We start from the raw sequence: 57,671 nt of genomic DNA, 5'->3' as shown, positions 1-57,671 counted from the left end.
AAGCGAAACATCCTGATAATCCTCAGAAAGATAGCCTATAATTTTTTGTACGTTAAAATAGTAGCGCGTCCATGACGACACTGTCTTATTTGCGCTTAGCCGTTTGCGAGCTCAAAGGAGGAAATCAATGAACAGCGAAGAGTTGACACATAAAGCAGAAGAGGAAATCGCGGCACTCATTAGCAAAAAGGTTGCCGAACTACGGAAGAAAACCGGGCAAGAGGTTTCCGAAATAGAGTTCGCGCCGCGAGAAACGATGAAAGGGCTTGAGGGATACCACGTTAAAATTAAACTACTCTAGCGTTTAATTAGCGCCATCAATTACCTGGCTACTGGGCGGGACGCCGCCCAGTGGTGACTGGTTTACCGATGTCAGGCTTTTTTCTGTTGATACATTTCCTCGCCCTGATGGTCTTCCTCTACCCAAAAATGAATGTTGAACCGCGCATCATCGCTCAGCTCTACCCGATGCCAGTATTGCGGCGGACTGGTGGCGAATTGCCCGGCATTAATCACCACTTTCACTTCTGGTTCTGTCGCGGTTTCATTCGCAAAACCATAGTAGGTCACGGTGCCTTCCATCACGCAGAGTTGTCCGAAAACGCCTGCCGCTGTGTTGTGATGAGAGAGCAGTGCCGCCGGAACATTTTCTTTGGTGAAAAAGGGGGTAGAGCGTTTAACTTTCCAGTTTGCCGGGATGCGTAAGTGGGACATAAGACATCTCCCTGATGTGGCGATTAAAAGATGCATTTAATATACACCTTTTAATCGCTGGCAAACAACGCTTCGGGCAAAAAAAAACGCTCCAGAAGGAGCGTGTGTATCAACGACCGAACAGGTCGCGTTTTTTAGGCTTAAATGCCTGGGCTATGACGACGGCTATCGCCACCACAAGGTAAGCGGCAAAGATCCCCAACAGCCATTGCGGCATCTCCAGCGTTAAAAACGACCACTGGCGTTCGGCGCAATCACCGGATGCCACAAACACCTGCGGCAGCCATTTACCCAACGGCAACCAGTCTGGAAAGCGCGCCATAAAGTCACAGGTCATGAACGGCGAGGGATGCAACTGAATCATCGTATGTTCATACGCCAGTTGTAGACCCCGCCAGGCGCTGTAAATCCAGATAACCATTGCCACGTATCGCAGCGGTGTTTTCGGCGCTATTGCGCCGACCAGACCCGCGCCCATCACGCCAAACAGGGCGCAACGCTCGTAAATACATAGCACGCAAGGTTTAAGTAACATGACGTGCTGGAACCACAGCGCCACCATTTCCAGCGCCAGGGCGGTAAACGCCATCAGTAACCATGCGCCCCGACCCCGTGAGCACTGGTTTAAAAATCGCAACATAATAATTTCCCTGCAACATGCGTAGAGACCGCAGTGTAAACCAATTCAATTCGTGCGCCACTAGCGGGAAATGAAATAATGTGTAATTGGATAATTATCAGGCAAAAATCGGAGCCGGGCGGTGTATTGCCCGGCCAAACGTTACGAAAGCGTTGCTAACCATCCTGCCTGAGTCATCCATTCGGTGACCGGCGCAAGAGTGAATTCGACGCACAGTAGCCCTATCAGGGTCAGTACGATAGTGTACGGTAACGCCATCCAGACCATACGGCCATAGGAGAGACGGATTAACGGCGCCAGCGCGGAGGTCAGCAGGAATAAGAATGCCGCCTGACCATTTGGTGTCGCTACCGATGGCAGGTTAGTACCGGTATTGATGGCCACAGCTAACAGCTCAAACTGTTTTAAGCTGATAGCGCCGTTTTCCATTGCCGCCTTCGCTTCGTTGATATAAATAGTGCCGACAAAGACGTTATCCGAAATGGAAGACAACAGGCCGTTAAAGAGATAGAACAGCGTTAGCTGCGCGTGTTCAGAGGCTTGCAAGACAAACTGAATAATCGGCGCGAAAAGATGTTGATCGATAATAACCGCCACAATGGAGAAGAAAACGGTTAACAGCGCAGTAAACGGCAGCGACTCGGTAAACGCTTTGCCGATGGCGTGTTCATCGGTTACACCCGTTAACGCGGTGGCCAGAATAATAACCGACAGACCAATCAGCCCCACCTCCGCGAGATGGAGGGCGAGGGCGGTAACCAGCCAGACGCCAATAATTGCCTGGACTATTAGTTTAATTTTATCCTGGCGGGTGCGCTTCTTACGGCTTTGATCGTCGAATTGCTGCAAGACGTCGCGGACTTTTTCGGGCAACGTTTCGCCATAGCCAAACCAGCGCATTTTCTCGACCAGCATACAGGTTAACAGTCCACATATCAGTACCGGGACGGTGACAGGCGACATCCGTAAAAAGAAGTCGCCGAAATGCCAGCCAGCCGCTTTAGCGATGATCAGGTTTTGCGGCTCCCCGACCATGGTCATGACGCCGCCCAGCGCCGTCCCCACGCCCGCATGCATCATCAGGCTACGCAAGAATCCGCGGAATTGCTCCAGCACCGTTTTGTAATGCGGATCGATATGGCTATCGTCCAGCATATCGTTCTCTTCGCCGCGCGATGAGGCCACACGATGGTAAATCCCGTAAAAACCGACGGCGACGCTGATCACCACCGCAACGACGGTAAGCGCGTCAAGAAAAGCCGACAAGAACGCGGCGGCGACGCAAAAGGCCAGCGACAGAACCATCTTCGAGCGGATACTGAGTAACAGACGGGTAAAAATAAACAGCAATAACTGCTTCATAAAGTAGATGCCTGCCACCATAAACATCAGCAGCAGCAAGACTTCCAGGTTGGCGGCAACCTCTTCACGTACATGGGCGGCGCTGGTCATGCCGATGATGACGGCTTCAATGGCCAGTAACCCGCCGGGCAGCAGGGGGTAACACTTTAACGCCATCGCCAGGGTGAAGATAAACTCTGCCACCAGCAGCCAACCGGCAACAAAGGGATTAGCTAAGAAAATGAATGGGTTAACAATTAAAAAGACAAGTAGTGCCAGTTTGTACCAGTCGGGCGACTGGCCTAAAAAGTTGCGCCACATGGCGCGACCCCATGAGATCTCCATGAAATTTTTCCTTACCTAGAAAAATGAAATAGCGTTTTTATGTTTAAACACAGAGAGTAGCGAGCGCGACGAATGCAAGCAAGTCCTTAACGATATTGGCAGGTGATATCAGAAATGGTGCCTTGATCCCCTTTTTCTTCATTGCGTCCGCTATCAGGTGTTACGCCCGTCTGGTATGATGAGTGCAACTATGTTTTGCTGTGTAATGGAAATCTCACTATGGTCATTAAGGCGCAGAGCCCGGCGGGTTTCGCGGAAGAGTATATTATTGAAAGTATCTGGAATAACCGCTTTCCTCCTGGCACTATCTTACCGGCAGAACGAGAACTCTCCGAACTGATCGGCGTGACGCGCACGACATTACGCGAGGTGTTACAGCGGTTGGCGCGAGATGGCTGGCTGACCATTCAGCATGGCAAACCGACAAAGGTTAATAATTTTTGGGAAACGTCAGGGCTGAATATCCTTGAAACGCTGGCCCGCCTTGATCATGAAAGCGTTCCGCAACTGATCGACAATTTGTTGTCGGTGCGTACCAATATTTCTACTATCTTTATTCGTACCGCGTTGCGTCAACACCCGGATAAGGCGCAGGAAGTGCTGGCCACAGCCCACGAAGTGGCCGACCATGCCGATGCATTCGCCGATCTGGACTATAACATCTTTCGTGGTCTGGCATTCGCCTCCGGCAATCCTATTTACGGCTTGATCCTGAACGGCATGAAAGGGTTATACACCCGCATTGGTCGCCACTATTTCGCCAATCCGGAAGCGCGCAGTCTGGCACTGGGTTTCTATCATAAATTATCGTCGTTATGCGAGCAGGGCGCGCACGACCAGGTGTATGAAACGGTGCGGCGTTACGGGCATGACAGCGGCGAGATTTGGCATCGGATGCAGAAAAATCTGCCCGGCGATTTAGCGATTCAGGGACGATAATCCCGCGATGCCCGGTAAGCGCAAACACTACCGGGCAGCATCTCGATTACAGCATATTCATGCGCGGCGGACAACGCTCCAGCAGTTCTACGCTGCCATCCTCATTTTGTTGCTCCAGCATCACATCAAAGCCCCATAACCGATGCACATGTTTCAGCACCTCTTTGCGGCCTTTATCCAGCGGCGCGCGGTTATGCGGGATATAACGCAACGTTAGCGATCTGTCGCCACGTAAATCCACATTCCAGACCTGAATATTCGGCTCCAGGTTGCTCAGGTTATACTGTGACGACAGTTTTGATCGAATCTCCCGATAACCTTCTTCGTTATGAATGGCGGAGATCTCCAGATAATTATGCCTGTCATCATCAAGTACCGTGAAGAAACGGAAATCACGCATCACTTTTGGCGACAGGAACTGACTGATAAAGCTTTCATCTTTAAAATCGCGCATGGCGAAGTGCAGCGTTTCCAGCCAGTCGGAACCGGCAATATCCGGAAACCAGTATTTATCTTCATCCGTGGGCGACTGACAAATACGTTTGATATCCTGGAACATGGCAAAGCCGAGCGCATAGGGGTTAATTCCGCTATACCAGGGGCTATTATAGGGCGGCTGGAATACGACATTGGTATGGCTGTGTAAAAACTCCAGCATAAAGCGTTCCGTCACTTTGCCTTCATCATAGAGATGGTTCAAGATGGTGTAGTGCCAGAAGGTCGCCCAGCCCTCGTTCATGACCTGCGTCTGTTTCTGCGGATAAAAATACTGGCTGACTTTACGCACGATGCGCAGAATTTCGCGCTGCCACGGCTCGAGCAACGGGGCGTTTTTCTCCATAAAATAGAGCAGGTTTTCCTGCGGTTCAGCGGGAAAGCGGCGTGCTTCGGCGACAGTTTTTTCTTCCTCGCGTTTTGGCAGCGTGCGCCACAGCATATTCACCTGGCTTTGTAGATACTCTTCCCGGCTTTTTTGTCGCGCTTTCTCTTCCTGCAACGAGATTTTCTGCGGGCGCTTATAACGATCGACGCCGTAATTCATCAGCGCGTGGCAGGAGTCGAGCAGTTTTTCTACTTCATCCACTCCGTAGCGTTCTTCACAGCGGGTAATGTAATTTCGGGCGAAAATCAGGTAATCGACGATAGAGCTGGCATCCGTCCAGCTCCGGAAGAGATAATTATTTTTAAAAAAGGAGTTGTGTCCGTAACAGGCGTGCGCCATGACCAGCGCTTGCATGGTGATGGTGTTCTCTTCCATCAGGTAGGCAATGCAGGGATTAGAGTTGATCACAATTTCATAAGCCAGTCCTTGTTGACCATGCTTATACAGACGTTCCGTCTCAATGAACTTTTTGCCAAACGACCAATGCGGATAGTTGATCGGCATCCCGACGCTGGAGTAGGCGTCCATCATCTGTTCGGAAGTGATGACTTCAATTTGGTGCGGGTAAGTATCCAGTTGGTAGAGTTTCGCCACGCGGTCTATCTCTGCCAGATAGACATCCAGCAGATCAAATGTCCAGTCGGGTCCATCGCTCAAACGTGTGGTGTCCTTGTTCATGGAATCAATCGTTGCCATTCGCGCACCCTCATTGTTGGCGACGCTCTCTGTATGGAGCGCCTCCTTTCAAGCATAGAACACCATGTTAAAAAACGACTTGATCGTGAAAACTTTTCTTTGCGATTTCCTCCACATTGAACGGCAAAAAATCGGGTATTGGCATCATTTTATGCTGTATAGCCATGCCGCGTAGCAGGAGATCCCAAACCAGTGGGATCGCTTGTCTTTAGGGTATATGTGAAGCACGTCACCATAAAAAAGTCATATGTTGAATAATATTTTCATCTGGGTTATCAAGATGTAATCAGAAGATTGTTCTTTTACTATTAACGGAGTGGCTATGCGAGTTGTCATCCTGGGGAGTGGCGTAGTTGGCGTGACCAGCGCCTGGTATTTGAGTCAGGCGGGGCATGATGTCACCGTCATCGATCGCGAATCCGGCCCGGCGCAAGAAACCAGCGCGGCGAATGCCGGACAAATTTCACCGGGATATGCGGCACCCTGGGCGGCCCCTGGCGTACCGCTGAAGGCGATAAAATGGATGTTCCAGCGCCATGCGCCGCTGGCGGTACGTCTGGATGGCACTCCGTTTCAACTGAAGTGGATGTGGCAAATGCTGCGTAACTGCGATACCCGGCATTACATGGAAAATAAAGGCCGCATGGTGCGCCTGGCGGAATATAGTCGCGACTGCCTGAAAACGCTACGCGCCGCGACCGGTATCGAATATGAAGGCCGCCAGGGGGGAACGCTGCAACTCTTTCGCACCGCGCAACAGTATGAGAACGCCACCCGTGATATCGCCGTGCTGGAAGATGCCGGGGTGCCGTATCAGCTCCTGGAAGCCAGCCGACTGGCGGAAGTTGAACCCGCTCTGGCTGAGGTTGCGCATAAATTAACCGGCGGACTGCGCTTACCGAATGATGAAACCGGGGACTGTCAGCTCTTTACCCAGCGTCTGGCGCGCATGGCGGAGCAGGCGGGCGTAACCTTTCGCTTTAATACTCCCGTGGAAAAATTACTGTACGAAAATGATCAGATTTACGGCGTGAAATGCGCCGATGAGATCATTAAAGCAGATGCGTATGTTATGGCGTTTGGATCGTATTCGACGGCGATGCTTAAAGGCATTGTTGATATCCCGGTGTATCCGCTGAAAGGCTATTCATTAACCATCCCAATCGTCGAGCCAGACGGCGCGCCGGTATCGACGATTCTTGATGAAACCTACAAAATCGCTATTACGCGTTTTGATAAGCGTATTCGCGTGGGGGGAATGGCGGAAATCGTGGGCTTTAATACCGACTTACTGCAACCGCGCCGCGAGACGCTGGAGATGGTTGTGCGCGATCTCTTTCCGCGCGGCGGTCATATTGAGCAGGCCACATTCTGGACCGGCCTGCGCCCCATGACGCCGGACGGCACGCCGGTAGTAGGACGTACCCGTTATAAAAATCTGTGGCTTAATACTGGACACGGCACGTTAGGCTGGACGATGGCCTGCGGTTCAGGCCAGTTGTTAAGCGATATCTTGTCGGGTCGTACGCCAGCGATACCCTACGACGATCTGAGCGTGGCGCGATACCGTTCCGATTTTACGCCCACCCGCCCGCAACGTTTGCATAGCGCGCATAACTGATAAAGGAAGTGAAATGACCCGCCCTATACAGGCCAGCCTTGATTTACAGGTAATGAAACAAAATTTGGCTATTGTGCGCCGGGCGGCCCCAGAGGCGCGCGTCTGGTCGGTAGTGAAAGCCAACGCCTACGGCCACGGTATTGAACGCGTCTGGAGCGCGCTGGGCGCCACAGATGGTTTCGCTATGCTCAACCTTGAAGAGGCGATTACCCTGCGTGAACGCGGGTGGAAGGGGCCGATATTGATGCTGGAGGGGTTTTTCCATGCGCAAGACCTGGAGGCGTATGACACTTATCGGCTGACCACCTGCATCCACAGTAACTGGCAGTTGAAAGCGCTGCAAAATGCGCGGCTTAACGCGCCGCTGGATATCTATGTCAAAGTCAACAGCGGCATGAACCGACTCGGTTTTCAGCCTGAGCGGGCGCAGACCGTCTGGCAGCAATTGCGGGCAATGCGCAATGTCGGTGAAATGACCCTGATGTCACATTTTGCTCAGGCCGATCATCCGGAAGGTATCGGGGAGGCGATGAGACGAATTGCGCTGGCGACGGAAGGCCTTCAATGTTCATACTCGTTATCAAATTCGGCAGCGACGCTGTGGCATCCCCAGGCGCATTATGACTGGGTCAGGCCGGGCATTATTTTGTACGGCGCGTCGCCGTCAGGACAGTGGCGGGATATTGCCGATACCGGGCTAAAACCCGTGATGACGCTGAGTAGCGAAATTATTGGCGTGCAGACGCTGAGCGCGGGTGAAAGAGTAGGCTATGGCGGAGGGTATTCTGTGACTCAGGAACAACGCATTGGCATCGTCGCGGCGGGTTATGCTGATGGCTATCCACGCCATGCGCCGACCGGGACGCCCGTGCTGGTGGACGGTATCCGTACCAGAACAGTAGGCACCGTTTCAATGGATATGCTGGCGGTGGATTTGACGCCGTGTCCGCAGGCGGGAATCGGCACGCCGGTTGAATTATGGGGCAAAGAAATTAAGGTCGATGATGTCGCCTCTGCGGCAGGCACGCTGGGCTATGAGCTACTGTGCGCCGTAGCGCCGCGTGTGCCGTTTGTGACAACGTAACCTAATTCAGGCTAAGGCGTCGACCGGTCCACTTGGGGGCGGGTCGACGTTGTCCGACGACCTTATTCTGCTTCGTCTTCGGCGACGCGTACCCCAATCTTGCGTACCACGTTATCTTCTTTTTCAGCTACCGTCCAAATCATGCCGCCAAACTCCACCTGATCGCCGACGACCGGCGCAGCGCCCAGCAGTTGCTGTATGATTTCACCCAGGGTTTGTTGTTTATCCCGGTATTCCGTTCCTTCTTCCAGCCCGTAGATAAGCGCCACGTCGGCGAATTTCGCATTCGCTTCGAGGATAAAATCCCCAAAGAAACGCTGATCTAACGAAACCGGCGGCGACTGGCTAAACAATTTGCCCAGCGCTGGCAGATCGCGCTCCCGGCCAATCACGCAGAGTACGTCGCCTTCCTGCAGGCGAGTACTGCCCGTGGGGTGAAACAGTTCATTATTGCGAAATAGCGCGGCAATGCGGGTTTCGTTCGGCATATGCAGGTCGCGCAACGCCGCGCCGACGCACCATTTGTCGGCGCTCAACTGATAGATGAATTGCTCCCACGGATTATCAGGATGGATGTCAAGCCCCACGCGCGATACTGGCCAGCCAACCGGAGGCACGACCACTTTGGCTCTTTTCGCCGCCCATGACAGCGATGTTCCCTGCAGGAGCAGTGACACCAGTACCACAAAGAAAGCGACATTAAAGAACAGGCGAGCGTTTTCAAGCCCGGCCATCATCGGGAAAACGGCGAGAATAATCGGCACCGCGCCGCGCAGTCCGACCCAACTGATGAAAATGCGCTCCCGAAGATTAAAGCCGCGAAATGGCAGCAGGCCGGTAAACACCGACAGTGGGCGGGCGAAGAAAATCATCCAGATAGAGAGAATGAGCGCAGGGACGGCAATCGGCCACAGATCGGAAGGCGTCACCAACAGCCCCAGAACCAGGAACATGGCGATCTGCGCCAGCCAGGCCAGTCCGTCAAAGTTTTGCAGGATGCCGTAACGGTTGCGAATCGGGCGGTTTCCTAACAGGAATCCGCACAGATAGACCGCGAGAATACCGCTGCCTTCAAGCGCGGTCGTCAAAGCAAAAATCAGAATACCGCCGCTGAGCGCCAGCATCGGATACAGGCCGCTGGGCAGAGAAATGCGGTTGATCATCTGCTGTAGCAGGTAACCGCCGCCGAGACCAAAAACAATACCGAGACCGAACTGCTGGATAATATGGACGGCAAACATCCAGTCCAGACCGGTTTCATGTTTCTGGATCATCTCAATTAATGTAATGGTCAGAAAAACGGCCATCGGGTCGTTACTTCCCGATTCGATCTCCAGCGTGGAGCCTACACGTTCGTTTAGCCCTTTGCCGCCAAGCAGAGAAAAGACCGCCGCGGCGTCAGTGGAACCGACTATCGCGCCAATGAGCAGACCTTCAATAAGATCCAGATGAAACAGCCAGGCGGCCATCATACCTGTTAAACCCGACGTGATCAGTACGCCGAGCGTCGCCAGCGACAGCGCGGGGCCCAGCGCTACCCGGAAAGAGCTGGCCTGGGTGCGCATGCCGCCATCGAGTAAAATAATCGCCAGCGCCAGGTTACTGACCATATAAGCGAAAGGATAATTATCGAAAGGAATACCGCCAATGCCATCCACCCCCGCTAACATCCCAATGGCGAGGAAAATGACCAGAATCGGGATACCCAGTCGCGATGAGAATGAACTTAACAGGATACTGCTGGTTACAAGGATGGAACCTAAAATAAATAGACTAATAATTGTTGCAGCATCCAACGTTTTATATCTCCTGACTCACACGACTTCGTATTATTTAACATTAACATAATAACGGCCAGGGCAGCGTTTTACTTAGCCTGTCGGGGACTTTTTTTACAATTGCAGCGTAGGATGGCCAGATAAAGTGAGTTGAGTCCCCTGGCGCGTATTTTTAAGCGTCGCGTTTGCCCCGATAGGGAGCGTCACCGTACGCTGTTCATGCCCGAAGTCGAGACCGGTAATCAGCGGAACGGACAGACGGGAACGTAAAAACGCGTAGACGCTCTCCAGAGAATAGCCAGCGTCATACTCGTTGGGCGCCGCGCCGCTAAAGCTGCCGAGAACGATGGCGCTCTGACGGTTTAAAATTCCGGCGTACTCCAGTTGCAAAAGCATACGCTCCACCCGGAAAGGATGCTCATTGACATCTTCCAGCACTAAAATTCCTTTATCGATAGTCGGCATCCAGGGCGTACCGATAAGGGAAATCAACATCGCCAGATTTCCGCCCCATAAGGTGCCCTGTGCGTTGCACTGAGGGCCGTCGCCTTGCCACTCTACGGTAAATTGCGCCTTGCGTAGCGCCAGCCAGAAATGTTGCTCGGTGAACGTATTCAGCGTTTCGGCGCCAAAATTTGCCGCCAGCATAGGACCGCTAAAGGTGATGACATTGGCCTGCGCCAGGAGTCCAGCCTGAATCGCCGTAAAATCGCTATGACCGCAAATCAGTAAGGGATTGCGCTGTTGCCTGGAGGCGAGCGACTGCCAGTCGATACGATCCAGCAAGCGGCTGGCGCCATAGCCGCCGCGAACCGGCATGACGATCGTATCCGGCGACGTTAGCGAGGCCAGCGAATTAACATCGGCCAGCCGTTCCGCGTCCGTACCGGCAAAACGCTGATAGCGGCGACGAATCACCTCGTCATTCTCCACCTGATGACCCGCGTCAGTCAGGCGCTGAACGCCGCGTAACGCGGCCTGTTGGTTAATACAGTAGCCCGAGGGGGCGATTAAATGAAACAGAGACATGGTAATTCCTTGCTGACAATAGAATGCAAATGTATATCATGCCGCATATATTAGGCGATGTCCCTCGTTGTGCGACGTTTCTGGATGCGCACCAGGGAGGCAACCTAAGTACCTGGCCGGGGCGGTATGACCTCTTCGGCAGATAAGTTACGGCTATAAGGATAGATGACGTGAAATTAAGATGGTTTGCTTTTTTGGTAGTAATACTCGCTGGCTGTAGCTCAAAACAGGATTACAGGAATCCGCCGTGGAATGCCGAAGTGCCTGTAAAGCGTGCGATGCAGTGGATGCCCATCAGTGAAAAAGCCGGGGCGGCATGGGGGGTTGATCCGCATTTAATCACCGCGATTATCGCCATTGAATCCGGCGGCAACCCTAACGCGGTCAGTAAATCCAATGCGATTGGCCTGATGCAGTTAAAGGCGTCGACCTCCGGGCGCGACGTTTACCGTCGCATGGGCTGGCGTGGCGAACCGACCACCAGCGAGCTGAAAAACCCTGAGCGTAACATCTCAATGGGCGCGGCGTATCTGAGCATTCTGGAAAATGGGCCGCTGGCCGGCATCAAAGATCCGCAGGTGATGCAATATGCGCTGGTCGTCTCTTATGCTAACGGCGCAGGCGCGTTATTGCGTACTTTTTCATCCGACAGGAAGAAGGCGATAGAAAAAATTAACGATCTGGATGCGGACGAGTTTTTTGAGCATGTTGTTGATAATCATCCCGCGCCGCAGGCGCCGCGCTATATCTGGAAGCTTCAGCAGGCGCTGGACGCCATGTAGTTTAGTGTGAAGATTATTCTCGCACTTTATTCGCTCTTTCTCGGGCCTCGCGCTCAAGCGAAAAAATAATCCGCTGCAACTCCCGCTCCACCGCCGGGCTAACGTTAAGGAAACGAAAGCTCAGGCGGGGAGTGGTGATCGTTTCATTTTTCCCATCAATCACCTTACGCTCGCTGATGGCGATAAGCTGGGCGTCAACGTGAAAAATCCCCCATTGCCCCATGTTCAGTTCAACCTGCGAAAAGCGCGCGCCTTCTGTTAGCCCGTCGGGGATGGCGGATTCCAGTAGCGCGCCCATGCCGCCCAGGGAAAGATCAAACAGGCGAAAACGTAACGTATGGGTGTCCGGTAGCGTGGTGACGCCGTAATAAGGCGGATACAGCGGCGCGCCAATGCGAAAATACTCCCGGCGCTGGACAAACCACAGTGACGACGGCAGGGGCGTGATAAAGGCCGGCAGCCGCTGATATTCACCTGTAACGAGTTGCGGCAACGTGAACTCGACTTTTGCGCCCTGCGTTTCTGCGATAATGGCTACCTGCCCGGCACGTAATACGGCGCTATTTTCATATTCCTGGCTGCCGTAATCTACGATGAGTTTTTCCGGGTCTACCGCCAAAATTTTACTGATGAATTGACCATGCGCCCATGAAATACGCAGTGGAACCTGATTTTTATTTAAATCCCGTAGCACGCCTAATATCGCTAATGGATTTTTTTTCAGGAACTGCTCATTGTAACCACTCACACGAAATAACCCCTGATACGCAGACTATCGTTGGGTTATCGGCATCGGTAGAAAGAACTTAATAGCGATAAATAAATTTTTATGTCCGCGAGATAAATCAGTGTTCAGAAATGCGACGCTCGACTTTGCCTATACTTAAAACGTTTTTACTGGAAAGAGGGTTTGCAAATGGGAATTATCGCCTGGATTATTTTTGGTTTGATTGCCGGCGTTATCGCCAAATTGCTTATGCCGGGGCGCGATGGCGGGGGATTTATCCTGACCTGTATTCTCGGTATCGTCGGGGCGGTCGTTGGCGGATGGCTGGCGACGATGTTTGGTATTGGCGGCAGTATCAGCGGCTTTAATCTGCACAGTTTCCTGGTCGCCGTGGTGGGCGCGATCGTGGTGCTGGTGATTTTCCGCCTTCTGCGACGCGGCTAACCGCTGCAAAACGTTTAAGCGTTGACCCGGTCAGCACCGGGTCAACCTACTATAAACACGCGTTACTGCGTCGCTGCAGACGGCGTTTTTGTCGGCGTTGCGCTTAACGATGCCGGACGAGTAGACGGTACGCTATCACACGGTTTTTCCTGCGGACAAATCAGATCGAGCATTTTCAGCGTCACGCCGTTGGTCCAGCCAAAGCCGTCCTGAAGGGGATATTCGCCGCCGCCACCGCCGGTTCCGGTACTGCTGACATCATATTTTTCGACCAGTTTTTTCTCGCGATCGTAGGTGTGCTGCACATTGGTTAAAAAGCGCCAGGTGACTTCCATTGCCACGTCATCCTGCCCATAATTTTGCAATCCTTCGGCAGCGACCCATTGTAACGGCGCCCAGCCGTTTGGCGCATCCCACTGCTGTCCGCTTTTAACCGAGGTGGTAGCCAGCCCGCCAGGCTGTAGCAGATGCGCCTGGGCCGCCGCCGCCACTTTCGCGGCGCGATCTTTCGCGGCGGCGTTTACATAGAGCGGGAACAGCGCGGCAGCGGTGAGTTGGTTGCGGATTTTATTGTTCTGCAGATCGTAGTCGGCATACCAACCCTCTTTGTTATTCCACAGATGCATTTCAATGGCTTTTTGCCGCGCGTTGGCCAGCGCGTCATATTGCGAGGCTTTGGCCCGATCGCCCGCCGCAGCGCTGGCGCGGGCGAGGGTCTTCTCCAGCTGATACAGCAGAGCGTTAAGATCGACAGGGACAATCGTGGTGGTGCGAATGGTACTGAGCTGCTGCGGATTATCCATCCAGCGGGAGCTGAAATCCCAGCCAGAGGCGGCGGCAGAGCGGAGGTCTCGATAGATCTCCGTTGCCGGGCGGTTGGGGTTGCTTTTGGCGGTAGCGATATCTTCAACCCAGGATTCAGGGCGGGGCGTATCCCGATCGTCCCAGTAGCGGTTGAGAACGCTGCCGTCCTCCAGTTTGACGACGCGTTGGTTTTGTTGCCCTGGCTGCAATGTCTCAACGCCCTCCATCCAGTAGGCGTACTCTTTTTGCAGTTGCGGCAGGTATTCTTTCAGCGCATCGTCACCTTCATGTTCCGCCAGTAACTCAACCATAAACGCAAAGAAAGGCGGCTGCGAACGACTCAGGTAGTAGGTACGGTTGCCGTTGGGAATATGCCCCCAGGCGTCAATTTCGTAACCAAAGTTCGCCACCATATCCGCCACCTTATCCCAGTGCCCGCTTTCCGCCAGCCCCAGCATCGTAAAGTAGCTGTCCCAGTAGTAAATCTCTCTGAATCGCCCACCCGGCACGACATAGGATTCAGGCAACGGCAAGAGCGAGTCCCACTTTTCGACGTTTTTAGTTGAACGGGTCAGCACCGGCCACAGACCATCAATATGTTCACGCAATGACTGCCCGGCAGGCGGGACATATTTTTCACCCGCTTTCGGCAGGGTGAAGTTAACATCAACAAAATGACGCAAATCGAAGCCGGACTGGTTCCGCTGCATACGATAATCCGCAAGAATCATGAGCGGATCGCTATTAGGTATGGCGTCAGCAAAGGTTTTCTGATCGGGGAAGAGTTTTGCATTCTGGACATCATTAAAAAGCGGGCCAAGCAAAATATCCGGCGGCTGCGGAGTTTCAGTGTCGGAAGACGGGTCTGCGGCAGTCGCCGAAAACGATGCAAACGTCAGCAGCGTCCCTGCCAGCGCCAGTTTTATGGCTTTCTGCAGTAGAACAGAACGGCGAATCTCTGGGGGTATCATCAAGTTATCTCCTTAGCGGTGAGCCAAAGCCAACGGCATTTACCATGACAAAACCTTAGTCTACGATGACCAGATACGCGTGATTGAACCGCTATTTTGCGAACAAACAGACATTTTATTGAGACGGAATTTATCGGCGCGCGCGTGGAAAACGGGGTATACAGACAAAAAATCCACGCCGGGACGTGGATTTTAGCGTAATGATTTGTCGCCTTAACCCGGATAGATACCGCGATCTTTACGGGCCAACAGAATGCGCTCACAGGCGACAATATAGGCTGCGGTGCGCAGAGAGCAGGATTTCTCAGTCGCTTTCTCCCAGACATGGACGATCGCGTCGGTCATGATTTTGTCCATGCGCGCGTTGATCTCTTCTTCGCTCCAGAAGAAGCTGGCCATATCTTGTACCCATTCGAAGTAGCTGACGGTTACGCCGCCTGCGTTACAGACCACGTCAGGCACCACAAGGATACCACGGCTGGCCAGAACATCATCAGCATCCGGATAGGTCGGGCCGTTAGCCCCTTCCAGCACCAGCTTACACGTCAGGGCTTCCGCGCGCTGACGAGTTATCTGGCCTTCAAGCGCCGCCGGGATCAGAATATCCATCTCCAGACGCCAGAACGCATCGCTGGCGATAGTTTCCGCGCCCGGGAAACCGGCTATCTGTTTGTGTTCTGTCTGCCATGCCGTGAGCGCCTTCATGTCAATACCGGTGGCGTTAAACAGCGTTGCGGTATGATCCTGAATCGCCACGACACGGGCGCCAGCGCCTGCAAACAGACGCGCGGCTTCGCTGCCGACGTTACCAAAACCCTGAACCGCAACGCGAGCGCCTTCAACGGCGATATTCGCCCGACGCGCGGCTTCCAGCCCGCTGACGAAAACGCCGCGCCCCGTCGCTTTTTCACGGCCCAGCGAACCGCCAAGATGGATAGGCTTACCGGTGACGACGCCAGTGACCGTCGTGCCATGATTCATGGAATACGTATCCATCATCCAGGCCATCACTTTACCGTTGGTGCCGACATCCGGCGCAGGAATATCTTTCTGCGGCCCGATGATAATGCCGATCTCGCTGGTATAGCGGCGGGTCAAACGCTCCAGTTCACCTTCCGACAGCGAGAACGGATCGACGCGGATGCCGCCTTTGGCGCCGCCGTACGGCAGATTCAGCGCGGCACATTTGATGGTCATCCATGCTGACAGGGCCATCACTTCATTGAGATCAACGTCAGGATGGTAGCGAACACCGCCTTTACCCGGACCTCGGGAGAGGTTGTGCTGCACGCGATATCCTTCGAAATGACGAATAGTGCCATCATCCATTTGTACCGGAATATCGACGATCAGAGCGCGTTTTGGGTGGCGCAGAGTATCCACCCAGGGGGATAACTCGCCCAGATAAGGGGCCACACGCTCGATTTGTTGCAGGTAGGTATTCCAGGCAGATGTGCTGCTATCTGAAGCGTAAGATAACTTATCCATGATAAACCTTAGTGATAAAAGTAATATGTTCTTTAATTGACCGTGGTACATAGTAGATCACACCATGTAGCGATAAATTTAACACTTTTTTAAACAATTAACTCAGATCAAAAATGGCAGGCAGTTGGATTTTCGTTATGATTTTGGATGGGAAGTGGTTAACTATCCTATATAAGAGGTGATATATCGCTAATTATGCAATTAATTGCTTAAATATGCGTAATATGTGCAAGGCGGCTATTTGTCATAATTATGACGCACCTCTAAAAGTAAACATTATGATAACGACATGTATCAATGTTATGTCGTCCTGTCGGCGGGGAAACGTCTTCACTAGGCGCGTAAAAAGATAAAAATAACCGGAGTCAGACGGCGCTGACCCCGGTTTACCTCTTTATTGTTGACGCGACTCAAGCCATACCAACACCAGTGTCGACAGTGAGCACATCAGCAGAATGCCGACAAACCACAGTAAATACCACATCGCTTCCGCTCCCTAATAAAGTTCATGATCGTTGCGGCGGAGGGTCTCCAGGTTGATACGCCCCAACATTTTGTAATAGCTCCACAGCGTATAGAGCAGTACGATCGGCAGAAAAATCAGCACAATCACCAGCATGATTTCGAGCGTCATCTGGCTGGAGGTGCTGTCCCACACCGTCAGGCTGGAGAGAGGACTAACACTCGACGGCATCACAAAAGGAAATAGCGTTATGCCGGCGGTAAAGATGACGCAGGCCTGGGTCAGGGAAGCGAACAGAAATCCACGAATAGTCTGACCGCGAAGGCAGGTATAGAAAGCCAGAATCGGCAGGATCATACCGAGCAACGGGATGATGAGCAGTAGCGGCGAGCGTATAAAGTGGTTCATCCATGCGCCAGGGAGTATCGCCACGCCTTTTAAGAGCGGATTGGAAGGACCGTTGGCATCCTGCGTGAGTAAGACAAAGCCATCAACGCCGGCCCACAGCCAGTAACCGGCCAGCAGGAAGCAGATCACGATCAGCAGCGCGCTGTGGCGGGTGGCCGACAGAGCCCGTTGACGAATAACGCCCTCCGTTTTCAACTGTAGCCAGACGCCTCCTTGCATAATCACCAACGACAGACTCAATAATCCACACAGTAGGGCAAAGGGCGAGAGTAACTGCCAGAAGGTGCCAAAATAGTCAACATGAAGCTGCGGCGTGAAGGCAAACGGCACGCCTAAAAACAGGTTGCCGAACGCGATACCGAATACGACTGGGGGAACCAGGCTGCCAATAACCAGACCGGTATCCCACAGCGCGCGCCAGCGGGCATTGGCGATTTTACCCCGATAATCAAAGGCCAGCGGGCGAAAGAAGAGGGCACACAGCACCAGGATCATCGCCACATAAAAACCGGAAAACGCGGCGGCATAGACCCGTGGCCAGGCGGCGAATAATGCCCCGCCCGCGAGAATCAACCATACCTGGTTTCCTTCCCAGTGGGCACCGACGCTATTGATCAATACCCGGCGTTCGTCATCGTTGCGCGCTATCAGCGGGAGCAGGCAACCGACACCCATATCAAACCCGTCAGTTACCATAAATGCCACCAGGATAACGCCGATCAGCAGCCACCAAATGAACCGCAACGTTTCATAATCCAACATGATTGTCTCCTTTATCCCTGTTGTTGCGCTTGTTGTTGATGTTGCATGGCGCTTGGCCCAAGACGCGCGTACTTCTGCATCAGATAGACTTCCGCGATTAAAAACAGGGTGTAAAGTCCGAGGATAAGTCCCATTGAGAAGGCCAACTGGCCCGGTGTCAGCGCGGAGTGAGCGTACCAGGTCGGCAGAATGTCCTGAATCGCCCAAGGCTGACGGCCAAACTCCGTCATAAACCAACCGGCTTCAATGGCAATCCACGGTAACGGCAGGCTCCAGAGCGTCATACGCAATACCCAGCGATGCTGGTCGATACGCATTCGCAGCGTCTGTATCAACGCAATCAACATCACCACTAACAGCAGCGAACCGCAGCCGACCATAATACGGAAACTCCAGAACACCGGCGCCACCTGAGGAATAGCGCCACGCTGGGCCGCACGATACTGCTCCGGCGTCACATGGTTCATATCCGGGGCATATTTCGCCAGCAGAATGCCGTACCCCAGATCGCCCTCAACGGCGTGAAACGCATTCAGTACCTGCGGCGAGCGATTGCCTTGCGCTATCTCCTGCATGAGTAGCCAGGCCTCCCGGCCACGCTTCAGGCGCGGCAGAGTGTCGTCCATCAGGTTTTTTAACCCCGGAACCGGCGTATCCAGCGAATGGGTGGCCAGAATACCCAGCAGAGCAGGGATCTTCACGGCAAACGCATTACGCTCCTGTTCCTGCTGCGGCCAGGCAATCAGATGAAACGGCGCGGGCGCGGGTTCGGTTTGCCATTCGCCTTCCATCGCCGCCAGTTTCACCGGCTGAATTTGGGCGACCTCGTAGGCCGAACTGTCCCCCAGTTGCAGGGTTCCCAGAATGGCCAGGGTGCCGAATACTGAGCCGATAGCAAACGAGCGCAAGGCCACCTCACGCTCGCGGCCACGTAGCAGATACCAGGCGCTGATGGACATAATAAACATGGCGCCGGTGACATAACCGGACATGACGGTATGGACGAATTTCACCTGGCTCACCGGGTTAAAGACCAGATCGCTGAAGCTGCTCATTTCCATCCGTAACGTATCGATGTTGAAATGAGCGCCGGTAGGATACTGCATCCAGCCATTGGCATTCAGAATCCATAATGCTGAAATATTGGAGCCGAAGGCCACCAGCCAGGTGACCAGCAGGTGTTGGTATTTATTCAGCCGCTGCCAGCCGAAAAAGAACAGGCCGACAAAAGTGGATTCGAGAAAGAAGGCCAGTAACGCTTCCATCGCCAGCGGCGCGCCGAAAATATCGCCCACATAGTTGGAATAGAGTGACCAGTTAGTCCCGAACTGAAACTCCATGGTCAGGCCGGTAGCCACACCGAGAGCAAAATTGATCCCGAAGAGCTTGCCCCAGAAACGCGTCATATCGCGGTAGACGGTTTTCCCCGTCACCACATAGATCGTCTCCATGACGGCCAGCAAAAAAATCAGCCCAAGCGTAAGAGGAACAAATAAAAAGTGATACAGCGCGGTCAGCGCAAACTGCCAGCGCGATAAGTCAATGACATCCCACATGCTAACTCCTGTAGGCAGAAAGAGAGTAAAAAGCTAATCAGTACCGGACACCGGTTACGTTCCTGTTGAGAGCGTTAGCGCGTCTCCAGCCATCGGCAGACTTCATCCAGGCGCTGGCGCGAATCGGCCAGATCTTCCGGGGCCGCCAGTACCAGCTCCGGCAAAGGACAAATCTCATAGCTATCGAGCAACGGCCCTTTAAGGGCGTCCAGACAGCGCACATGCCAGAGATGGCGCAATGCTGTTGCGTTGATTTGGCTTTCGCCATACCCGGAGATGCGAATCTGGATGTTCCCGTGTCCGCATAAACGCGCCAGAAAAAGACGATCGGCCTCGCTGAGCGGCAGTTGGGTCAAATTGATGCTGTGAGGTTGCAACGCCGGATCGCGTACGTGCGCCAATAACTCATGGGCCAGCGGCAGTCCATTCATCAGGCCAGCGACAGGCGGAGGCAGCAGAGAGTCGTCAGGCAGCGTATCGGCAGTCGCCGCTTGCCACAATGTCAGGGGCGCGCTACCCGCTTCCAGACGATCCGTCAGCAGGCGTCGGTTATGCAGATGGCGTACCCGCCACAGGCCGCAGAAGATGGTCTCCTGGATCTCGCTTTCACTCCCGTCCGGATGCTGAATGCGTATCGAGACTTCGCCTTCGCCCAATAACGTATTGAGGAATGAGAGATCATCGGCATTCAGGGGAGATAACTCCCATCCCAGCACGTCGCCGACTTCCGGGATGCGCCGGGCAAGCTGACCTCGCAGATCGGTCAACAATGCCATCACCGCCGGGCTGTGAGCGCAGCGCTCCAGCGCCGCCATACTTGGGTCGCCATTGACCTGACAGGTGAGCGGTAAGGGATTCATCGAGAAACTGGCGTCATCAGGCTGCGTACCTGGCCCCAGCAGATGAAAAAAGGCGTTGCTCATTGTGCTGTCTCCTGCGCTGCGGGAGTGTCAACCATCGAACGCATCAGCGTGAGCAATTCAGCCCAGGGATGAATGCCGCTGAGTGCGCCGCGTAGCTCGCCGTCTGTAAAAACCAACGTCGCCGGAAACCGACGCACATTAAAGCGATCGCCGATAGCTTCGCTTTGTTCAAGGTCGGCCACCGCCACCTGCCAGTCAAACTGCGGGAACTCACGCAGGAGTTCGGCAATCATCACCGGGTTATCGCTGACTTCCGGCGTACGCCGCGGATCGCTACTTAACAGGATGACGCCATCTCCAACCAGTTTGATCCAGTCGTCTACCGTGGAAGCCTCTACCGGTTGCCATCCCCGGGTTAACAGGCGTTGCCATAGCGCAGAGAACGGGGTGTCATTCGCCACTTCTTTTGCCCTCCAGACGTGTCTGATACTGACGTATGCGCACTCCCTCATAATTTTCCATCGACAGGCATTTATAGTTCAGGCAGCGTGCGACCTCGTTTGCCTGCGGTACGATCCCCCAGGCGGCCAGTTGCTCCAGGGCGGCCTGTTCCGCCGCCGGTAGCTGGCTGCGAGCTATTTCGCTCAGGCTACCGCCGTAGTCGTCCAGTAGCGCCGGTTGCAGGCCGACCAGCGCAATGTGACAGGGCAGATGCCCGCGGATGTCGGCCAGCGCCAGAACTTCGGAAAAACTGTTTTGATGCAGGCTCATTTTTTTGGCGCTGAGATACGCGGGGATTTTCTCGCCGGCATAGGTTCGCAGGCTGCCCGGCGCCAGGCCATAATCGATCGCGTCAAGGAGCAGGAGATGGCTGGCTTGCTCTACATAACCTAACAGGTTTAGCCCTTGCGTACCGCCGTCCACAATTTCTACCTCTTCAGGCCAGTGATATCGGGCATACAAACGCTCCGCGACCCGGATACCGAATCCTTCATCGGCCCACAGCAGGTTTCCTAACCCCATAACCACTACGCGTTGCGCATTCATGAGGGCTCCTTGTCGTGCGGTTTGGGGAATTTGTGGCTGCGATAGCCATTGATCATGGTGGAGATCACCGTATCGTCGGACATAATGTCTTCCCGGATAGCGAGGTAAACGTGCCCGACGATGAAGGCGGCGATCAGCCACATGCCCAGTCGGTGCCAACTGTGAATATCGATGGAGTTGCCGCCGGTCCAGTAGAAAAATTCAACTACATAGCGGAACGGCGCAAAGATGGCGTACTGGCTATGCTCGCCAAACAGAGCGAAACCGGTGAGGATCATAAATACCGATAACAGGAAATAGCCGAACATCGCGGCCTGCGCGACAGGGTTATGTCCGATGTCGCTCCCCGGTTTTTTCTCCAGAAACAGATACCAGCGGACCACGGAGAAAGCGCCTTGCCACCAACTGCGACGCCAGACCGGGACGATAAACAGCTCTCGCGAATAGCGGTTGCCGACACAGGCCCAATAAATTCGCCCCAGCAGTAACACGGTAAAGATCATCGCGGCGGCAAAGTGGATCAGCCGGATATAGCCCATGTAAAACAGATAGGTCGCCTCGCCACTCACCGACGGCAGCGGTCGGCCAATGAAGTAGCCTGTTACCATCAGTACCAACATGCAGGCCACCGTTAGCCAGTGCCACAGGCGTACCGGCGCTTCAAACACATAGTGGCTGACGGCAGTATCACGCGCCTCCCCGACGCGTGGAGATAGCTTTCCAGTCATCGTTCTTTTCCTTAACGCTTAGCGTACCTGGACGGCAATCAGTTCGCTGCCGTCGTCGCCGAGCACGTGGGTTGAACAGGCGAGGCAGGGGTCGAAGCTGTGCAGCGTCCTCAGGATTTCTAACGGTTGGTCGGGAATCGCCATTTGCGTTCCCATCAATGCCGCTTCATAGGCGCCGATCTGTTTTTTAGGATCGCGTGGGCTGGCGTTCCAGGTGGTGGGGACCACGCACTGATAGAGTTCAATCTTCTGATCGCGTATTGACGCCCAGTGTCCCAACGCTCCGCGAGGCGCTTCGGTAAAACCGATGCCGCGGCAGTGCTGCGGCCAACTGGCCGGTTCCCATTTCTCGGTATTGGCGGTGGCCAGGTCGCCGTTTTTCAGGTTGGTCATAAGCCTGTCGAAAAAATACTGCAGCTTACCGACGGCCCATTGCGCTTCGTGCGCGCGGCATAAAATACGACCAAGCGTAGACTGGATACCGGAGAGCGGCAGTTTAAGGGCGGACATCATGCGATCTACCGACTCTATGGTGGCGGCATCCCCTTTGTGGTACGCGATAAGCGTTCGGGCAAGCGGGCCGACTTCCATGGCATGACCCCGCCAGCGCGGCGCTTTAATCCAGGAGTAACGTTCCTGCTCGTTAAGCTGCTGGATATGCGTATCGCTGCCTTTGACATCACCCGGGTTGTACCAGGGATCGGTAATGCCGTCAAAAGGATGACGACCCAGCCGATCGTCCGGATAGCGGTACCAGGCGTGATCCACAAACTCCTGTATCTGCTGCGGATCGGCCAAATCTACCGGCATGACATTTTTAAAATCGCCATTGACCACCGCGCCGCCCGGCATTAACAGGCTTTGCTGGCTGAAGTCGTTGGCAATGTCCGGAAATGCGCCGTAACTCAGCACGCATTTATCCGACAGACCGGTGCCAATTTGACTCCATGCTTTATTGAACTGGCCGATAGCCAGCGCGTCCGGAACCATCACGTTGTTAATGAAGTCGGCGGTGCGGGTGATGATCGACTGCACCAGGTTGAGGCGCTCCATATTGATAGCCCCGACCGCGCCGCTTTGATCGAGATTGATCGCGCACGGCATCCCGCCGACGATCCAGTTAGGATGGGGGTTCTTACCGCCAAATATGGTATGGATTTTGACGATCTCGCGCTGGAAGTCGAGGGCTTCAAGATAGTGGGCAAAACCCATCAGATTAGCCTCTGGCGACAATTTGTACTGTGGATGTCCCCAATAGCCGTTACGGAATATCCCAAGCTGGCCGCCATCGACAAATTTCTTCAATCGATTTTGTACGTCAAAGAAGTAGCCCGGCGATGACATCGGCCAGGCGGAAAGGCTTTGCGCCAACTGCGAGGTGGCGCGCGGATCGGCTTTCAGCGCATTCAGAACATCAATCCAGTCCATACCGGCTAACTGATAAAAATGGACCAGATGATCGTGACACCACAACGTAGCCAGCATGATGTTACGTATAATATTGGCGTTATCCGGCACCTGGATACCAATCGCATCTTCGATAGCGTACACCGATGCCAGAGCATGTACCCCGGTACAGACACCACAAATACGTTCAACAAACGCCCAGGCGTCACGCGGGTCACGGCCTTGCAGAATGATCTCCAGCCCGCGGAACATTGTGCCGCAGGAAACGGCATTGGTAATGACGTTTTGCTCATCAATGTTCACTTCGCAGCGCATATGCCCTTCGATGCGGGTAATCGGGTCCACGATCAGACGACGGCCGGCGTCGTTAACGGTATAACCCTGGGTTTGATACTGGTTACTCATGCCTGTTTATCCTCATTGTCCGGCTGTTGTTCGGCTTGCGCTAACTGTTGTTTGTGGCGTTTACGTTGGTTGAGCGCGCTGGCGACAGCGTGACCGCCAACGCCCGCCGCGACCACGCCCAGCGCGGTCAGCCCCACCGTATCGGCGGTTGAATGGGTACCCATCTGAGGAATATCCACCACGCGGCTATAAAACGAGCCGCGATCCCAGAAACCATTTTCTGAACATCCCAGACATCCGTGACCGGACTGGATAGGAAAGGAGACGCCGTCATTCCAGCGTGTGGAGGAGCAGGCGTTATAGGTGGTTGGCCCTTTACAGCCCATCTTGTACAGGCAGTATCCCTTGCGGGCGGCGTCATCATCCCAGCTCTCGACAAATTCACCGGCGTCAAAATGGGCGCGGCGGTAGCATTTATCGTGGATACGCTGACCGTAGAACATTAGTGGACGGCCCATGCGATCGAGTTCCGGCAGACGATCAAACGTCACCATATAGGTGATAATGGCGCTCATGACATCCGGGATTGGCGGACATCCAGGGACCTTCACGATCGGCTTGTCGGTGATCACTTTATCGATAGGCGTTGCCTGGGTCGGATTGGGGCGGGCGGCCTGGACGCAACCCCAGGAAGCGCAGTTTCCCCAGGCAATAATAGCGCTGGCGCCCGCGGCGGCTTTCTTCAGTTTTTCAATAAACGGGCGACCGCCGCTGATACAGAACATCCCTTGTTCTCCTAACGGTGGATTGCCTTCCACCGCCAGAATGTATTTCCCGGCGTAGCGAGTGGTAATATCGTCAAAGACTTCTTCGGCCTGTGCGCCGGCGGCGGCCATCAGGGTGTCGTCATAATCGAGGGAAATCAGCGAGAGGATCACATCTTTGGCTAGCGGGTGCGAGGAACGGATAAAGGATTCGGTACAGCAGGTGCATTCCAGTCCATGAATCCAGACCACCGGAATCCGCGGTTTATTCTCCAGCGCCCAGGCGATCTTTGGCGTCATTCCGGCGCCCAGTCCCAGCGATGTGGCGGCAAGGCTACAGAATTTGAGAAAGCTGCGTCGGGTCACTCCCTTACGACGCATGGCTTGATAAAAGGTCTCCTCGTTATTCATAACGCGTATTTTTTCTCCTTTTTGCACCACGCTCCGCCAGGGGCATAAGGCGCTTTTGCGGGTCCGTTGACGTTCCGCCAGCAAGGCAAATCATTGTGTTACGCGCGAGCGCGGAAACGAGCCCGATTCACTTTGCACCGGCGTATATCGCCAGAAATAATGTGAAAAAAGCGTATCGGATTAACGATAAGAAACAATGTGAAGTGTGTGGGTATAGCTTATAGCGGTATATTTATACCCATTATCGGTTTTTCGGCGAAAGGGCCGTGGCGGGGAAGGACGGTTGAGCTTGTTCCAGGATGAGGTTTCAGCGAGTGACCTCGGGTAGATTTAGCCTGGTCTCGCCATTTCAGGATACGTAAGTTGATGCAAAAGGAGGGAGGATTTGATGTCATCGTTAAAAGAAGCATACTTCGTGATGATTTTTATATAAAATGGTGGTGCTGGTTTTAAAGGAATGCAAAAAAGAGACTGTTTGAAAGAGGGCGTCCCATGAAAAATAACATCAGATTTGACTTGTCCGATTATTTGATTCATTTTTTTCGGGACGTTGATTTAGAGACCGGTAGCCATATTTATTTGCCTGAGCACTGTGGTTTTAATAATCAGCATCACGCATGTTTCATTGATGCTAAATATTTACTTAGATTATCTTTACGCAGTCATAAAATTTTCTCTTCCTGGTCATACCGAAATGGGCAACGAACCGTATATGGCGACTCCCCGGTGGTATGCTTTACAGATATGCCGATTGCAGCTTATTTAGAAACTGGTGTTCGCCGATTAGAACGAAATGAAAAAATCGGTTTATATGCAATCGTTTTACCTAAAGAGCAAATGTTTAATTATGGGGCAAGGCCAGTAATATATGGGTTGGATGAGCATAACAATGCTCGATGCTCGCAAGGCAGAAACGGGGAACGTATTCTTGATGAAACTGCTCTTCCTTTGATTGAACAATATAGATACGTTACTTATGTTCCAGGTAAGGTTGACTGGACGCATGAACGTGAATGGCGATGGCCATATCGTGGCGATATTAAAAATTTCCTTAATCATATTAAAGAGTATGGTATTCCGGAAAACATTGAAAGCACCCCAGGGTTTGATTTTAAATCAAGCGAAATAAATGGTGCGGGAATAATAGTCCCGTTTGCAGAAGATATCCCTACCGTAGCTCACGATATTTTAACTTTAATTGACCGGGATATCATTGGAAGAAATACTTTCAAATTCATTATAGCTGTAGAGAGTTTACAATCATGGACCCAGCTCTCGGAACCGGGCGCGTTACTGTCCTGTATTAATGATAATACATTTGAATTTGAATCTTTTTTTGATTTATCTGCATCTAAAGTAAAAAATTATGCTGATTCTATCAATGATTATGTAAATGAATTATATTCAAAAAAAGATTTTTTAAATGATAGTTATGCAATGGAATTTGGAAATGCCTGGGTCTGGATTCATGATAACCAATCCCAGGTGGTACGGGCGTTACTGCAGGCTGGAATGATCAAGGTTAATAAAGAAGGGCGGTACTTATTAGATGTTAATTTGGCTTCTGTTGATTGGCCATTAAGAAGAAAAGAAGCTTTCGCAAGTCATATTGCGGGATGGCTCAAACATCGTTTTGATATCGAAGCGGGAAGGTATTCCGTTCAGGGAAAAGATCATTATGATGCGATCCCAAGTTATGAGACGCCGCTAAAGGAACAGCATCCTTTTTATAATCATACAGTGAATGTCGACTGGTAATTAAGAAAAGAACTTACCCTGTTAGCTCTGCGTTAATTTAACGCATTGATTTTACAGATGAATGAAAGACATTAGAGGCTATTATAAAATAGACTGTAATTAAAATTGCACATCTGTCTGTTTTTGATATGTGTATTCCAACAACAGAGTCAGGCAGCTTGTGGATGAATTAAAATTCTGCGGCTCGCTACGAAAGTTGCTACAGCCCTTAAAAACTATAGGCGCTGTCGAATCGCTATGGACAGCCTTTGAGAAACGCAAAGTATTTCTGACGGAGGCTAGATTATTTATCCGGCGATCAAGGATGCGTCGAAAAATGGAGTATGTTGCTCTGGAGTGCTGGCGAAGAACCATTTTATTATCGGAGTTTGGTGACCGTCTGAACGATCACCTTCAAGAAAGCAGGCAGTTACAGAGAATTACTAGTAACCTCTGATAACAGGCACTTTTCATACTCTTTTATGCATCATAAAATGCTGTCTGAACTTGTTAAGCTCTTTCCATAGCATTTGTAAAATAACTATTTTCAAGATATTGATACCAGTGCTCGAAAGATTCATCCTCACCTTTTGGCGCATAGCAATTACCATTCTTATAGAGTTGACCACCAATTAGATAGTGAGATACTCTTAATGTCAATATGCCATTTTTAATAGAAAGACTATTTAGTTTTGATTTTTTGTTTCCTTCATCTATAAAATAAAAATAAACGTGGTGATTTGTTTTTGAAAGCTCAAGGAGTTTCTGAAAGGTATCCCTTTCTGGGTAGTGAGTACGAATTACTTCAATGATAATGTTTGGATAGGCTGAGCGGGGGAAAAATTTGTTTCTATCCCTTCCTCCAATATCGGGTTGAATATAAGAATCCTCATGAAATGCAATACGTGCGTCCTTTTCTTTATACCACCCAAAATCACTATCTTTCAGCGGACTAAAAATTACTTGCTCTTCATATGTTCGATCCTCTGCAAAAACATATGTAGAGAACTTAACAGCTTCAATATTTTTATCATTTAACTCATCATATAAATAATTTACGCAATTATCGTGAGTTGGATTATCTTCGGCTCTACCTAACCTCTTGCCGAAAGATGGATTTCCTACTCTTCTGAAATGGGGAGTAATCTCATTTCTTACAGGGACAACAATACAGTCATCTTCATTAAGAAGAGGTTCCTCCTTCATTCTTGGATATAAAGTATGGTCAAAGATATCGCATTCCGAATAGTCTCGGCCTGAGATTAGTCCTCTTGGCATATGTGCTCCTTAAGCTTAGATGTTTAAACCTTGTAGTAAAATTTAGCTGAAAAATGAAATGTTCTTTTATGATACATTATAATGAACATATGCAGTTTACCACAGGATATTACTGTAGCTTGATAATAATCAATATAATTATCGTTAATCTGCACTCAGTGGTGATTAGATTGCTTGAATTAATCTATTCTCAGCTTGCATAAAATTGATGAATAATATCAATCTGAATAGTTATAAATGATATGTTTAAAATACTTTATGGTTTCGCAACGCTGTGATAGCTATTATGGTTGGTTGTTAAATTCGTGACCAAATATTAATATTTACCAATGCTGATATACGAAAATCGAATGAAATTTCCCTTTCAACGGACAGTAAATTCTTCGGGGCCCTAAAGAATGCAGGGGCGGACACCGTTTTGAAGCCTGTTAGAAGGTGCTTTTAGAAATCTACCGATACTGAAGTTCCTAATATTTATAATATGGGTGATAATGGTGGTAAAAATTCACCTCATAGATATTCCATTGATAGAAAATATCGTATCTTTTTGGTGTAGATATACAATTCGTGAACATTGTTTCCTAAATTATGTAGTCGTTGGTGACGAGTCTATCTGTTCTGGAATCAGTCATTCAGACAATTCACTGCCATTTTGAAAACGTTAACTGTAGTGAGCTTCTGGATGCTCAGCTAATTTGAGTGGGCGGACTTATCATGTGTGAAAATAGCTGCTTATTGTACTCACTGGAATGCTCAGTTTTAGTCGCGTTTCTACGCTCTCATCTGAGATACTATAAAAGATAAAATCCACGCAATGGCGTGGATTTTATAGGGTTTTACCGCTGTCATGAGATTCAGCGAAACCTCATGAGGCAACAGAAACTAATTAGACGTTGAACAGGAAGTTCATTATATCGCCATCTTTAACGATGTAATCTTTGCCTTCCGCTCGCATCTTACCGGCTTCTTTCGCGCCTTGTTCACCTTTATAGGTAATAAAGTCGTCAAAGGCGATAGTTTGGGCGCGGATAAAGCCTTTTTCGAAGTCGGTATGGATTTTACCTGCCGCCTGCGGCGCGGTTGCGCCAACCGGAATGGTCCATGCGCGAACTTCTTTCACCCCGGCGGTAAAGTAGGTCTGGAGGTTCAGCAGGCGATAACCTGCGCGAATAACGCGGTTCAGCCCCGGTTCTTCCAGACCCAGTTCAGCCATAAATTCGTCGCGCTCGTCATCATCCAGCTCAGCAATATCAGCTTCGACGGCGGCACACACCGGAACCACGACCGAACCTTCTTTGGCGGCGATTTCGCGAACCTGGTCGAGATACGGGTTATTTTCAAAACCGTCTTCATTGACGTTAGCGATATACATCGTCGGCTTCAGCGTCAGGAAGCTTAAATAACGGATAGCCGCTTTATCTTCGTCCGTCAGGTCCAGCGAACGCAGCATCCCCGCTTCGGCCAGGTGCGGCAGGCATTTTTCCAGCGCGGCCAGTTCCGCTTTGGCGTCTTTATCGCCGCCTTTGGCTTTCTTCTGTACGCGATGAATAGCGCGCTCGCAGGTATCGAGGTCAGCCAGCGCCAGTTCGGTATTGATAACATCAATATCTTCTGCCGGATTTACTTTACCCGCCACGTGGATGATATTGTCGTTCTCAAAGCAGCGAACCACGTGACCGATAGCTTCGGTTTCACGGATATTGGTCAGGAACTGGTTACCCAACCCTTCGCCTTTGGACGCGCCTTTCACCAGACCGGCGATATCCACGAACTCCATCGTGGTTGGTAGAATGCGTTGCGGTTTAACAATCTCAGCCAACTGGTCCAGACGCGGATCGGGCATCGGCACGACACCGGTATTCGGTTCGATAGTGCAGAACGGAAAGTTTGCCGCTTCAATACCGGCTTTTGTCAGCGCGTTGAACAGGGTGGATTTCCCGACGTTGGGCAGACCGACGATACCGCATTTGAATCCCATGATTTAACTCACCTTAATATCTTAATAATCAACCTGTTATAGAAAACAGATTGCAGAAATGGAAATAACTTCGCCTATTATACACGGCGTGCGGCAAAAATGCCGCACATCACTGGTTATTGCGCCTTAAAGGTATGCAAACGGCTTGTTGCTTTGGCCAGACCCTCTTTGAACCACAATTCCGTACAGCGTGCCGCTTCGTCAATGGCCTCATCAATTAATTTTTGTTCAGAAACAGGGGGTTTACCCAGCACGAAACCAACAACTTTATTTTTATCGCCTGGATGACCAATTCCAACGCGCAAGCGGTGAAAGTTGGGATTATTGCCCAGCTTGCTGATGATGTCTTTCAGACCATTGTGGCCGCCGTGGCCGCCGCCAAGTTTAAATTTCGCCACGCCCGGAGGGAGATCCAGCTCGTCATGAGCGACCAGAATTTCGTCCGGCTGAATACGGTAAAAACTGGCCATTGCGCCAACTGCTTTACCACTGAGATTCATGAACGTGGTGGGTACCAGCAGGCGAACATCTTCCCCTTCCAGCGTGATGCGTGAGGTATAGCCAAAGAATTTAGGCTCTTCACGCAACGGCGCGCGCAGGCGCTCCGCCAGTAAATCGACGTACCATGCGCCTGCATTGTGTCGCGTCGCGGCATATTCCGCGCCGGGATTCGCCAGACCAACAATCAATTTAATTGCCACGTTTTTTGTCCTGAGTAGATCCATAACTGGCGCGTAGTTTACTGTCTGTCTGCCCGCTTGACAAAACACAGCGACACTCTGAAGTAAATTAAATAATTGCCAGCATTTATTATTAAAAATGTAAACTGTTCAGTGTGTTATTTGTAAAGTTTTGTTAAATGAAACTTTACATTTGTGATCGCACCCGCACTTACAAATGGAAGTGTTGTCTATACTTTACACATAAAGTTTAGGGGGATTTCCTAAAAACAACCCAAAAGTTCCGGAGGTGACATATGAAACGCAAAAACGCTTCGTTATTCGGTAACGTGCTGATGGGGTTGGGGCTGGTCGTGATGGTTGTCGGCGTGGGTTACTCTATTTTAAACCAACTGCCGCAGTTTAATTTGCCGCAATTTTTTGCGCATGGCGCAATACTGAGCATTTTTGTCGGTGCAGTTCTTTGGCTGGCGGGGGCTCGTGTAGGGGGGCATGAGCAGGTGAGCGACAAATATTGGTGGGTACGTCATTATGACAAACGTTGCCGCCGTAACGACAATCGTCGTCATAGCTAACCGGTTTAGGCCCGGTAAGCGTTATCGCCACCGGGCATTGTCCATTAACTGAGTAAATCCGCTAACGCCTCCGTCCTGTTCGGGAAGAAGGTCAGACGCCCGGGAATAGGTTTGATACCGGCACGCGCCATTGTGCGCAGCGGTTGGAACTCCAGGTTACTGATACGCAATTCGCAACCCTCCGGCAGACGCTTCACAAAACGCTGAAAAGCATCAAGCCCGCCTGCATCCAGCACTGGTACTGCGTCCCATTTCAGAACGACGATACGTTTGCCCTTAATACGTGACTCAAGGTCGGTAAACAGCCCTTCCGCCGCGGCGAAAAAGAGCGGCCCGATAACACGCAGCACCAGCACATCATCAGGCACATCGACATTGACCGGCGCAAGTCGAGTCATTCGCGCAATACGGCGCATAAACAGCAGGGAAGCAAGGACAATCCCCACGCTGATGGCGATGACCATATCAAACAGAACCGTTAATGACATGCACAGCAGCATAACGATAATGTCGTCTTTCGGCGCATGGCGTAACAGATCCACCACTTTATGGGCTTCACTCATATTCCATGCCACCATCAGCAGTAGCGCCGCCATCGCGGAAAGCGGCAGCCAGGAGAGTAGCGGGGCTAAGACCAGTAGCGCCAGAATAACCAGGATAGCGTGAATTACCGCTGAGACGGGAGAGGTCGCGCCAGCGCGGACGTTGGCGGCAGAGCGGGCAATCGCGGCGGTGGCGGTGATGCCGCCAAAGAACGGCGCGACCATATTCCCCAGCCCCTGGCCGATAAGTTCGCTGTTAGCTTTATGTTTGGTGCCGGTCATGCCGTCCAGCACGACGGCGCAGAGCAATGATTCGATTGCCCCCAGCATTGCCATCGAGAAGGCCGCTGGCAGCAGCGCGCGCAGTGAATCCCAGCTTAGCGTGAAATCGGAGCCAGGAAGACTCCACGGCAGCATCAGTTGCGGCAGGAGCTGCGGGATGCCGTTGCCCTGGGTGCCGTCAGCCAGAACGTAATGGAACTGTGAGCCGATAGTCGCCACATTGCCGCCCAGCAGATTAACAATCCCCATTACGGCGCAACCGGCCAGCAGCGCGGGAAGATGTCCTGGCAGACGAATACCGAGACGCGGCCAGAAAATCAACGTTCCCAGCGTTACCACGCCAATGGCGGCATCGCCAATATTGACGGTGGGCAACGCCATAAACAGCGCGCCGACTTTCTGCAAATAGTGCTCTGGCACATGGGCCATCTGCAGACCAAGAAAATCTTTAATCTGCATGGTACCGATGGTAATACCAATCCCTGAGGTAAAACCCAACGTGACCGACACCGGGATATATTCAATCAATCGCCCCAGTCTCGCCAGGCCGAAAAGGATCAGGAAGAAGCCCGACATCAGCGTGGCGACCAGTAGGCCCGCCAGACCAAACTGTTGCGATACCGGATACAAAATCACCACAAACGCGGCGGTAGGGCCGGAAACGCTAAAGCGCGAGCCGCCGGTTAGCGCGATCACGATCCCGGCGACAGCGGAGGTATAGAGGCCATATTGCGGCGCAACGCCACTGCCAATTGCCAGCGCCATCGCCAGCGGGATAGCAATAATCCCGACGGTGATCCCGGCTATCACATCACGGGTGAACCGGGAGGCGGTATATTTTTCTTTCCAGCAAGCATCGATGAGAGCGCGGAAAGGCATCACATGTGAGGAAAATAATTTGTTCACAATAATGTTTCATCCATGAGCGCATCATCTGTCAACTAAATGGCAGGTGAAGGAGGCATAAGTCATACAAAAGGGTGTTACAGACAAAAAAACCCGCCGCAGCGGGTTTGAGATCCGGGTTCGATCAATGCTCGAACATGGCGGAAATCGATTCTTCGTTGCTGATGCGGCGAATCGCTTCGGCCAGCATACCTGACAGGGTCAAGGTACGCACGTTCGGCAGCGCTTTGATTTCGTCGGTCAGCGGAATGGTGTCGCAGACAACGACTTCATCAATGACGGAGTTGCGCAGGTTGTTTGCCGCATTGCCTGAGAAGATCGGGTGCGTCGCGTAGGCAAACACGCGTTTAGCGCCACGTTCTTTCAATGCTTCTGCTGCTTTGCACAGAGTACCGCCGGTATCGATCATATCATCAACCAGCACGCAGTCACGGCCAGCGACGTCGCCGATGATGTGCATCACCTGAGAAACGTTCGCGCGCGGACGACGTTTATCAATGATAGCCATATCGGTATCGTTCAGCAGCTTAGCGATAGCGCGGGCACGAACCACGCCGCCAATATCCGGAGAAACCACGATCGGGTTATCCAGATTCAGTTGCAGCATATCTTCGAGCAGGATTGGGCTACCGAACACGTTATCAACCGGAACGTCAAAGAAGCCCTGGATCTGTTCAGCATGCAGATCTACGGTGAGAACGCGGTCAACGCCGACGCTGGACAGGAAGTCAGCGACAACTTTTGCGGTAATCGGCACACGGGCGGAACGTACGCGACGGTCCTGACGTGCATAGCCAAAGTAGGGGATAACGGCGGTGATACGACCTGCGGAAGCACGACGCAGGGCATCAACCATAACGACCAATTCCATCAGGTTGTCGTTGGTTGGGGCACAAGTGGACTGGATGATGAAAATATCACCACCGCGTACATTTTCGTTGATTTGTACGCTGACTTCGCCGTCGCTAAAGCGACCTACGGCGGCGTCGCCGAGAGAAGTGTACAGGCGGTTGGCAATACGTTGTGCTAGTTCCGGGGTGGCGTTACCAGCAAAAAGCTTCATATCAGGCACGAGAAGAACCTCAGGCATGCGTCCATTGGTGGAAAAGATTTGCCGAAAACTGTGCGGGCCAGGCAAAATCCTATCCAGGCGGTGTATTAAAGAGCGCGATGCAACGTCTGGAACAAGGTGACGTTGTCACCGAAGCTCAGCTTGCCCGGCTTACTCGTCTTCATTCACGTTTCATGTGCGCTGGTATCGATGCCTCACACCGGTCAAATACGGCATATATGACCGGCGACTCGTCATTTCGCCATCTTCCTGAAACCCGAATGCGTTAGAGTAACTCTCGATGCAATGGGGAGAGGTTGACACCCTTCGCCACAAAAGCATTGAGCCATTCCGGGGCTTGCTCAAGCACCTGGCGAGCACAAGACTCTGTATCGAATTCAGCAAAGACACAGGCCCCTGTCCCAGTCAGGCGCGACGGCGCGTATTCTAACAGCCAGGAAAGCGCCGCATCAACCTCGCGAAAACGTTTTCTTGCGATAACCTCGCAATCATTGCTGAATTCACATTTTAGTAACGTATCTATTGACCTTTTTGGCGTATTACGCGGCAATTGAGGATCTTTAAAGATAACCGGTGTCGGAATGCTTACGCCAGGGTGCGCGACCAGATACCATTTTTCCGGCGGATTCACCGGCGTTAATATTTCGCCTACGCCTTCGGCAAACGCGGCGTGGCCACGAACAAAGACCGGGACGTCGGCGCCGAGCGTTAGGCCGATCGTCGCCAGTTCATCAATGGAAAGCCCGCATTGCCAAAGATGATTGAGCGCCACCAGAACGGTCGCGGCGTTAGACGAGCCGCCGCCCAGACCGCCGCCCATGGGAAGGCGCTTCTCAATGCTGATATCCGCGCCGCTTCCGGCGGGCAGGCGCCCACTCTCCGAGGCGGCTTTCATCAACAGCCGCGCGGCGCGGACGATCAGATTGTCTTCATTTTCAACGCCGTTAACCGGCGTTAATAAATGGATTTCGCCATCGTGACGCGGTTCGATGTGGAGTGTGTCGCCATAATCCAGAAACTGAAACAGCGTCTGCAGCGTGTGGTAGCCGTCTGCACGCTGTCCGGTGATATATAAAAACAGGTTTAATTTTGCCGGAGAAGGCCAATGGGTCATCATTTCACAATCCAGTTATCCATTTTCAGCTTAATGCGCTGACTGCCGTCTGAAAGCTCCATATTGGCAGGCATGGCAGGCTGCGTTTTGCTGTCATAGCCACCGTAAACCACTTTCCAGTTTTTACCATCCTGGCGGTAGTTCACTTCGCTCAGGCGGTACTGGTCGTCCAGTTTGTAGTCGGTGGCATCGCCAGGCAGACCGAGGATCCACTGCCGCAGGCTGTTTAACGGAATCGGCATCCCGGTGAGTTTGCCGATCATCTCTTCGGCGTCATCGGCGGTATAACGCTGGCCTTTGTTATCCACCAACTGGACGTTGCCCGGCTGGGCGTTAAGCTCCAGCTCGGTGCTGCCCAGCGGGTTGGTAAGCAGCAGGCGGTAGCGATCCTGTCCGGTCTGTTGCCAGAAGAAGCGCGCATAGACTTTCTGATCATCTGAGATGTAAGCAAAGGCGCCGCGCGTCTGGTATTGATTCAGATGACGCACCTCTTGCTGATGCTGGCGCCACTGAGGGGAATCCGGGCTCTTGCCCGGGCCTTTATGCCCAGGAAGCGTACAGGCGGTGAGAACCAGGCTTGCTAACGGCAGTAGACGAATCAGGCGAAAATCGGGCAGGGTCATAGTGATGACGAATCCTTGTGATACGGTGCAATAATTGCCTGATGGCGTTACGCTTATCAGGCCTGAAAACTGAACCTGCAGGCTGTAAAAACGTTCGCGCCGCGATTCGGCAAATTTTTGCTATCGGTTACAGTTATAGCCTTTAATGCTAGCGCCGCCTGGTGACATCGTCTACTTTCAAGTTGTCTTAAATCATCAAATTAGCGAGCGCTGCCAATTACTCCAAAAGGGGGCTCTCTCTTTTATTGACCACGCGCATCCTGTATGATGCAAGCAGACTAACCATATCAACGCTGGTACTACTCCCGCAGACATGACCCTTTTAGCGCTCGGTATTAACCATAAAACGGCACCTGTATCGCTGCGAGAACGCGTAACGTTTTCGCCGGACACGCTTGATCAGGCGCTGGACAGCCTGCTTGCGCAGCCAATGGTGCAGGGCGGGGTCGTGCTGTCAACCTGTAACCGTACAGAGCTGTATCTGAGCGTGGAAGAGCAGGATAACCTGCAGGAAGCGCTGATCCGCTGGTTATGCGATTACCATAACCTGAACGAGGACGATCTGCGCAACAGTCTGTACTGGCATCAGGACAATGACGCCGTCAGCCACCTGATGCGCGTCGCCAGCGGTCTGGATTCACTGGTGCTGGGCGAACCGCAAATCCTCGGTCAGGTGAAAAAAGCGTTTGCGGATTCGCAAAAAGGCCACCTTAACGCCAGCGCGCTGGAGCGAATGTTTCAGAAGTCGTTTTCCGTCGCCAAGCGAGTGCGGACTGAAACCGATATCGGCGCCAGCGCCGTCTCCGTCGCGTTTGCCGCCTGTACGCTCGCTCGCCAAATCTTTGAATCGCTCTCGACGGTCACTGTACTGTTAGTTGGCGCGGGCGAAACTATTGAACTAGTGGCGCGTCACCTGCGCGAGCATAAAGTACAAAAGATGATTATCGCCAACCGAACCCGCGAGCGCGCGCAAGCCCTGGCGGATGAAGTAGGCGCTGAGGTTATCTCGCTCAGCGATATCGACGCCCGTTTGCAGGATGCCGATATTATCATCAGTTCGACCGCCAGCCCGCTGCCGATTATCGGTAAAGGCATGGTGGAGCGCGCATTAAAAAGCCGTCGCAACCAGCCGATGCTGCTGGTGGATATCGCCGTACCGCGCGACGTTGAGCCGGAAGTCGGCAAACTGGCGAACGCTTATCTTTATAGCGTCGATGATTTACAGAGCATCATTTCGCATAATCTGGCGCAGCGTCAGGCTGCGGCGGTAGAAGCGGAAACGATTGTTGAGCAGGAAGCCAGCGAGTTTATGGCCTGGCTACGCGCCCAGGGGGCCAGCGAGACCATTCGGGAATACCGTAGTCAGTCGGAGCAGATTCGTGACGAACTGACTACCAAAGCGCTGTCGGCCCTTCAACAGGGCGGTGATGCGCAAGCCATCTTGCAGGATCTGGCATGGAAACTGACCAACCGCCTGATTCATGCGCCAACGAAATCACTTCAACAGGCTGCCCGTGACGGGGATGACGAACGCCTGAATATTCTGCGCGACAGCCTCGGGCTGGAGTAGCAGCACACACCACACTTTTTTACAGGGTGAATTTACGCCTATGAAGCCTTCTATCGTTGCCAAACTGGAAGCCCTGCACGAACGCCATGAGGAAGTTCAGGCGTTGCTGGGCGATGCGGGAATTATCGCCGACCAGGACCGCTTTCGCGCATTGTCGCGCGAATATGCGCAATTAAGCGACGTTTCTCGCTGTTTTACGGACTGGCAACAGGTTCAGGACGATATCGAGACGGCTCAGATGATGCTCGACGATCCTGAAATGCGAGAAATGGCGCAGGAAGAACTGCGCGAAGCGAAAGAAAAAAGCGAACAACTGGAGCAACAGTTACAGGTACTGCTGCTGCCGAAAGATCCGGACGATGAACGAAACGCGTTCCTTGAGGTTCGCGCCGGCACCGGCGGCGATGAAGCCGCGCTGTTTGCCGGCGATCTGTTCCGCATGTACAGCCGTTATGCCGAATCGCGCCGCTGGCGCGTGGAGATCATGAGCATGAGCGAAGGCGAGCATGGCGGTTATAAAGAGATCATCGCCAAAATCAGCGGCGACGGCGTGTATGGCCGACTGAAATTTGAGTCCGGCGGACACCGCGTACAGCGTGTTCCGGCGACCGAGTCGCAGGGGCGTATCCATACCTCCGCCTGTACCGTCGCCGTGATGCCGGAGCTGCCGGAAGCCGAGCTGCCGGATATTAACCCGGCGGATCTGCGCATTGATACGTTTCGTTCTTCCGGCGCGGGCGGTCAGCACGTTAACACCACCGACTCCGCTATCCGTATTACCCACTTGCCGACCGGCATCGTGGTGGAATGCCAGGACGAGCGTTCGCAGCATAAAAACAAAGCGAAAGCGCTCTCGGTGCTTGGGGCGCGCATTCACGCCGCCGAAACGGCAAAACGCCAGCAGGCCGAGGCGTCAACGCGCCGCAACCTGCTTGGCAGCGGCGATCGCAGCGATCGTAACCGGACCTATAATTTCCCCCAGGGGCGCGTGACCGATCATCGTATTAATCTGACGTTATATCGCCTTGATGAAACGATGGAAGGTAAGCTGGATATGCTGATTGAGCCGATTGTTCAGGAACATCAGGCTGACCTGTTAGCCGCATTGTCCGAGCAGGAATAATGGATTTTCAGCACTGGCTGCATGAGGCGGTAAACCAGCTCCGGGACAGCGACAGCCCCCGGCGCGACGCCGAGATCCTGCTTGAGTACGTTACGGGCAAGGGGCGGACGTATATCATGGCCTTTGGCGAAACGCCGCTTACTGACGTCCAGCAACAACAGCTCGCGGATCTGCTGCAGCGGCGTAAACAGGGCGAACCCATTGCGTACCTGACGGGCTTACGCGAATTCTGGTCGCTGCCGCTCTTCGTTTCTCCCGCCACGCTAATCCCGCGCCCGGATACCGAATGTCTGGTGGAACAGGCGTTGGCGCGATTGCCGGTCAAAACCTGTCGTATTCTGGATTTAGGCACCGGAACTGGCGCGATTGCGCTGGCGCTGGCCTGCGAGCGACCGGATTGTGAGGTGACTGCGGTCGATCGTATGCCTGATGCGGTTGCGCTGGCGATACGCAACGCGGAACATTTGGCTATCCGGAATGTGCGTATACTGCAAAGTTGTTGGTTCAGCGCGCTATCGGGGCAGCAGTTCGACATGATTGTCAGCAATCCGCCCTACATTGACGCGCAGGACCCGCACCTTAGCGAAGGCGATGTACGCTTTGAACCGCGCTCGGCGTTGGTGGCGGACGAAAACGGTATGGCGGATCTTACGCATATTATCGATAACGCCCGCCAGATGTTAACGCCCGGCGGCTTCCTGCTGCTGGAACACGGTTGGCAGCAAGGCGAAGCGGTAAGAGCGGTTTTCAGGCGGTCTGGTTACTCGGATGTAGAAACGTGTCGTGATTATGGCGGTAATGAACGCGTGACCTGCGGACGTTTTACGCCATGACAATTGCGATGCTGCTCACGCTTCATCTTATCTGTGTTGCGCTCTCCGTCAGTTTGTTTGTCGCTCGTTACTGGTGGCGCTATTGCGGCCATGCGTTGGCCGCCGCGCGCTGGGCAAGAATCGTGCCTCCCGTCATAGATACCCTGTTACTGCTTAGCGGTATTGGGTTAATCGTTAAAACGCACATCCTGCCATTCACGGAGTTGGGCTCATGGCTGACTGAAAAACTGTTTGGCGTTATCATCTACATCGTTTTGGGTTTTATTGCGCTTGATTATCGTCAGGCGCGCAGCCAGCAGGCGCGTTTTATCGCTTTTCCGCTGGCGCTGGTGGTGCTGTACATCATCATTAAACTCGCCACCACAAAAATACCGTTACTGGGGTAAGTCATGAGGTCGTTAGCTGATTTCGAATTTAACAATGCGCCGCTGTGTGATGGCATGATCCTGGCATCAGAGATGATTCGCCTGGATTTTCCCACGCAGTTTGTCTACGACGAACTGGAACGTCTGGTCAGTCTGGCGCAGGAAGAAATTAGCCAGCTCCTGTCTCAGGATGAGCAACTGGAAAAATTGCTGGCACTTTTTTACGGCGAGTGGGGGTTCACGGATTCCCGTGGCGTCTACCGTCTTTCTGATGCTTTATGGCTCGATAAAGTCCTGAAAAAACGCCAGGGTAGCGCGGTATCGTTGGGCGCTATTTTATTATGGATAGCAAACCGTCTTGATTTGCCGTTGGTGCCCGTTATCTTCCCAACGCAGTTGATTTTGCGTATTGAATCGCTGGAAGGGGAAATGTGGCTGATTAACCCGTTCAACGGTGAAACGCTTGATGAACATACTCTGGAAGTCTGGTTAAAAGGCAATATTAGTCCGGTCGCCGAGTTGTTTAATGAAGATTTGGACGAAGCGGATAACGCCGAAGTGATTCGTAAGCTACTGGATACGCTGAAATCCTCGCTGATGGAGGAACGGCAAATGGAGCTGGCGCTGCGCGTTAGCGAAGCATTGTTGCAATTTAACCCGGAAGATCCTTACGAAATCCGTGACCGCGGGTTGATCTACGCGCAGCTTGAGTGTGAACACGTTGCGCTGACTGATTTAAGCTACTTCGTTGAACAGTGTCCGGAAGACCCGATCAGCGAAATGATTCGTGCGCAGATCAACACCATTGCGCACAAGCAAATTGTTCTACATTAATTAACCGACATTTTACCTATAAGTGTAAGGCGATCCTATGAAACAAAAAGTGGTTAACATTGGCGACATTAAGGTGGCAAATGACCTGCCGTTTGTGCTGTTTGGCGGTATGAACGTGTTGGAGTCACGCGATCTGGCAATGCGCATTTGTGAGCACTACGTAACCGTTACCCAGAAGCTGGGTATTCCTTACGTGTTCAAGGCCTCTTTTGATAAAGCCAACCGTTCCTCTATTCACTCTTACCGTGGGCCGGGTCTGGAAGAAGGGATGAAAATCTTCCAGGAACTCAAGCAGACATTTGGCGTAAAAGTGATCACTGACGTCCATGAAGCCAGCCAGGCGCAGCCTGTGGCTGATGTGGTTGACGTGATTCAGCTCCCGGCGTTTCTGGCGCGCCAGACCGACCTGGTGGAAGCGATGGCGAAAACCGGCGCTGTGATTAACGTGAAAAAGCCGCAGTTCGTAAGCCCGGGTCAGATGGGCAATATCGTGGATAAGTTCCATGAGGGCGGTAACGATAAGGTGATTCTGTGCGACCGCGGCGCGAACTTCGGTTATGACAACCTGGTGGTGGATATGCTGGGCTTTAGCGTGATGAAAAAGGTCTCCGGCAACTCGCCGGTGATTTTCGACGTTACCCATGCGCTGCAATGCCGCGACCCATTTGGCGCCGCCTCGGGCGGTCGTCGTGGTCAGGTGACCGAGCTGGCGCGCGCCGGTATGGCTGTCGGTCTGGCGGGCCTGTTCCTGGAGTCGCATCCGGACCCGGCTAACGCGAAGTGCGACGGTCCTTCCGCGCTGCCGCTGGCGAAACTGGAGCAGTTCCTGACCCAGATAAAAGCGATTGATGATTTGGTGAAAAGCTTCGACGAGCTGGATACCGAGAACTGATTGCGGTTTTTAGCTTGTGTAGGCCGGATAAGATACTATCCGGCTTTTTTATATCAGGCAAAAATCGTCATCAGATAGGCGGCAAATAAAGCCAGATGCGCCGCGCCGTTTAGCACGTTGGTGCGTCCGGTAGAGAACGAAATATGGCACAGCACTAACGAGGCTACCATCACTACCATTTCCGGCGCGCCTAAACCAAACACCAGATCATTACCTGTCGCCCAGGCGATGAGCGTGACGACCGGCACGGTTAATGAAATCGTCGCCAACACCGATCCGAAGAACAGATTCATTGCCCGTTGAACCTGATTATTCAGTACCGCCTTCAGCGCGCCCAGTCCTTCCGGCGAGAGAATTAACAGCGCGACCAGGAAACCGGTAAAGGCGACCGGGGCGTTCATGCTGGTCAGCAACGCCTCCAGCGGGCTGGCATTCATTTTGGTAACGGCAATGACCGCAATTAAATGAATGAGTAACCAGACCGTATGCCAGCCGCTACTGTGCGCGGAGGGTTTACCGTGGTGTGGATTGTCATCATCGCCTTCATCTTCATGTTCATAGATAAATAAGCTCTGGTGCGTTTTGGTTTGAATCAACAAAAATACGCCGTACATCGCGGCAGAAATTAACGCGACCAATAATGCCTGACCGGTAGAGAAATTGGCTTGCGGCAATGCCATGGGAAAAACCAGCACAATAATCGCCAGCGGAAACAGCGCGATAAGATACTGCTTAATCCCGAATAAATTCATATATTGCGTTGCGAATTTACGCCCGCCCAACAACAACGAGAAACCGACCAGTCCCCCGGTGACAATCATAATAATAGAGTAGAGCGTATCACGCATAAGCGTTGGCGCAGCATCGCCGGTGGCCATCAGCGCTGAAATTAAACTCACTTCAAGAATAACGACGGACAGGCTTAAAATAAGCGATCCGTAGGGTTCGCCGAGTCGGTGCGCTAATACATCGGCATGACGGACCACGCTAAATGCGCTGCTTAAAATACCAATAAGTGCAAGGATATTGATGCCAATAACCACTGGTAGTGACTGGCTGCTTCCCCAAAGGAACAGCACTACCAGCGCAAGAACCGGGAAAATAAGCGAAGTCTCCTTATGGCGGGTTTTCACCGCCTCACAGGCATGTGTCATGAGGGTCTCCCTTGTGCAGGTGTTAATATTTTGGAAAGAGTAAAGAAGGTAAAAATAGCAGAAATTTGTATTTTTTTAGTGGTTTTTTACGTAGTTTTACGGCGTAGACGATTTTTTTCTTTCAAGGTCAGTAAAACAAGCATCTTGTTTTAACAGTGTTTAAATAACAAAAAGTTAATTTCCGTAAAAAGCAAAAATCCTCCTCGACTGGCGTAATAACGCATTGTTTACCACACTTAATGTTTTCCCTGAAGACGGAGGTGCGGATGCCGTATAAAGCCAAAAGTGATTTACCCGATAATGTGCGGAATGTTCTTCCAGCCCATGCCCAGGACATTTACAAAGAAGCGTTTAATAGCGCCTGGGAGCAATATAAAGATAAAGCCGATCGTCGTGATGACGCCAGTCGCGAGGAAACCGCACACAAAGTCGCCTGGGCGGCGGTTAAAAACGATTATGAAAAAGGCGAGGATGATAAATGGCATAAGAAAAAATAAACGCGGTATTACTCACGTGTTAGCCTGATTTTCTTGCCGGAAGTCTATCCTGACGCGGGAGCTTTTCCCGCGTACAGATTCAAAATGTCAGCACTTTGTCCGCTGCCAGCGTCCATTGCGCCAGCTCGACCAGCGTTCCGATTTCCACACCGTCAATCAGCGGCAGGGGAGTGATACCACGTCCGTCCGCACAGGTTTTGCATAATTTTACCGGTACGTTTTGCGCGGTCAGAATTTCCAGCATTTGCTGAATATTGTAGCCCTCGGCTGGTTTTTGACCGCGTAACCCTGCGGTTACGGCATCTGACATCAAAAACAGGCGTAAATCGAGATGGCTTTCCTGCTCGCGCAGCGCAATGGCCAGACGCAGGCTATTAAATAATGATTCGCTGCCGTAGGCGGCGCCGTTAGCGATAATGACGATATTTTGCATGGATAACCCTTCTCCTTGAGAAATTTTGTCGGTAATGGCGTTATGTTACCTCGGGAACCGGGTGCCGCCAAATGCGTGGATAAAATCCCGGGACGCTCTGCGGAAAAAATAAGGATATTCCTGGAAGCACGAGAAAAGGCTGCAAAACCTGTCCGGACACGTTATGGTTTACTCTGATGCCATTCCTCTTATCTTTTGTTGTAGAAGTTGCCGACACGTTGAGCCGTATTGTTTTTCGTTCATTCTCACTCTCGCTTCTCTTGCTGACTGCCAGCGGTACGATCTGTGCGCAGGCGCAAGACCCTTTCACGCAAAACCGTCTGCCGGATTTAGGCATGATGCCGGAATCCCACGAAGGGGAAAAGCATTTTGCCGAGATGGCCAAAGCGTTTGGCGAAGCCAGCATGAAAAATAACGATCTGGATACCGGTGAACAGGCGCGGCAATTCGCTTTCGGACAGGTACGCGATGTGGTCAGCGAGCAGGTTAACCAGCAGCTTGAAAGCTGGCTATCAGCCTGGGGCAGCGCCAGCGTTGATATTAACGTCGATAACGAAGGTCATTTTAACGGCAGTCGCGGAAGCTGGTTTATCCCTTTACAGGATAAACAGCGCTATCTGACCTGGAGCCAGCTTGGCCTTACGCAACAGACTGACGGACTGGTAAGCAATATTGGCGTAGGACAGCGCTGGGCGCAGGATGGCTGGCTTCTTGGCTATAATACCTTTTACGATAATCTGCTGGATGAAAATTTGCAGCGCGCCGGCTTTGGCGCGGAGGCGTGGGGAGAATATTTGCGTTTATCCGCCAACTATTATCAGCCTTTTGCCGACTGGCAGACGCATACGGCGACCTTAGAACAGCGAATGGCGCGCGGATATGATATCAACGCGCAAATGCGGCTGCCGTTTTACCAGCATATCAATACCAGCGTTAGTCTGGAGCAGTACTTTGGCGATAGCGTGGATCTGTTTGACTCCGGAATGGGGTATCACAATCCTGTCGCGTTAAAACTGGGTCTCAACTATACGCCAGTACCTTTGCTTACCGTGACCGCCCAGCACAAACAGGGCGAGAGCGGGGTCAGTCAGAATAACCTGGGACTGACGCTTAACTACCGCTTCGGCATGTCGCTCAAAAAGCAGCTTGCCGCCAGTGAAGTGGCGCAAAGCCAGTCATTACGCGGTAGCCGCTATGATACGCCGCAACGTAACTCGCTGCCGACAATGGAGTATCGGCAGCGTAAAACGCTAACGGTTTTTCTGGCGACGCCGCCTTGGGATCTTACGCCTGGTGAGACGGTTGCGTTAAAATTGCAGGTGCGCAGCGTGCACGGTATTCGTCATTTGAGCTGGCAGGGCGATACACAGGCATTAAGTTTGACGGCAGGAACGGACACCCGCAGTACCGAGGGCTGGACAATCATTATGCCGGCCTGGGATCACCGCGAAGGCGCGGCAAATCGCTGGCGTTTATCGGTGGTGGTTGAAGATGAAAAAGGTCAGCGTGTCTCTTCCAATGAGATCACGCTCGCGCTGACTGAACCGTTTATCACGATGCCGGACGATAATCCGCATTGGCAACCGTTCCAGGAGCAATAATTAAAAGATGCGTTCCTGATGTACCCAGACGGCGGCCTCCACGCGCGATTTCAGCTTCATTTTCTTGAGCATATGTTTCACGTGCACTTTGACCGTACTTTCGGTGATATCCAGACGTCGGGCAATCATCTTATTTGGCAATCCCTGCGCGATGAGCTTCAGAATATCGCGCTCACGCGGGGTGAGTTGCGTTACATCGCGATCGGTGGTGGCGCGGTTGGCCCGCAGGCTGGCCGCCAGTACCGGCGTTAACGCTTCACTTAATACCATTTCGCCGGCGGCGGCCTGTTGTAACGCTTTGAGCAAGTCCTCCGGCTCCATGTCTTTTAACAGATAACCGTCCGCGCCGCGCTTTAGCGCCGTGACGACATCTTCTTCATGGTTGGATACGCTGAAAACGACAATACGTCCTGACAGCGCTTTTTCGCGTAATTTATCCAGCGTTTCGAGACCATTCATTCCCGGCATATTCAAATCAAGGAGGATCAAATCGGGATCGAGCGATTCCGCCAGGTCAATACCCTGCTCACCGTTGCTGGCTTCTCCGACCACGCTGATATCGGGCGCCATACTCACAAGCTGCTTTACACCCGTGCGTAGCATCGGATGGTCGTCGATTAACAGGATGGTTGCCGGTTCCTGATTATTCATGGGTATCTCCCTGGGTTTCTGTGAAGTTTGTTTCTGGAATAAAAGTAACAGTGACCTCTGTTCCGCCAGTCTCGCGTCGGCGTACCTGGCAATCGCCGCGCAAACTTTGCGCCCGATCGCGCATGATGATCATGCCGTAGTGATTACTGCGTTCGGCGTTTTCCGGGACGCCGCAGCCATTATCCTGCACTTTTAGTTTGACCTGTTTGCCACATTGCGTCACTGTCACCACCACATCGTCGGCATGAGAGTGTTTAAGGGCGTTGCTGAGGGCTTCCCTGGCAATTTGCAACAGGTGTATCGCCTGGTGTGAAGGCACCAGGCGGGGGGGAAGCTGATAATCCAGTTTTACCGTAAAGCCAAACCGGGCGCTGAACTCCTGGCAGCTTGCCTCCAGCGCCGGACGTAGCCCGGGTTCCGTCAACTGTAACCGGAAAGTAGTTAACAGTTCGCGCAGTTGCGCCCAGGAGCAGTTCAGCTCATTGCGAATTTGGCTGAGTAACTCACGGCTGCTTTCCGGTAACACGTCGCCCTGCATTTGCAGGCAGCTCACCTGCATCTTCATACAAGAGAGCGACTGGGCAATAGAATCATGCAGTTCGCGGGCAATGGTGGCACGCTCTTCCATGACAATCAACTGCTGCTGGCGCTCCTGATGCCTGTCGAGCGCCAGAGTCGCGGTAAGCTGTTCAACCAGCGTGTCCACCAACTGTTGCTGATCGTGGCTGAGATGGCGTCCATAGGGCAGCGTCGCCAGCAAAATACCGTATTGGGTGTGAGAATCGGTGAGCCGCCATTTTAAAGTGGTGCCGCCGTTAATCATCGGCAGGGCGCTACGTGGGCAAAGGTGGCAGCCTTTATCATCGCAACTGATGTCCGACTGACAGGTAAATTCCTGGTGATTATCTTCATCTTCCAGGTCATAGACTCGCAGCTCAATATCATGCAACTGGGTTAAATTTTGCAGGCCATTCAGTACCGGTGAAAGACGTTCACATAGCGGAGCCTGTGAATGCAGTCGGCGGTTGGCTTGCCACAAAAACGAGAGAATCTGGTTTTTATGTTCCAGACCGGCTGTTTTTTCCTGTACGCGCTGTTCCAGTACCGCATAACTTTCGGCCAGTTCTTCAGACATGTTATTGAGCGCAGAACCCAGCGCGGCCATCTCATTGCGTCCACTGATATTGGCACGTTGGGTAAAGTCACGCTGACTGACGGCGCGCGCCATTGATAACAACTGTTTCCAGGGCTGCAAAAGGCGAACACGTAGCCAGATAATCGTAAATACCAGCAATAGCGCCATAAAGATCGCCATTACCCGGTGAACTAATACCACGCGTTCGATACGCAATTCAGTAGTATGGTCGAACGACGTCACCAGGCGATCCAGGCCCGCCACAAAGCGCGTGACATCTTCTGCGACCGCGTGCGCGTTTTGCGCGTGCTGTAGCCCTGGCGAGAGTTCGTTATGCCAGTAATCCTGCAACGCTTTAAGCTGCTTCTGCTGCCCGTCTCGCTCAGCGGCGCGGGTCAGTTCAGGGCTGAATGCCGTTTGCTCCATCTCATCCAGCAGCTTTTGATCTTTAGCATCCAGCGGGACAGCGGCCAGTAGTCGATAGCTTTGCATACGCAATGAGCCCGCTTTATTAATCGCATGAGCGCTACCCTGTACGCCCTGAACCAGCCAGCCGGAAACCGCCATCCCCGCCACGCCGATAGCGGTAGAGAGCATGACAATCAGCGCCAGTTGGTTAACCAGCGTAAGAGGAGAGAAACACCGTTTAAACATGTTACCTTCTTTCTTCGGGGTAATGTCGCCGAAAAAACGTAGCAAAAAAGAGGGGCGTCAATCGGCTGTGCCGCTATTCTCAACGATACAGCGGAGTATACCCATACCTATAACGAGTTACTCCTTAATTGCCGCCGTAGAGAGGTATCTGCGACGGGAAGGAGTAGACAGACACAGCATGGTGAAAAACCACAGCTTTTTTACCAAAATAGCCTACTCATTAAGGGTAATAACGCTTTTTAGTCGCCGGTGATGACGACTTTTCCTTTGATTTATATCAACTTACCTTCGGCAGTAAACCCTAATGTGGCAGACATCAAATCAAGAATCAGAGGTGTCTATGAGTCACTCATCCGCCCCGGAAAGGGCAACTGGCGCTGTTATCACGGAATGGCGTCCGGAAGATCCGGCATTCTGGCAGCAGCGCGGCCATCGTGTCGCCAGCCGTAATCTGTGGATTTCTGTGCCGTGTTTACTGCTGGCGTTTTGCGTCTGGATGCTATTCAGCGCAGTGGCGGTGAACCTGCCGAAAGTGGGATTTAATTTTACGACCGATCAGCTCTTTATGTTGACTGCGCTGCCATCTGTTTCCGGCGCGCTGCTGCGGGTGCCTTACTCCTTTATGGTGCCGCTATTTGGCGGACGTCGCTGGACAGCGTTCAGTACCGGTATCCTCATCGTGCCTTGCGTATGGTTAGGCTTTGCCGTTCAGGATACCAGTACGCCATTTAGCACTTTCATTATTATTTCCTTGCTGTGTGGTTTTGCCGGCGCGAACTTTGCCTCCAGTATGGCGAACATCAGCTTTTTCTTTCCTAAACAAAAGCAGGGCGGCGCGCTGGGTCTGAACGGCGGTCTGGGCAATATGGGCGTGAGCGTGATGCAGCTGGTTGCGCCGCTGGTGGTTTCGCTCTCTATCTTTGCCGCCTTTGGCAGCCACGGTGTAGAGCAGCCGGACGGTTCTCAGCTCTATCTGGCGAACGCGGCCTGGATTTGGGTGCCTTTCCTGGCCATTTTTACGCTGGCAGCGTGGTTCGGCATGAACGAACTGGCGACGTCTAAGGCCTCGCTAAAAGAGCAACTGCCGGTGCTCAAACGTGGTCATCTGTGGATCATGAGTCTGCTGTATCTGGCAACCTTCGGATCGTTTATCGGTTTCTCCGCGGGGTTCGCTATGCTGTCTAAAACGCAATTCCCGGATGTGCAGATCCTGCATTATGCGTTTTTCGGTCCGTTTATCGGCGCGCTGGCGCGTTCGGCAGGCGGCGCAATTTCTGACCGTCTGGGGGGAACCCGCGTCACGCTTATCAACTTTGTCCTGATGGCGATTTTCAGCGGTCTGCTGTTCCTGACATTACCTACTGGCGGCGTTGGCGGTAGCTTTATCGCGTTCTACGGGGTATTTCTGGCGCTGTTCCTGACGGCGGGGCTGGGGAGTGGTTCTACCTTCCAGATGATCTCCGTTATCTTCCGTAAACTGACGATGGACCGGGTTAAAGCGGAAGGCGGGTCGGAGGAAAGAGCCATGCGTGAAGCGGCGACCGATACGGCGGCGGCGCTGGGCTTTATTTCCGCGATTGGCGCGATTGGCGGCTTTTTTATTCCGAAAGCGTTTGGTTCATCTTTAGCATTAACTGGTTCTCCAGTCGGCGCGATGAAGGTCTTTCTTATTTTCTATATCGCCTGCGTCGTTATTACCTGGGCGGTATATGGACGTCATTCTAAAAATAAAAAGTAACTTTTGATTATCCTTTGCGCGGCGTTAGACCGCGCTTTTTTTTACCCGCATTTAGTTACAACATACTTATAGTCAAGAAGAGAGGCGCGACAGGGCTGACCACGCTCATCTTTATCGGTCATCCAGGGGGATACCCCTTAATACCCACTTGTTGAAAATTTAACATTCATGTCGTGCGTAAATTTAATTTTATGTAATTAAATCAGCAATATATATAAATAAAACTCCTCCTCCAAAAGGAGTATGCAGGAGGTTTGCGCGCCATTTGCATCCCTGTCCGCCTTGATCGTTATCAATTCTCACGCCCATTCAGCGCGTTACCTTCGCCCTTAGTTAAGCAATGTCGATTTATCAGAGAGCCGTAAGGTTCCACACAGGAGAAACCCGATGAGTAAATTCCTGGACCGGTTTCGCTACTTCAAGCAGAAGGGCGAAACCTTTGCCGATGGGCACGGCCAGCTTCTCGAAACAAACCGGGACTGGGAGGACGGATACCGCCAACGTTGGCAGCATGACAAAATTGTGCGCTCAACCCATGGGGTGAACTGCACCGGTTCTTGTAGCTGGAAAATTTATGTCAAAAATGGTCTGGTGACCTGGGAAACACAGCAAACCGATTACCCGCGCACCCGTCCTGATATGCCAAACCATGAACCTCGCGGCTGCCCGCGCGGCGCAAGCTACTCCTGGTATCTCTACAGCGCTAACCGACTGAAATATCCGCTGATGCGCAAACGTCTGATGAAGATGTGGCGCGAGGCGAAAAAACTGCATCGCGATCCGGTAGAGGCATGGGCCTCCATCATTGAAGATGCCGATAAAGCCAAAAGCTTCAAACAGGCGCGAGGTCGTGGCGGCTTTGTTCGCTCCTCATGGCAGGAAGTGAACGAGCTGATCGCCGCTTCCAACGTGTACACAGTGAAAACCTATGGCCCTGACCGTGTCGCGGGCTTCTCACCCATCCCGGCGATGTCGATGGTCTCCTACGCTTCCGGCGCACGTTATCTTTCACTGATTGGCGGTACCTGCCTGAGCTTCTACGACTGGTACTGCGACCTGCCGCCAGCCTCCCCGCAAACCTGGGGCGAGCAGACCGACGTGCCGGAATCCGCTGACTGGTACAACTCCAGCTATATTATCGCCTGGGGCTCTAACGTGCCGCAAACCCGTACGCCGGACGCCCACTTCTTTACCGAAGTACGTTACAAAGGCACTAAAACTGTCGCGGTGACGCCGGACTATGCTGAAATCGCCAAACTGTGCGATCTGTGGCTGGCGCCGAAGCAGGGGACCGATGCAGCGATGGCGCTGGCGATGGGCCACGTCATGCTGCGCGAGTTCCACCTCGACAACCCGCGCCAGTACTTCACCGATTATGTCCGCCGCTATACCGACATGCCAATGCTGGTGATGCTTGAAGAGCGTGATGGTTATTATGCCGCAAGTCGTATGCTGCGCGCTGCCGATCTCGTTGATTCGCTGGGGCAGGAAAATAACCCGGAATGGAAAACCGTCGCCATTAACAGCAACGGTGAAATGGTGGCGCCAAACGGTTCAATTGGTTTCCGCTGGGGCGAAAAAGGCAAATGGAACCTCGAACAGCGCGACGGGACTACCGGTGCAGAAACTGAATTGCAGCTCAGCTTGCTGGGCAGCCAGGATGAGATTGCTGACGTGGGCTTCCCGTATTTCGGCGGCGAAGGTTCAGAGTACTTTAATCATGTGGCGCTGGATAACGTCCTGCTGCATAAATTGCCGGTTAAACGTCTGCAACTGGCCGATGGTTCTTCAGCGTTAGTCACCACCGTGTATGACCTGACTATGGCGAACTATGGTCTGGAACGCGGCCTGAACGATGAAAATTGTGCCGCCAGTTATGACGATACCAAAGCGTATACGCCAGCATGGGCCGAGCAGATCACTGGCGTGCCGCGGGCGCAGATCATCCGTATCGCACGGGAGTTCGCCGATAACGCGGACAAAACGCACGGGCGTTCAATGATTATCGTTGGCGCCGGGCTGAACCACTGGTATCACCTCGATATGAACTATCGCGGGCTGATCAATATGTTGGTGTTCTGTGGTTGCGTTGGTCAGAGCGGCGGCGGCTGGGCGCACTACGTCGGCCAGGAAAAACTGCGTCCGCAGACCGGCTGGCAGCCGCTGGCGTTTGCCCTTGACTGGCAGCGTCCCGCGCGTCACATGAACAGCACTTCTTACTTCTATAACCACTCCAGCCAGTGGCGCTACGAGACGGTGACCGCCGAGGAGTTACTGTCGCCGATGGCGGACAAATCCCGCTATAGCGGTCATCTGATTGACTTCAATGTGCGCGCCGAGCGTATGGGCTGGTTGCCGTCGGCACCGCAGTTAGGCACCAACCCGCTGTATATTGCGCGTGAAGCGGAAAAAGCCGGTATGACGCCGGTAGACTATACCGTCAAATCCCTGAAAGAGGGTTCGATTCGCTTTGCCGCCGAGCAGCCGGAAAACGGTAAAAACCACCCGCGTAACCTGTTCATCTGGCGTTCTAACCTGCTTGGCTCTTCCGGTAAGGGCCATGAGTACATGCTGAAATATCTGCTGGGTACTGAGCATGGTATTCAGGGGCTGGATCTGGGTAAACAGGGCGGTGTGAAGCCGGAAGAAGTGGAGTGGCGTGACAATGGCCTGGACGGCAAACTGGATCTGGTGGTGACGCTGGACTTCCGCCTGTCGAGCACCTGCCTGTACTCCGATATCGTACTGCCGACCGCCACCTGGTATGAAAAAGACGATATGAATACCTCGGATATGCATCCGTTTATTCATCCGCTGTCTGCCGCCGTAGATCCGGCCTGGGAATCGAAAAGCGACTGGGAAATCTACAAAGGCATTGCGAAGAAATTCTCCGAAGTTTGTGTAGGCCACCTGGGTAAAGAGACTGACGTCGTGACGCTGCCGATCCAGCACGATTCTGCCGCTGAACTGGCGCAGCCGCTGGACGTGAAAGACTGGAAAAAAGGCGAATGCGACCTGATTCCAGGGAAAACCGCGCCGCACATCATGACCGTCGAGCGTGATTATCCGGCCACCTATGAGCGCTTTACCTCTATCGGCCCGCTGATGGAGAAAATCGGCAACGGCGGGAAAGGGATTGCCTGGAACACGCAGAGCGAAATGGACTTGCTGCGTAAGCTCAATTACACCAAAGCGGACGGTCCGGCGAAAGGCCAGCCGATGCTCAACACGGCGATTGACGCGGCAGAGATGATCCTGACGTTAGCGCCGGAAACCAACGGTCAGGTGGCGGTGAAAGCCTGGGCAGCGCTGAGCGAGTTTACCGGTCGCGACCATACGCATCTGGCAACCAATAAAGAAGAAGAGAAAATCCGCTTCCGCGATATTCAGGCCCAGCCGCGCAAAATTATATCCAGCCCGACCTGGTCTGGTCTGGAAGATGAGCACGTTTCTTATAACGCCGGTTATACCAACGTTCACGAGTTGATTCCGTGGCGTACGCTGTCTGGTCGCCAACAGTTGTATCAGGATCACCAGTGGATGCGCGACTTCGGCGAAAGTTTGCTGGTGTATCGTCCACCGATCGACACCCGCTCGGTGAAAGCGGTGATGGGGCGTAAATCCAACGGTAATCCGGAGAAGGCGCTCAACTTCCTGACGCCGCACCAGAAATGGGGTATCCACTCGACCTACAGCGATAACCTGTTGATGCTGACCTTGTCGCGTGGCGGCCCGATTGTGTGGATGAGCGAAACCGACGCCAAAGATCTGGGCATTGAAGATAACGACTGGATCGAAGTCTTCAACAGCAACGGCGCATTGACCGCACGCGCAGTGGTCAGCCAGCGTGTACCGGCGGGCATGACCATGATGTACCACGCGCAGGAACGTATCGTAAACCTGCCGGGGTCGGAAATTACCCAGCAGCGCGGCGGTATTCATAACTCGGTGACGCGCATTACGCCGAAACCGACCCATATGATCGGCGGCTATGCGCAGTTAGCCTACGGCTTTAACTACTACGGTACCGTCGGCTCCAACCGCGATGAGTTTGTGGTGGTACGTAAGATGAAGAACATTAACTGGTTGGATGGCGAAGGCAATGACCAGGTACAGGAGAGCGTAAAATGAAAATTCGTTCACAAGTCGGCATGGTGCTGAATCTCGATAAGTGCATCGGCTGTCATACCTGTTCAGTCACCTGTAAAAACGTCTGGACCAGTCGCGAAGGTATGGAATACGCGTGGTTCAACAACGTAGAAAGTAAGCCTGGCGTTGGTTTTCCGAATGACTGGGAAAATCAGGAAAAATGGAAAGGCGGCTGGATCCGCAAAATCAACGGCAAACTACAGCCGCGCATGGGCAACCGGGCGCTGCTGCTGGGTAAAATCTTCGCTAACCCGCATCTGCCGGGCATCGACGACTACTACGAGCCGTTTGATTACGACTACCAGAACCTGCATACCGCGCCGGAAAGCAAACATCAGCCGATCGCGCGTCCGCGCTCGCTGATTACCGGCCAGCGGATGGACAAAATTACCAGCGGGCCAAACTGGGAAGAGATTCTGGGCGGCGAGTTCGAAAAACGCGCCAAAGATCAGAATTTCGAAAACATGCAGAAGGCGATGTACGGCCAGTTCGAAAACACCTTCATGATGTACCTGCCGCGCCTGTGCGAGCACTGCCTCAATCCGGCGTGCGTGGCGACCTGCCCGAGCGGTGCTATCTACAAGCGTGAAGAAGATGGCATCGTGCTGATCGACCAGGACAAGTGCCGCGGCTGGCGGATGTGTATCACCGGTTGCCCGTACAAGAAAATTTACTTCAACTGGAAGAGCGGCAAGTCCGAGAAGTGCATCTTCTGCTACCCGCGTATCGAAGCCGGTCAGCCGACCGTTTGCTCGGAAACTTGCGTGGGGCGTATCCGCTACCTTGGCGTACTGCTGTATGACGCAGATGCCATTGAAAGCGCCGCCAGTACGGAAAACGAAAAAGATCTGTACCAGCGTCAACTGGACGTGTTCCTCGATCCGAACGATCCGGCTGTCATTGAACAGGCGCTGAAGGACGGCGTGCCGCAGAGCGTGATCGATGCGGCGCAGCAATCGCCAGTGTACAAAATGGCGATGGACTGGAAGCTGGCGCTGCCGCTGCATCCGGAATACCGCACGCTGCCGATGGTCTGGTACGTGCCGCCGCTGTCGCCGATTCAGTCTGCCGCCGACGCGGGTGAACTGGGCAGCAACGGTATTCTGCCGGATGTAGACAGTCTGCGTATCCCGGTGCAGTACCTGGCGAACCTGTTGACCGCTGGCGACACTCAGCCGGTACTGTTGGCACTGAAACGGATGCTGGCGATGCGTCACTACAAACGTGCGGAAACCGTAGACGGTAAAGTGGATACTCGCGCGCTGGAAGAGGTGGGTTTAAGCGAAGCCCAGGCGCAGGAAATGTATCGTTATCTGGCGATTGCTAATTATGAAGATCGCTTTGTGGTGCCGAGCAGCCATCGTGAACTGGCGCGTGACGCATTCCCGGAGAAAAGCGGTTGTGGCTTTACCTTCGGCGATGGTTGCCACGGGTCTGATACCAAATTCAATCTGTTCAACAGCCGCCGCATCGACGCTGTTGATGTGACCAGCAAAACGGAGCCGCACGCATGATTGAACTCGTCATTGTTTCGCGTCTGCTCGAGTACCCGGATGCAGCCCTGTGGCAGCATCAGCAGGAACTTTTCGATGCACTCGCGTCATCTGAGAACCTGGATAAAGAGGATGCCCAGACTCTGGGCGTTTTCCTGCGCGATTTAACCGCGCAGGACATGCTGGATGTACAGGCCGCCTACAGTGAACTGTTTGACCGTGGTCGCGCCACATCGCTGCTGCTGTTTGAACATGTACACGGGGAATCCCGCGATCGCGGTCAGGCGATGGTTGACCTGATGGCACAGTATGAACAGCACGGTTTGCAGCTCGACAGCCGCGAACTTCCCGATCATCTGCCGCTGTATCTGGAATACCTTGCGCAGTTGCCGAAAAGCGAAGCGTTAGGGGGTTTACAGGATATCGCGCCGATTCTGGCGCTGCTAAGCGCACGTTTGCAACAGCGTGACAGCCGTTATGCGGTGCTGTTCGATCTGCTGTTAAAACTGGCGAATACCGTTATCGACAGCGATAAAGTGGCTGAAAAAATTGCGAATGAAGCACGTGATGATACCCCACAAGCGTTGGATGCGGTCTGGGAAGAAGAGCAGGTGAAATTCTTCGCCGATCAGGGGTGTGGCGAGTCGGAGATCTCCGCTCACCAGCGTCGTTTTGCCGGTGCCGTGGCGCCGCAATATCTGAATATCACCACCGGAGGACAGCACTAATGCACTTCCTGAATATGTTCTTCTTTGATATCTACCCGTACATTGCCGGATCGGTATTTCTGATCGGTAGCTGGTTACGTTACGACTACGGCCAGTACACCTGGCGGGCGGCCTCCAGCCAGATGCTGGATCGCAAAGGAATGAACCTGGCGTCAAACCTGTTCCACATTGGGATTTTGGGTATTTTCGCCGGTCACTTCCTGGGCATGTTAACGCCGCACTGGATGTATGAAGCTTTTCTGCCGGTCGACGTGAAACAGAAGATGGCGATGATTGCCGGCGGCGCCTGCGGCGTGCTGACTCTGGTTGGCGGTATTTTACTGCTCAAGCGTCGTCTGTTCAGCCCACGTGTCCGCGCCACCACTACCGGAGCAGATATTTTGATTCTCTCGCTGCTGGTGATTCAGTGCGCGCTGGGCCTGTTGACCATTCCGTTCTCCGCCCAGCATATGGACGGGAGTGAAATGATGAAGCTGGTCGGGTGGGCGCAGTCAGTTGTGACCTTCCACGGTGGCGCATCCGCACATCTGGACGGTGTAGCCTTTATCTTCCGTATGCACCTGGTACTGGGGATGACGCTGTTCCTGTTATTCCCATTCTCGCGCCTGGTGCATATCTGGAGCGTGCCGGTCGAGTACCTGACCCGCAAGTATCAGATTGTACGTGCGCGTCACTGATTGTGCATTGACAAGCTTAAGTCACTGTAATACTGAGATGTATTCAGCAATATAGCAGAAAAAAATAGCACGGGCATGGAGGCTGACTTCCTGCCCGTTTTTTCGCACTTCTTGCCCATTTTTCCCTGCGTGAGCGGGGATAAGCACACGTTGAACTGCTCGGTGCCTTATTTTCGGCTGGGTAATATGACGTTAATAAGCCCCAGAAGCCGATTTACGCGCTCCTGAATTGATGCAGGCATCAACAAGTGGAGCCGATAACCATAACGTGGATATATTTCTCTCATTGCCTCATATGTCCGTACCGCTTCCTCCCACGATTGTGTTCGTTCGTTATCCTGCTTATATATCGCTTTCCATGGCGGGAGAATAATAACGTCAGTGGCATAGCGAAATTGGTTAATAGCACGATGTAACCGGTTGGGTATTGGTTCGCCCACCAGCGTGAGATAGCCTGCAATATCCGGCAGCGCACGGTCGTAGAAGAGGGGACGATCGGACTGTTCGGCCTGATACCAGGCATTAATATCCATTGCCTGCATGGCTTCTGCAAATCGCGCCGGAGAACGCCACGGCAGCGCATCGCCGTTTATGTCCATTTGTTGTTTGATAACAGCACGCCCGGATTCGGGCTGACAGTGGAAACCACTTTTTTCCAGAGCCGTAATCAGCGTAGTTTTACCCGCGCTGGGCCCGCCAGTAATGATAATGCGTGAATTCATAGCAATAGCCTTTATGCATTTGTAGTGAGGAAATTGGGGGTAGGTGTTGAAAAAGATCTGAAGGCAGCGGTTTTCGGATGTGAATGACGTGATTTGGAATAGATGTGTTCAGCAGCGGATGACGGGGGAAGGATTACTCAGCGCTGCGCGCTTCGCCCTTCGGGTCGTTGCCGTTGGCAACGCTTTCTCGCTTTCGCTCGAATCGAACCTTAGTCGAAGCTTCTCATCCTTCCCGTACAGAGAGATATAAGGCACTGTGCTTAACGGGGATAAGATACGCGACGAGAGTGATGGTGGTGGGGGAAGGATGACTCAGCGCTGCGCGCTTCGCCCTTCGGGTCGTTGCCTGCGGCAACGCTTTCTCGCTTTCGCTCGAATCGAACCTTAGTCGAAGCTTCTCATCCTTCCCGTACAGAGAGATATAAGGCACTGTGCTTAGCGGGGATAAGATACGCGACGGGAGTGATGGTGGTGGGGGAAGGATGACTCAGCGCTGCGCGCTTCGCCCTTCGGGTCGTTGCCGTTGGCAACGCTTTCTCGCTTTCGCTCGAATCGAACCTTAGTCGAAGCTTCTCATCCTTCCCGTACGGAGAGA

General features: G+C 52.7%; 51 protein-coding genes and 3 other RNA genes (1 of these 54 only partly in view). 21 read left to right on the top strand and 33 right to left on the bottom strand.

The features are described from left to right. Window positions 1-127 precede the first annotated feature (127 nt). Window positions 128-301 carry an addiction module toxin, GnsA/GnsB family gene (locus J4645_RS07475; RefSeq protein WP_001083582.1) on the top strand — a complete coding sequence of 58 codons (174 nt, stop codon included), beginning with the start codon at window positions 128-130 and terminating at the stop codon, window positions 299-301. Between the two features lie 71 nt (window positions 302-372). On the opposite strand, the gene J4645_RS07470 is transcribed toward J4645_RS07475, so the two are convergent. The 3 genes from J4645_RS07470 to nhaB all read right to left on the bottom strand — a co-directional run bounded on the left by J4645_RS07470 (window position 373) and on the right by nhaB (window position 3,040). Next, window positions 373-714, bottom strand: coding sequence for a DUF1971 domain-containing protein (locus J4645_RS07470; protein WP_000018967.1), 342 nt, complete (start codon window positions 712-714; stop codon window positions 373-375). Between the two features lie 109 nt (window positions 715-823). Next, window positions 824-1,354, bottom strand: coding sequence for a disulfide bond formation protein DsbB (gene dsbB / locus J4645_RS07465; RefSeq protein ID WP_000943475.1), 531 nt, complete (start codon window positions 1,352-1,354; stop codon window positions 824-826). A 141-nt stretch (window positions 1,355-1,495) separates the two neighbouring features. Continuing rightward, entirely contained in the window at window positions 1,496-3,040 is a 1,545-nt protein-coding gene (gene nhaB, locus J4645_RS07460; RefSeq protein WP_000406443.1) for a Na(+)/H(+) antiporter NhaB, read from the bottom strand. Window positions 3,041-3,259: 219 nt separating this feature from the next. Here nhaB and fadR point away from each other — a divergent pair, with 219 nt between their 5' ends. Next, window positions 3,260-3,979, top strand: coding sequence for a fatty acid metabolism transcriptional regulator FadR (gene fadR / locus J4645_RS07455; protein ID WP_000234826.1), 720 nt, complete (start codon window positions 3,260-3,262; stop codon window positions 3,977-3,979). A 46-nt stretch (window positions 3,980-4,025) separates the two neighbouring features. Here fadR and J4645_RS07450 read toward each other — a convergent pair whose 3' ends face one another. Continuing rightward, complete coding sequence (locus J4645_RS07450; RefSeq protein ID WP_000190831.1) at window positions 4,026-5,558, bottom strand: SpoVR family protein; 1,533 nt, start codon at window positions 5,556-5,558, stop codon at window positions 4,026-4,028. A 322-nt stretch (window positions 5,559-5,880) separates the two neighbouring features. Here J4645_RS07450 and J4645_RS07445 point away from each other — a divergent pair, with 322 nt between their 5' ends. Together J4645_RS07445 and dadX are read left to right on the top strand one after the other, a co-directional pair. After that, window positions 5,881-7,179, top strand: coding sequence for a D-amino acid dehydrogenase (locus J4645_RS07445; protein ID WP_001266935.1), 1,299 nt, complete (start codon window positions 5,881-5,883; stop codon window positions 7,177-7,179). Between the two features lie 13 nt (window positions 7,180-7,192). Then, window positions 7,193-8,263, top strand: coding sequence for a catabolic alanine racemase DadX (dadX, locus tag J4645_RS07440; RefSeq protein WP_000197909.1), 1,071 nt, complete (start codon window positions 7,193-7,195; stop codon window positions 8,261-8,263). Between the two features lie 62 nt (window positions 8,264-8,325). Here the strand turns inward: dadX and J4645_RS07435 are convergent, their stop codons facing one another. Both J4645_RS07435 and ldcA read right to left on the bottom strand, forming a co-directional pair. After that, the gene (locus J4645_RS07435; protein WP_000338376.1) at window positions 8,326-10,059 is read right to left on the bottom strand and encodes a potassium/proton antiporter; all 1,734 of its coding nucleotides are present in this window, start codon (window positions 10,057-10,059) and stop codon (window positions 8,326-8,328) included. Between the two features lie 96 nt (window positions 10,060-10,155). Continuing rightward, window positions 10,156-11,070 (bottom strand): muramoyltetrapeptide carboxypeptidase, encoded by a 915-nt coding sequence (gene ldcA, locus J4645_RS07430; RefSeq protein WP_000051617.1) that lies wholly within the window; start codon window positions 11,068-11,070, stop codon window positions 10,156-10,158. Between the two features lie 170 nt (window positions 11,071-11,240). Here ldcA and emtA point away from each other — a divergent pair, with 170 nt between their 5' ends. Beyond that, window positions 11,241-11,852, top strand: a complete 612-nt coding sequence (gene emtA, locus J4645_RS07425) for a membrane-bound lytic murein transglycosylase EmtA (RefSeq protein WP_000776974.1) — start codon at window positions 11,241-11,243, stop codon at window positions 11,850-11,852. 13 nt (window positions 11,853-11,865) lie between these two features. Here emtA and ycgR read toward each other — a convergent pair whose 3' ends face one another. Then, on the bottom strand, window positions 11,866-12,600 hold the full coding sequence (gene ycgR / locus J4645_RS07420; RefSeq protein ID WP_000017411.1) for a flagellar brake protein YcgR: 735 nt from the start codon (window positions 12,598-12,600) through the stop codon (window positions 11,866-11,868). Between the two features lie 168 nt (window positions 12,601-12,768). On the opposite strand from ycgR, the gene J4645_RS07415 reads away from it, so the two are divergent. Continuing rightward, window positions 12,769-13,023: a GlsB/YeaQ/YmgE family stress response membrane protein gene (locus tag J4645_RS07415; RefSeq protein WP_000511320.1), complete on the top strand. Its 255-nt coding sequence runs from the start codon at window positions 12,769-12,771 to the stop codon at window positions 13,021-13,023. Window positions 13,024-13,085: 62 nt separating this feature from the next. On the opposite strand, the gene J4645_RS07410 is transcribed toward J4645_RS07415, so the two are convergent. From J4645_RS07410 to hyaA, 11 genes are all read right to left on the bottom strand, one after another. Beyond that, window positions 13,086-14,798 (bottom strand): alpha,alpha-trehalase, encoded by a 1,713-nt coding sequence (locus J4645_RS07410; protein WP_000612818.1) that lies wholly within the window; start codon window positions 14,796-14,798, stop codon window positions 13,086-13,088. 213 nt (window positions 14,799-15,011) lie between these two features. Next, a complete protein-coding gene (locus J4645_RS07405) occupies window positions 15,012-16,286 on the bottom strand; it encodes a Glu/Leu/Phe/Val dehydrogenase (RefSeq protein WP_001519734.1) in 1,275 nt (424 codons plus the stop codon). Between the two features lie 394 nt (window positions 16,287-16,680). Further along, entirely contained in the window at window positions 16,681-16,770 is a 90-nt protein-coding gene (gene cbdX, locus J4645_RS07400; protein WP_000270306.1) for a cytochrome bd-II oxidase subunit CbdX, read from the bottom strand. 12 nt (window positions 16,771-16,782) lie between these two features. Further along, window positions 16,783-17,919 (bottom strand): cytochrome d ubiquinol oxidase subunit II, encoded by a 1,137-nt coding sequence (appB, locus tag J4645_RS07395; protein WP_023214456.1) that lies wholly within the window; start codon window positions 17,917-17,919, stop codon window positions 16,783-16,785. Between the two features lie 11 nt (window positions 17,920-17,930). Continuing rightward, a complete protein-coding gene (gene appC, locus J4645_RS07390) occupies window positions 17,931-19,475 on the bottom strand; it encodes a cytochrome bd-II oxidase subunit 1 (RefSeq protein ID WP_000263615.1) in 1,545 nt (514 codons plus the stop codon). 74 nt (window positions 19,476-19,549) lie between these two features. Beyond that, a complete protein-coding gene (locus J4645_RS07385) occupies window positions 19,550-20,398 on the bottom strand; it encodes a hydrogenase expression/formation protein (RefSeq protein WP_023214455.1) in 849 nt (282 codons plus the stop codon). After that, window positions 20,395-20,799, bottom strand: coding sequence for a hydrogenase-1 operon protein HyaE (gene hyaE, locus J4645_RS07380; protein ID WP_001262570.1), 405 nt, complete (start codon window positions 20,797-20,799; stop codon window positions 20,395-20,397). Before hyaE ends, J4645_RS07385 begins: the two co-directional genes overlap by 4 nt. Next, the gene (hyaD, locus tag J4645_RS07375) at window positions 20,789-21,385 is read right to left on the bottom strand and encodes a hydrogenase 1 maturation protease (RefSeq protein WP_000993804.1); all 597 of its coding nucleotides are present in this window, start codon (window positions 21,383-21,385) and stop codon (window positions 20,789-20,791) included. Before hyaD ends, hyaE begins: the two co-directional genes overlap by 11 nt. After that, entirely contained in the window at window positions 21,382-22,113 is a 732-nt protein-coding gene (gene hyaC, locus J4645_RS07370; protein WP_000147031.1) for a Ni/Fe-hydrogenase b-type cytochrome subunit, read from the bottom strand. Before hyaC ends, hyaD begins: the two co-directional genes overlap by 4 nt. Window positions 22,114-22,131: 18 nt before the next feature. Beyond that, entirely contained in the window at window positions 22,132-23,925 is a 1,794-nt protein-coding gene (gene hyaB / locus J4645_RS07365) for a Ni/Fe-hydrogenase large subunit (protein ID WP_000070982.1), read from the bottom strand. Further along, a complete protein-coding gene (hyaA, locus tag J4645_RS07360; protein ID WP_001058312.1) occupies window positions 23,922-25,040 on the bottom strand; it encodes a hydrogenase 1 small subunit in 1,119 nt (372 codons plus the stop codon). Before hyaA ends, hyaB begins: the two co-directional genes overlap by 4 nt. Before the next feature lie 492 nt (window positions 25,041-25,532). Between hyaA and J4645_RS07355 the strand changes: the two genes are divergently transcribed. Further along, on the top strand, window positions 25,533-26,798 hold the full coding sequence (locus tag J4645_RS07355; RefSeq protein WP_060634059.1) for a DUF4427 domain-containing protein: 1,266 nt from the start codon (window positions 25,533-25,535) through the stop codon (window positions 26,796-26,798). 489 nt (window positions 26,799-27,287) lie between these two features. Here J4645_RS07355 and J4645_RS07350 read toward each other — a convergent pair whose 3' ends face one another. From J4645_RS07350 to pth, 3 genes are all read right to left on the bottom strand, one after another. Then, window positions 27,288-28,055, bottom strand: a complete 768-nt coding sequence (locus J4645_RS07350) for a hypothetical protein (protein ID WP_001137288.1) — start codon at window positions 28,053-28,055, stop codon at window positions 27,288-27,290. Window positions 28,056-28,941: 886 nt separating this feature from the next. Continuing rightward, window positions 28,942-30,033 carry a redox-regulated ATPase YchF gene (ychF, locus tag J4645_RS07345; protein WP_000505850.1) on the bottom strand — a complete coding sequence of 364 codons (1,092 nt, stop codon included), beginning with the start codon at window positions 30,031-30,033 and terminating at the stop codon, window positions 28,942-28,944. 116 nt (window positions 30,034-30,149) lie between these two features. Beyond that, window positions 30,150-30,734: an aminoacyl-tRNA hydrolase gene (pth, locus tag J4645_RS07340; protein ID WP_000985595.1), complete on the bottom strand. Its 585-nt coding sequence runs from the start codon at window positions 30,732-30,734 to the stop codon at window positions 30,150-30,152. Between the two features lie 275 nt (window positions 30,735-31,009). Here pth and ychH point away from each other — a divergent pair, with 275 nt between their 5' ends. Further along, window positions 31,010-31,288 (top strand): stress-induced protein YchH, encoded by a 279-nt coding sequence (gene ychH / locus J4645_RS07335; RefSeq protein WP_000823878.1) that lies wholly within the window; start codon window positions 31,010-31,012, stop codon window positions 31,286-31,288. A 44-nt stretch (window positions 31,289-31,332) separates the two neighbouring features. Here ychH and dauA read toward each other — a convergent pair whose 3' ends face one another. The 4 genes from dauA to lolB form a co-directional block, all read right to left on the bottom strand. Beyond that, the gene (gene dauA / locus J4645_RS07330) at window positions 31,333-33,018 is read right to left on the bottom strand and encodes a C4-dicarboxylic acid transporter DauA (RefSeq protein ID WP_001037186.1); all 1,686 of its coding nucleotides are present in this window, start codon (window positions 33,016-33,018) and stop codon (window positions 31,333-31,335) included. A gap of 124 nt (window positions 33,019-33,142) precedes the next feature. Further along, the gene (gene prs / locus J4645_RS07325) at window positions 33,143-34,090 is read right to left on the bottom strand and encodes a ribose-phosphate diphosphokinase (RefSeq protein WP_001518537.1); all 948 of its coding nucleotides are present in this window, start codon (window positions 34,088-34,090) and stop codon (window positions 33,143-33,145) included. Between the two features lie 265 nt (window positions 34,091-34,355). Further along, window positions 34,356-35,207 carry a 4-(cytidine 5'-diphospho)-2-C-methyl-D-erythritol kinase gene (ispE, locus tag J4645_RS07320; protein WP_000988244.1) on the bottom strand — a complete coding sequence of 284 codons (852 nt, stop codon included), beginning with the start codon at window positions 35,205-35,207 and terminating at the stop codon, window positions 34,356-34,358. Continuing rightward, the gene (gene lolB / locus J4645_RS07315) at window positions 35,204-35,827 is read right to left on the bottom strand and encodes a lipoprotein insertase outer membrane protein LolB (RefSeq protein WP_000174484.1); all 624 of its coding nucleotides are present in this window, start codon (window positions 35,825-35,827) and stop codon (window positions 35,204-35,206) included. The genes ispE and lolB overlap by 4 nt, the downstream gene beginning before the upstream one ends. Before the next feature lie 313 nt (window positions 35,828-36,140). On the opposite strand from lolB, the gene hemA reads away from it, so the two are divergent. The 6 genes from hemA to kdsA are packed head-to-tail and all read left to right on the top strand — an operon-like array spanning window position 36,141 to window position 41,444. Further along, window positions 36,141-37,397 (top strand): glutamyl-tRNA reductase, encoded by a 1,257-nt coding sequence (gene hemA / locus J4645_RS07310; protein WP_000173208.1) that lies wholly within the window; start codon window positions 36,141-36,143, stop codon window positions 37,395-37,397. A 40-nt stretch (window positions 37,398-37,437) separates the two neighbouring features. Further along, window positions 37,438-38,520, top strand: a complete 1,083-nt coding sequence (gene prfA, locus J4645_RS07305) for a peptide chain release factor 1 (protein ID WP_000804708.1) — start codon at window positions 37,438-37,440, stop codon at window positions 38,518-38,520. Beyond that, window positions 38,520-39,353, top strand: coding sequence for a peptide chain release factor N(5)-glutamine methyltransferase (gene prmC / locus J4645_RS07300; RefSeq protein WP_000347310.1), 834 nt, complete (start codon window positions 38,520-38,522; stop codon window positions 39,351-39,353). The genes prfA and prmC overlap by 1 nt, the downstream gene beginning before the upstream one ends. Continuing rightward, the gene (sirB2, locus tag J4645_RS07295) at window positions 39,350-39,739 is read left to right on the top strand and encodes an invasion regulator SirB2 (protein ID WP_023207371.1); all 390 of its coding nucleotides are present in this window, start codon (window positions 39,350-39,352) and stop codon (window positions 39,737-39,739) included. The genes prmC and sirB2 overlap by 4 nt, the downstream gene beginning before the upstream one ends. Before the next feature lie 3 nt (window positions 39,740-39,742). Next, window positions 39,743-40,552: an invasion regulator SirB1 gene (gene sirB1 / locus J4645_RS07290; RefSeq protein ID WP_001257065.1), complete on the top strand. Its 810-nt coding sequence runs from the start codon at window positions 39,743-39,745 to the stop codon at window positions 40,550-40,552. A 37-nt stretch (window positions 40,553-40,589) separates the two neighbouring features. Next, entirely contained in the window at window positions 40,590-41,444 is an 855-nt protein-coding gene (gene kdsA / locus J4645_RS07285) for a 3-deoxy-8-phosphooctulonate synthase (protein WP_000811046.1), read from the top strand. Between the two features lie 53 nt (window positions 41,445-41,497). Here the strand turns inward: kdsA and chaA are convergent, their stop codons facing one another. Beyond that, window positions 41,498-42,598 (bottom strand): sodium-potassium/proton antiporter ChaA, encoded by a 1,101-nt coding sequence (chaA, locus tag J4645_RS07280; RefSeq protein ID WP_000148418.1) that lies wholly within the window; start codon window positions 42,596-42,598, stop codon window positions 41,498-41,500. A gap of 266 nt (window positions 42,599-42,864) precedes the next feature. Here chaA and chaB point away from each other — a divergent pair, with 266 nt between their 5' ends. Then, window positions 42,865-43,095 (top strand): putative cation transport regulator ChaB, encoded by a 231-nt coding sequence (chaB, locus tag J4645_RS07275; RefSeq protein WP_001146392.1) that lies wholly within the window; start codon window positions 42,865-42,867, stop codon window positions 43,093-43,095. A 79-nt stretch (window positions 43,096-43,174) separates the two neighbouring features. Here the strand turns inward: chaB and J4645_RS07270 are convergent, their stop codons facing one another. After that, on the bottom strand, window positions 43,175-43,528 hold the full coding sequence (locus tag J4645_RS07270) for a DsrE/DsrF/TusD sulfur relay family protein (protein WP_001179794.1): 354 nt from the start codon (window positions 43,526-43,528) through the stop codon (window positions 43,175-43,177). 176 nt (window positions 43,529-43,704) lie between these two features. Between J4645_RS07270 and J4645_RS07265 the strand changes: the two genes are divergently transcribed. Continuing rightward, a complete protein-coding gene (locus tag J4645_RS07265; protein WP_024147045.1) occupies window positions 43,705-45,129 on the top strand; it encodes a YchO/YchP family invasin in 1,425 nt (474 codons plus the stop codon). Here the strand turns inward: J4645_RS07265 and narL are convergent, their stop codons facing one another. Beyond that, window positions 45,130-45,780, bottom strand: a complete 651-nt coding sequence (gene narL, locus J4645_RS07260; RefSeq protein ID WP_001064598.1) for a two-component system response regulator NarL — start codon at window positions 45,778-45,780, stop codon at window positions 45,130-45,132. Further along, entirely contained in the window at window positions 45,773-47,569 is a 1,797-nt protein-coding gene (gene narX, locus J4645_RS07255) for a nitrate/nitrite two-component system sensor histidine kinase NarX (RefSeq protein ID WP_000476244.1), read from the bottom strand. Before narX ends, narL begins: the two co-directional genes overlap by 8 nt. Window positions 47,570-47,909: 340 nt before the next feature. On the opposite strand from narX, the gene narK reads away from it, so the two are divergent. From narK to narI, 5 genes are all read left to right on the top strand, one after another. Beyond that, on the top strand, window positions 47,910-49,307 hold the full coding sequence (gene narK / locus J4645_RS07250; protein WP_000019850.1) for a nitrate transporter NarK: 1,398 nt from the start codon (window positions 47,910-47,912) through the stop codon (window positions 49,305-49,307). Between the two features lie 387 nt (window positions 49,308-49,694). Continuing rightward, window positions 49,695-53,438 (top strand): nitrate reductase subunit alpha, encoded by a 3,744-nt coding sequence (locus J4645_RS07245; protein ID WP_208208948.1) that lies wholly within the window; start codon window positions 49,695-49,697, stop codon window positions 53,436-53,438. Beyond that, window positions 53,435-54,970: a nitrate reductase subunit beta gene (gene narH, locus J4645_RS07240; RefSeq protein WP_000702629.1), complete on the top strand. Its 1,536-nt coding sequence runs from the start codon at window positions 53,435-53,437 to the stop codon at window positions 54,968-54,970. Before J4645_RS07245 ends, narH begins: the two co-directional genes overlap by 4 nt. Next, window positions 54,967-55,677 (top strand): nitrate reductase molybdenum cofactor assembly chaperone, encoded by a 711-nt coding sequence (narJ, locus tag J4645_RS07235; RefSeq protein WP_000571668.1) that lies wholly within the window; start codon window positions 54,967-54,969, stop codon window positions 55,675-55,677. The genes narH and narJ overlap by 4 nt, the downstream gene beginning before the upstream one ends. Continuing rightward, the gene (gene narI / locus J4645_RS07230; protein WP_000545594.1) at window positions 55,677-56,354 is read left to right on the top strand and encodes a respiratory nitrate reductase subunit gamma; all 678 of its coding nucleotides are present in this window, start codon (window positions 55,677-55,679) and stop codon (window positions 56,352-56,354) included. The genes narJ and narI overlap by 1 nt, the downstream gene beginning before the upstream one ends. Before the next feature lie 167 nt (window positions 56,355-56,521). Here the strand turns inward: narI and J4645_RS07225 are convergent, their stop codons facing one another. From J4645_RS07225 to J4645_RS07210, 4 genes are all read right to left on the bottom strand, one after another. Further along, complete coding sequence (locus tag J4645_RS07225; protein ID WP_001088482.1) at window positions 56,522-57,076, bottom strand: AAA family ATPase; 555 nt, start codon at window positions 57,074-57,076, stop codon at window positions 56,522-56,524. 116 nt (window positions 57,077-57,192) lie between these two features. Continuing rightward, window positions 57,193-57,324: non-coding RNA, RtT sRNA (locus tag J4645_RS07220), on the bottom strand. A gap of 43 nt (window positions 57,325-57,367) precedes the next feature. Continuing rightward, window positions 57,368-57,499: non-coding RNA, RtT sRNA (locus tag J4645_RS07215), on the bottom strand. A gap of 43 nt (window positions 57,500-57,542) precedes the next feature. Further along, window positions 57,543-57,671: non-coding RNA, RtT sRNA (locus J4645_RS07210), on the bottom strand; it runs 3 nt beyond the window's last position.

This window comes from Salmonella sp. 32082101201600294FB01SM01 (genome assembly GCF_017572865.1).
In the GTDB taxonomy this organism is placed as follows: Bacteria; Pseudomonadota; Gammaproteobacteria; order Enterobacterales; family Enterobacteriaceae; genus Salmonella; species Salmonella enterica.
This window is presented reverse-complemented; position numbering and strand designations above follow the sequence as displayed.

What these genes read in the sequence shown, in the direction of transcription:
- ychH (WP_000823878.1), top strand. Translation starts at nt 31,010, where the DNA reads ATGAAACGCAAAAACGCTTCGTTATTCGGTAACGTGCTGATGGGGTTG.
- narK (WP_000019850.1), top strand. Translation starts at nt 47,910, where the DNA reads ATGAGTCACTCATCCGCCCCGGAAAGGGCAACTGGCGCTGTTATCACG.
- hyaC (WP_000147031.1), bottom strand. Translation starts at nt 22,113, where the DNA reads ATGACTGGAAAGCTATCTCCACGCGTCGGGGAGGCGCGTGATACTGCC.
- narL (WP_001064598.1), bottom strand. Translation starts at nt 45,780, where the DNA reads ATGAATAATCAGGAACCGGCAACCATCCTGTTAATCGACGACCATCCG.
- fadR (WP_000234826.1), top strand. Translation starts at nt 3,260, where the DNA reads ATGGTCATTAAGGCGCAGAGCCCGGCGGGTTTCGCGGAAGAGTATATT.
- J4645_RS07415 (WP_000511320.1), top strand. Translation starts at nt 12,769, where the DNA reads ATGGGAATTATCGCCTGGATTATTTTTGGTTTGATTGCCGGCGTTATC.
- hyaD (WP_000993804.1), bottom strand. Translation starts at nt 21,385, where the DNA reads ATGAATGCGCAACGCGTAGTGGTTATGGGGTTAGGAAACCTGCTGTGG.
- J4645_RS07385 (WP_023214455.1), bottom strand. Translation starts at nt 20,398, where the DNA reads ATGAGCAACGCCTTTTTTCATCTGCTGGGGCCAGGTACGCAGCCTGAT.
- hyaA (WP_001058312.1), bottom strand. Translation starts at nt 25,040, where the DNA reads ATGAATAACGAGGAGACCTTTTATCAAGCCATGCGTCGTAAGGGAGTG.
- appB (WP_023214456.1), bottom strand. Translation starts at nt 17,919, where the DNA reads ATGTTGGATTATGAAACGTTGCGGTTCATTTGGTGGCTGCTGATCGGC.
- prfA (WP_000804708.1), top strand. Translation starts at nt 37,438, where the DNA reads ATGAAGCCTTCTATCGTTGCCAAACTGGAAGCCCTGCACGAACGCCAT.
- narJ (WP_000571668.1), top strand. Translation starts at nt 54,967, where the DNA reads ATGATTGAACTCGTCATTGTTTCGCGTCTGCTCGAGTACCCGGATGCA.
- J4645_RS07265 (WP_024147045.1), top strand. Translation starts at nt 43,705, where the DNA reads ATGCCATTCCTCTTATCTTTTGTTGTAGAAGTTGCCGACACGTTGAGC.
- J4645_RS07225 (WP_001088482.1), bottom strand. Translation starts at nt 57,076, where the DNA reads ATGAATTCACGCATTATCATTACTGGCGGGCCCAGCGCGGGTAAAACT.
- dsbB (WP_000943475.1), bottom strand. Translation starts at nt 1,354, where the DNA reads ATGTTGCGATTTTTAAACCAGTGCTCACGGGGTCGGGGCGCATGGTTA.
- J4645_RS07450 (WP_000190831.1), bottom strand. Translation starts at nt 5,558, where the DNA reads ATGGCAACGATTGATTCCATGAACAAGGACACCACACGTTTGAGCGAT.
- J4645_RS07410 (WP_000612818.1), bottom strand. Translation starts at nt 14,798, where the DNA reads ATGATACCCCCAGAGATTCGCCGTTCTGTTCTACTGCAGAAAGCCATA.
- narI (WP_000545594.1), top strand. Translation starts at nt 55,677, where the DNA reads ATGCACTTCCTGAATATGTTCTTCTTTGATATCTACCCGTACATTGCC.
- sirB1 (WP_001257065.1), top strand. Translation starts at nt 39,743, where the DNA reads ATGAGGTCGTTAGCTGATTTCGAATTTAACAATGCGCCGCTGTGTGAT.
- prmC (WP_000347310.1), top strand. Translation starts at nt 38,520, where the DNA reads ATGGATTTTCAGCACTGGCTGCATGAGGCGGTAAACCAGCTCCGGGAC.
- J4645_RS07355 (WP_060634059.1), top strand. Translation starts at nt 25,533, where the DNA reads ATGAAAAATAACATCAGATTTGACTTGTCCGATTATTTGATTCATTTT.
- lolB (WP_000174484.1), bottom strand. Translation starts at nt 35,827, where the DNA reads ATGACCCTGCCCGATTTTCGCCTGATTCGTCTACTGCCGTTAGCAAGC.
- hemA (WP_000173208.1), top strand. Translation starts at nt 36,141, where the DNA reads ATGACCCTTTTAGCGCTCGGTATTAACCATAAAACGGCACCTGTATCG.
- J4645_RS07270 (WP_001179794.1), bottom strand. Translation starts at nt 43,528, where the DNA reads ATGCAAAATATCGTCATTATCGCTAACGGCGCCGCCTACGGCAGCGAA.
- ldcA (WP_000051617.1), bottom strand. Translation starts at nt 11,070, where the DNA reads ATGTCTCTGTTTCATTTAATCGCCCCCTCGGGCTACTGTATTAACCAA.
- nhaB (WP_000406443.1), bottom strand. Translation starts at nt 3,040, where the DNA reads ATGGAGATCTCATGGGGTCGCGCCATGTGGCGCAACTTTTTAGGCCAG.
- J4645_RS07350 (WP_001137288.1), bottom strand. Translation starts at nt 28,055, where the DNA reads ATGCCAAGAGGACTAATCTCAGGCCGAGACTATTCGGAATGCGATATC.
- hyaB (WP_000070982.1), bottom strand. Translation starts at nt 23,925, where the DNA reads ATGAGTAACCAGTATCAAACCCAGGGTTATACCGTTAACGACGCCGGC.
- narH (WP_000702629.1), top strand. Translation starts at nt 53,435, where the DNA reads ATGAAAATTCGTTCACAAGTCGGCATGGTGCTGAATCTCGATAAGTGC.
- ychF (WP_000505850.1), bottom strand. Translation starts at nt 30,033, where the DNA reads ATGGGATTCAAATGCGGTATCGTCGGTCTGCCCAACGTCGGGAAATCC.
- J4645_RS07445 (WP_001266935.1), top strand. Translation starts at nt 5,881, where the DNA reads ATGCGAGTTGTCATCCTGGGGAGTGGCGTAGTTGGCGTGACCAGCGCC.
- J4645_RS07470 (WP_000018967.1), bottom strand. Translation starts at nt 714, where the DNA reads ATGTCCCACTTACGCATCCCGGCAAACTGGAAAGTTAAACGCTCTACC.
- J4645_RS07475 (WP_001083582.1), top strand. Translation starts at nt 128, where the DNA reads ATGAACAGCGAAGAGTTGACACATAAAGCAGAAGAGGAAATCGCGGCA.
- cbdX (WP_000270306.1), bottom strand. Translation starts at nt 16,770, where the DNA reads ATGTGGTATTTACTGTGGTTTGTCGGCATTCTGCTGATGTGCTCACTG.
- narX (WP_000476244.1), bottom strand. Translation starts at nt 47,569, where the DNA reads ATGTTTAAACGGTGTTTCTCTCCTCTTACGCTGGTTAACCAACTGGCG.
- chaB (WP_001146392.1), top strand. Translation starts at nt 42,865, where the DNA reads ATGCCGTATAAAGCCAAAAGTGATTTACCCGATAATGTGCGGAATGTT.
- kdsA (WP_000811046.1), top strand. Translation starts at nt 40,590, where the DNA reads ATGAAACAAAAAGTGGTTAACATTGGCGACATTAAGGTGGCAAATGAC.
- sirB2 (WP_023207371.1), top strand. Translation starts at nt 39,350, where the DNA reads ATGACAATTGCGATGCTGCTCACGCTTCATCTTATCTGTGTTGCGCTC.
- J4645_RS07405 (WP_001519734.1), bottom strand. Translation starts at nt 16,286, where the DNA reads ATGGATAAGTTATCTTACGCTTCAGATAGCAGCACATCTGCCTGGAAT.
- ispE (WP_000988244.1), bottom strand. Translation starts at nt 35,207, where the DNA reads ATGATGACCCATTGGCCTTCTCCGGCAAAATTAAACCTGTTTTTATAT.
- dadX (WP_000197909.1), top strand. Translation starts at nt 7,193, where the DNA reads ATGACCCGCCCTATACAGGCCAGCCTTGATTTACAGGTAATGAAACAA.
- appC (WP_000263615.1), bottom strand. Translation starts at nt 19,475, where the DNA reads ATGTGGGATGTCATTGACTTATCGCGCTGGCAGTTTGCGCTGACCGCG.
- chaA (WP_000148418.1), bottom strand. Translation starts at nt 42,598, where the DNA reads ATGACACATGCCTGTGAGGCGGTGAAAACCCGCCATAAGGAGACTTCG.
- J4645_RS07245 (WP_208208948.1), top strand. Translation starts at nt 49,695, where the DNA reads ATGAGTAAATTCCTGGACCGGTTTCGCTACTTCAAGCAGAAGGGCGAA.